55 protein-coding genes, 1 other RNA gene and 6 pseudogenes (2 of these 62 cut by a window edge) are annotated in these 57,671 nt (G+C 41.2%); 44 read left to right on the top strand and 18 right to left on the bottom strand.

Annotation, left to right across the window (positions count from 1 at the left end; genetic code table 11):
- From J500_RS08750 to J500_RS08765, 4 genes and pseudogenes are all read right to left on the bottom strand, one after another.
- Positions 1 to 379, bottom strand: a pseudogene (locus J500_RS08750) (acyl-CoA dehydrogenase family protein); it reaches 760 nt to the left of the window's first position.
- A gap of 75 nt (positions 380 to 454) precedes the next feature.
- On the bottom strand, positions 455 to 2,341 hold the full coding sequence (locus J500_RS08755; RefSeq protein ID WP_171063809.1) for a feruloyl-CoA synthase: 1,887 nt from the start codon (positions 2,339 to 2,341) through the stop codon (positions 455 to 457).
- Positions 2,342 to 2,441: 100 nt separating this feature from the next.
- Positions 2,442 to 3,893 (bottom strand): aldehyde dehydrogenase, encoded by a 1,452-nt coding sequence (locus J500_RS08760; protein ID WP_004998854.1) that lies wholly within the window; start codon positions 3,891 to 3,893, stop codon positions 2,442 to 2,444.
- Between the two features lie 36 nt (positions 3,894 to 3,929).
- Positions 3,930 to 4,769: a p-hydroxycinnamoyl CoA hydratase/lyase gene (locus J500_RS08765; RefSeq protein WP_171063844.1), complete on the bottom strand. Its 840-nt coding sequence runs from the start codon at positions 4,767 to 4,769 to the stop codon at positions 3,930 to 3,932.
- A 251-nt stretch (positions 4,770 to 5,020) separates the two neighbouring features.
- Between J500_RS08765 and mhpT the strand changes: the two genes are divergently transcribed.
- Entirely contained in the window at positions 5,021 to 6,247 is a 1,227-nt protein-coding gene (gene mhpT / locus J500_RS08770) for a 3-(3-hydroxy-phenyl)propionate transporter MhpT (RefSeq protein ID WP_004998850.1), read from the top strand.
- 61 nt (positions 6,248 to 6,308) lie between these two features.
- The gene (locus tag J500_RS08775) at positions 6,309 to 6,782 is read left to right on the top strand and encodes a MarR family winged helix-turn-helix transcriptional regulator (protein WP_034699228.1); all 474 of its coding nucleotides are present in this window, start codon (positions 6,309 to 6,311) and stop codon (positions 6,780 to 6,782) included.
- A gap of 9 nt (positions 6,783 to 6,791) precedes the next feature.
- On the opposite strand, the gene J500_RS08780 is transcribed toward J500_RS08775, so the two are convergent.
- Complete coding sequence (locus J500_RS08780; RefSeq protein WP_010588861.1) at positions 6,792 to 7,409, bottom strand: TetR/AcrR family transcriptional regulator; 618 nt, start codon at positions 7,407 to 7,409, stop codon at positions 6,792 to 6,794.
- Positions 7,410 to 7,824: 415 nt separating this feature from the next.
- Here J500_RS08780 and J500_RS08785 point away from each other — a divergent pair, with 415 nt between their 5' ends.
- The 6 genes from J500_RS08785 (at position 7,825) to epmA (ending at position 14,459) form a co-directional block, all read left to right on the top strand.
- Positions 7,825 to 8,787 (top strand): metal-dependent hydrolase, encoded by a 963-nt coding sequence (locus tag J500_RS08785; protein ID WP_004998838.1) that lies wholly within the window; start codon positions 7,825 to 7,827, stop codon positions 8,785 to 8,787.
- A gap of 61 nt (positions 8,788 to 8,848) precedes the next feature.
- Complete coding sequence (locus J500_RS08790) at positions 8,849 to 9,676, top strand: SDR family NAD(P)-dependent oxidoreductase (protein ID WP_004998835.1); 828 nt, start codon at positions 8,849 to 8,851, stop codon at positions 9,674 to 9,676.
- A gap of 78 nt (positions 9,677 to 9,754) precedes the next feature.
- Positions 9,755 to 11,290: a flavin-containing monooxygenase gene (locus J500_RS08795; RefSeq protein WP_004998833.1), complete on the top strand. Its 1,536-nt coding sequence runs from the start codon at positions 9,755 to 9,757 to the stop codon at positions 11,288 to 11,290.
- 84 nt (positions 11,291 to 11,374) lie between these two features.
- Positions 11,375 to 12,259 carry a class I SAM-dependent methyltransferase gene (locus tag J500_RS08800; protein WP_004998832.1) on the top strand — a complete coding sequence of 295 codons (885 nt, stop codon included), beginning with the start codon at positions 11,375 to 11,377 and terminating at the stop codon, positions 12,257 to 12,259.
- Between the two features lie 140 nt (positions 12,260 to 12,399).
- Positions 12,400 to 13,467 (top strand): 4-phosphoerythronate dehydrogenase, encoded by a 1,068-nt coding sequence (locus J500_RS08805; RefSeq protein ID WP_004998829.1) that lies wholly within the window; start codon positions 12,400 to 12,402, stop codon positions 13,465 to 13,467.
- Positions 13,464 to 14,459 carry an EF-P lysine aminoacylase EpmA gene (epmA, locus tag J500_RS08810; protein ID WP_004998825.1) on the top strand — a complete coding sequence of 332 codons (996 nt, stop codon included), beginning with the start codon at positions 13,464 to 13,466 and terminating at the stop codon, positions 14,457 to 14,459. Before J500_RS08805 ends, epmA begins: the two co-directional genes overlap by 4 nt.
- 97 nt (positions 14,460 to 14,556) lie before the next feature.
- On the opposite strand, the gene J500_RS08815 is transcribed toward epmA, so the two are convergent.
- Both J500_RS08815 and radA read right to left on the bottom strand, forming a co-directional pair.
- Complete coding sequence (locus J500_RS08815; protein WP_004998824.1) at positions 14,557 to 15,561, bottom strand: Tim44 domain-containing protein; 1,005 nt, start codon at positions 15,559 to 15,561, stop codon at positions 14,557 to 14,559.
- A 106-nt stretch (positions 15,562 to 15,667) separates the two neighbouring features.
- Positions 15,668 to 17,056 carry a DNA repair protein RadA gene (radA, locus tag J500_RS08820; RefSeq protein WP_004998823.1) on the bottom strand — a complete coding sequence of 463 codons (1,389 nt, stop codon included), beginning with the start codon at positions 17,054 to 17,056 and terminating at the stop codon, positions 15,668 to 15,670.
- A gap of 312 nt (positions 17,057 to 17,368) precedes the next feature.
- On the opposite strand from radA, the pseudogene J500_RS08825 reads away from it, so the two are divergent.
- The 9 genes and pseudogenes from J500_RS08825 to gyrA all read left to right on the top strand — a co-directional run.
- Positions 17,369 to 18,748, top strand: a pseudogene (locus J500_RS08825) (amino acid permease); the annotation flags it as partial.
- Between the two features lie 113 nt (positions 18,749 to 18,861).
- On the top strand, positions 18,862 to 19,080 hold the full coding sequence (gene lptM / locus J500_RS08830; protein WP_004987140.1) for an LPS translocon maturation chaperone LptM: 219 nt from the start codon (positions 18,862 to 18,864) through the stop codon (positions 19,078 to 19,080).
- A 24-nt stretch (positions 19,081 to 19,104) separates the two neighbouring features.
- Positions 19,105 to 20,355 carry a diaminopimelate decarboxylase gene (gene lysA, locus J500_RS08835; RefSeq protein ID WP_004998819.1) on the top strand — a complete coding sequence of 417 codons (1,251 nt, stop codon included), beginning with the start codon at positions 19,105 to 19,107 and terminating at the stop codon, positions 20,353 to 20,355.
- Positions 20,356 to 20,361: 6 nt separating this feature from the next.
- On the top strand, positions 20,362 to 21,207 hold the full coding sequence (dapF, locus tag J500_RS08840) for a diaminopimelate epimerase (RefSeq protein ID WP_004998816.1): 846 nt from the start codon (positions 20,362 to 20,364) through the stop codon (positions 21,205 to 21,207).
- A 97-nt stretch (positions 21,208 to 21,304) separates the two neighbouring features.
- Entirely contained in the window at positions 21,305 to 21,925 is a 621-nt protein-coding gene (locus J500_RS08845; protein ID WP_004998814.1) for an alpha/beta fold hydrolase, read from the top strand.
- Positions 21,926 to 21,970: 45 nt separating this feature from the next.
- Positions 21,971 to 22,849, top strand: coding sequence for a site-specific tyrosine recombinase/integron integrase (gene xerA / locus J500_RS08850; protein WP_171063843.1), 879 nt, complete (start codon positions 21,971 to 21,973; stop codon positions 22,847 to 22,849).
- Positions 22,850 to 23,275: 426 nt separating this feature from the next.
- A complete protein-coding gene (locus J500_RS08855; protein ID WP_004987127.1) occupies positions 23,276 to 24,025 on the top strand; it encodes an electron transfer flavoprotein subunit beta/FixA family protein in 750 nt (249 codons plus the stop codon).
- A 17-nt stretch (positions 24,026 to 24,042) separates the two neighbouring features.
- Positions 24,043 to 24,981 carry an electron transfer flavoprotein subunit alpha/FixB family protein gene (locus J500_RS08860; RefSeq protein ID WP_004998809.1) on the top strand — a complete coding sequence of 313 codons (939 nt, stop codon included), beginning with the start codon at positions 24,043 to 24,045 and terminating at the stop codon, positions 24,979 to 24,981.
- 380 nt (positions 24,982 to 25,361) lie between these two features.
- A complete protein-coding gene (gene gyrA / locus J500_RS08865) occupies positions 25,362 to 28,073 on the top strand; it encodes a DNA gyrase subunit A (protein WP_004998807.1) in 2,712 nt (903 codons plus the stop codon).
- 94 nt (positions 28,074 to 28,167) lie between these two features.
- On the opposite strand, the gene J500_RS08870 is transcribed toward gyrA, so the two are convergent.
- On the bottom strand, positions 28,168 to 28,557 hold the full coding sequence (locus J500_RS08870) for a MerR family transcriptional regulator (protein ID WP_004998803.1): 390 nt from the start codon (positions 28,555 to 28,557) through the stop codon (positions 28,168 to 28,170).
- 98 nt (positions 28,558 to 28,655) lie between these two features.
- On the opposite strand from J500_RS08870, the gene J500_RS08875 reads away from it, so the two are divergent.
- A complete protein-coding gene (locus J500_RS08875; RefSeq protein ID WP_004998801.1) occupies positions 28,656 to 31,469 on the top strand; it encodes a heavy metal translocating P-type ATPase in 2,814 nt (937 codons plus the stop codon).
- Between the two features lie 65 nt (positions 31,470 to 31,534).
- Here the strand turns inward: J500_RS08875 and J500_RS08880 are convergent, their stop codons facing one another.
- Positions 31,535 to 32,506, bottom strand: coding sequence for an alpha/beta fold hydrolase (locus J500_RS08880; RefSeq protein ID WP_004998799.1), 972 nt, complete (start codon positions 32,504 to 32,506; stop codon positions 31,535 to 31,537).
- Between the two features lie 513 nt (positions 32,507 to 33,019).
- Here J500_RS08880 and J500_RS08885 point away from each other — a divergent pair.
- Positions 33,020 to 33,397, top strand: a pseudogene (locus J500_RS08885) (hypothetical protein); the annotation flags it as partial.
- A 7-nt stretch (positions 33,398 to 33,404) separates the two neighbouring features.
- On the opposite strand, the gene J500_RS16910 reads toward J500_RS08885, so the two are convergent.
- Positions 33,405 to 34,085 (bottom strand): hypothetical protein, encoded by a 681-nt coding sequence (locus J500_RS16910; RefSeq protein WP_004998793.1) that lies wholly within the window; start codon positions 34,083 to 34,085, stop codon positions 33,405 to 33,407.
- A 181-nt stretch (positions 34,086 to 34,266) separates the two neighbouring features.
- Between J500_RS16910 and J500_RS08895 the strand changes: the two genes are divergently transcribed.
- Together J500_RS08895 and J500_RS08900 are read left to right on the top strand one after the other, a co-directional pair.
- Positions 34,267 to 35,034, top strand: coding sequence for a DNA adenine methylase (locus J500_RS08895; RefSeq protein ID WP_004998791.1), 768 nt, complete (start codon positions 34,267 to 34,269; stop codon positions 35,032 to 35,034).
- An 86-nt stretch (positions 35,035 to 35,120) separates the two neighbouring features.
- Positions 35,121 to 35,300, top strand: coding sequence for a hypothetical protein (locus J500_RS08900; protein ID WP_004998789.1), 180 nt, complete (start codon positions 35,121 to 35,123; stop codon positions 35,298 to 35,300).
- Here J500_RS08900 and J500_RS08905 read toward each other — a convergent pair.
- Complete coding sequence (locus J500_RS08905; RefSeq protein WP_004998788.1) at positions 35,287 to 35,571, bottom strand: hypothetical protein; 285 nt, start codon at positions 35,569 to 35,571, stop codon at positions 35,287 to 35,289. The two genes, J500_RS08900 and J500_RS08905, sit on opposite strands and share 14 nt — an antisense overlap.
- Positions 35,572 to 35,829: 258 nt before the next feature.
- Between J500_RS08905 and J500_RS08910 the strand changes: the two genes are divergently transcribed.
- The 11 genes and pseudogenes from J500_RS08910 (at position 35,830) to J500_RS08960 (ending at position 44,423) form a co-directional block, all read left to right on the top strand.
- Positions 35,830 to 37,455, top strand: coding sequence for a DUF935 domain-containing protein (locus J500_RS08910; protein WP_004998787.1), 1,626 nt, complete (start codon positions 35,830 to 35,832; stop codon positions 37,453 to 37,455).
- A complete protein-coding gene (locus J500_RS08915; RefSeq protein WP_004998785.1) occupies positions 37,448 to 38,767 on the top strand; it encodes a phage minor head protein in 1,320 nt (439 codons plus the stop codon). Before J500_RS08910 ends, J500_RS08915 begins: the two co-directional genes overlap by 8 nt.
- A gap of 116 nt (positions 38,768 to 38,883) precedes the next feature.
- Positions 38,884 to 39,363 carry a phage virion morphogenesis protein gene (locus tag J500_RS08920; RefSeq protein WP_004998783.1) on the top strand — a complete coding sequence of 160 codons (480 nt, stop codon included), beginning with the start codon at positions 38,884 to 38,886 and terminating at the stop codon, positions 39,361 to 39,363.
- A gap of 90 nt (positions 39,364 to 39,453) precedes the next feature.
- Positions 39,454 to 40,535 (top strand): annotated as a pseudogene (locus J500_RS08925) (phage protease).
- The gene (locus J500_RS08930) at positions 40,532 to 40,948 is read left to right on the top strand and encodes a hypothetical protein (RefSeq protein WP_004998777.1); all 417 of its coding nucleotides are present in this window, start codon (positions 40,532 to 40,534) and stop codon (positions 40,946 to 40,948) included. Before J500_RS08925 ends, J500_RS08930 begins: the two are co-directional and overlap by 4 nt.
- The gene (locus J500_RS08935) at positions 40,945 to 41,853 is read left to right on the top strand and encodes a Mu-like prophage major head subunit gpT family protein (RefSeq protein WP_004998774.1); all 909 of its coding nucleotides are present in this window, start codon (positions 40,945 to 40,947) and stop codon (positions 41,851 to 41,853) included. Before J500_RS08930 ends, J500_RS08935 begins: the two co-directional genes overlap by 4 nt.
- Before the next feature lie 3 nt (positions 41,854 to 41,856).
- A complete protein-coding gene (locus tag J500_RS08940) occupies positions 41,857 to 42,285 on the top strand; it encodes a gp436 family protein (RefSeq protein WP_004998770.1) in 429 nt (142 codons plus the stop codon).
- Positions 42,279 to 42,887, top strand: a complete 609-nt coding sequence (locus tag J500_RS08945) for a phage protein Gp37 (protein ID WP_004998768.1) — start codon at positions 42,279 to 42,281, stop codon at positions 42,885 to 42,887. The genes J500_RS08940 and J500_RS08945 overlap by 7 nt, the downstream gene beginning before the upstream one ends.
- A 3-nt stretch (positions 42,888 to 42,890) precedes the next feature.
- Entirely contained in the window at positions 42,891 to 43,166 is a 276-nt protein-coding gene (locus tag J500_RS08950) for a hypothetical protein (protein WP_004998765.1), read from the top strand.
- Positions 43,136 to 43,618 (top strand): hypothetical protein, encoded by a 483-nt coding sequence (locus J500_RS08955; RefSeq protein ID WP_004998763.1) that lies wholly within the window; start codon positions 43,136 to 43,138, stop codon positions 43,616 to 43,618. Before J500_RS08950 ends, J500_RS08955 begins: the two co-directional genes overlap by 31 nt.
- A 4-nt stretch (positions 43,619 to 43,622) precedes the next feature.
- Complete coding sequence (locus tag J500_RS08960) at positions 43,623 to 44,423, top strand: hypothetical protein (RefSeq protein WP_004998760.1); 801 nt, start codon at positions 43,623 to 43,625, stop codon at positions 44,421 to 44,423.
- Between the two features lie 29 nt (positions 44,424 to 44,452).
- On the opposite strand, the gene J500_RS08965 is transcribed toward J500_RS08960, so the two are convergent.
- Positions 44,453 to 44,710 carry a hypothetical protein gene (locus J500_RS08965; protein ID WP_004998758.1) on the bottom strand — a complete coding sequence of 86 codons (258 nt, stop codon included), beginning with the start codon at positions 44,708 to 44,710 and terminating at the stop codon, positions 44,453 to 44,455.
- A gap of 91 nt (positions 44,711 to 44,801) precedes the next feature.
- Between J500_RS08965 and J500_RS08970 the strand changes: the two genes are divergently transcribed.
- The 12 genes from J500_RS08970 to J500_RS16920 all read left to right on the top strand — a co-directional run bounded on the left by J500_RS08970 (position 44,802) and on the right by J500_RS16920 (position 55,640).
- Complete coding sequence (locus tag J500_RS08970; protein WP_004998755.1) at positions 44,802 to 45,179, top strand: hypothetical protein; 378 nt, start codon at positions 44,802 to 44,804, stop codon at positions 45,177 to 45,179.
- Positions 45,180 to 45,195: 16 nt separating this feature from the next.
- Positions 45,196 to 45,519, top strand: a complete 324-nt coding sequence (locus tag J500_RS08975) for a hypothetical protein (protein ID WP_004998754.1) — start codon at positions 45,196 to 45,198, stop codon at positions 45,517 to 45,519.
- Positions 45,520 to 45,737: 218 nt separating this feature from the next.
- Positions 45,738 to 47,849: a phage tail tape measure protein gene (locus J500_RS08985; RefSeq protein WP_004998752.1), complete on the top strand. Its 2,112-nt coding sequence runs from the start codon at positions 45,738 to 45,740 to the stop codon at positions 47,847 to 47,849.
- A 76-nt stretch (positions 47,850 to 47,925) separates the two neighbouring features.
- Positions 47,926 to 49,113, top strand: coding sequence for a DNA circularization N-terminal domain-containing protein (locus tag J500_RS08990; protein WP_004998751.1), 1,188 nt, complete (start codon positions 47,926 to 47,928; stop codon positions 49,111 to 49,113).
- Positions 49,103 to 50,158 (top strand): phage baseplate assembly protein, encoded by a 1,056-nt coding sequence (locus J500_RS08995; RefSeq protein ID WP_004998749.1) that lies wholly within the window; start codon positions 49,103 to 49,105, stop codon positions 50,156 to 50,158. Before J500_RS08990 ends, J500_RS08995 begins: the two co-directional genes overlap by 11 nt.
- Complete coding sequence (locus J500_RS09000) at positions 50,155 to 50,631, top strand: phage baseplate assembly protein domain-containing protein (protein ID WP_004998745.1); 477 nt, start codon at positions 50,155 to 50,157, stop codon at positions 50,629 to 50,631. The genes J500_RS08995 and J500_RS09000 overlap by 4 nt, the downstream gene beginning before the upstream one ends.
- An 8-nt stretch (positions 50,632 to 50,639) precedes the next feature.
- A complete protein-coding gene (locus J500_RS09005) occupies positions 50,640 to 51,002 on the top strand; it encodes a phage GP46 family protein (protein WP_004998743.1) in 363 nt (120 codons plus the stop codon).
- A 1-nt stretch (position 51,003) separates the two neighbouring features.
- A complete protein-coding gene (locus J500_RS09010) occupies positions 51,004 to 52,053 on the top strand; it encodes a baseplate J/gp47 family protein (protein ID WP_004998741.1) in 1,050 nt (349 codons plus the stop codon).
- Positions 52,053 to 52,586, top strand: a complete 534-nt coding sequence (locus J500_RS09015; RefSeq protein WP_034699237.1) for a hypothetical protein — start codon at positions 52,053 to 52,055, stop codon at positions 52,584 to 52,586. Before J500_RS09010 ends, J500_RS09015 begins: the two co-directional genes overlap by 1 nt.
- On the top strand, positions 52,587 to 53,975 hold the full coding sequence (locus J500_RS16915) for a hypothetical protein (protein WP_052024129.1): 1,389 nt from the start codon (positions 52,587 to 52,589) through the stop codon (positions 53,973 to 53,975).
- 10 nt (positions 53,976 to 53,985) lie between these two features.
- Positions 53,986 to 54,315, top strand: a complete 330-nt coding sequence (locus tag J500_RS09025; RefSeq protein ID WP_004998732.1) for a hypothetical protein — start codon at positions 53,986 to 53,988, stop codon at positions 54,313 to 54,315.
- Positions 54,312 to 55,640, top strand: coding sequence for a hypothetical protein (locus J500_RS16920; protein WP_004998727.1), 1,329 nt, complete (start codon positions 54,312 to 54,314; stop codon positions 55,638 to 55,640). Before J500_RS09025 ends, J500_RS16920 begins: the two co-directional genes overlap by 4 nt.
- A gap of 250 nt (positions 55,641 to 55,890) precedes the next feature.
- Here J500_RS16920 and J500_RS17880 read toward each other — a convergent pair whose 3' ends face one another.
- The 6 genes and pseudogenes from J500_RS17880 to J500_RS09050 all read right to left on the bottom strand — a co-directional run.
- Positions 55,891 to 56,070 carry a hypothetical protein gene (locus J500_RS17880; protein WP_080633180.1) on the bottom strand — a complete coding sequence of 60 codons (180 nt, stop codon included), beginning with the start codon at positions 56,068 to 56,070 and terminating at the stop codon, positions 55,891 to 55,893.
- Positions 56,071 to 56,231: 161 nt separating this feature from the next.
- Positions 56,232 to 56,462: pseudogene (locus J500_RS17385) on the bottom strand (integrase core domain-containing protein); the annotation flags it as partial.
- Positions 56,463 to 56,542: 80 nt separating this feature from the next.
- Positions 56,543 to 56,929: pseudogene (locus J500_RS09040) on the bottom strand (Arm DNA-binding domain-containing protein); the annotation flags it as partial.
- 138 nt (positions 56,930 to 57,067) lie between these two features.
- Positions 57,068 to 57,253, bottom strand: a non-coding RNA gene (gene ssrS, locus J500_RS16980) — 6S RNA.
- A 102-nt stretch (positions 57,254 to 57,355) separates the two neighbouring features.
- Positions 57,356 to 57,640 (bottom strand): cell division protein ZapA, encoded by a 285-nt coding sequence (locus J500_RS09045; protein WP_004987106.1) that lies wholly within the window; start codon positions 57,638 to 57,640, stop codon positions 57,356 to 57,358.
- Positions 57,637 to 57,671, bottom strand: the final stretch of a protein-coding gene (locus J500_RS09050) for a hypothetical protein (RefSeq protein ID WP_004998724.1). 538 nt of this gene lie beyond the right edge of the window; 35 of the gene's 573 nt are visible here — the last part of the coding sequence; its start codon lies beyond the right edge, outside the window — the gene reads right to left on this strand; its stop codon occupies positions 57,637 to 57,639. Before J500_RS09050 ends, J500_RS09045 begins: the two co-directional genes overlap by 4 nt.

Here is a 57,671-nt window from a genome sequence, read left to right on the forward strand (position 1 = left end):
CTTCAGTCATGGCAATCGCTGTGACCACTTCACCTGTCACCATTTTAGGAAGCCAATATTTTTTCTGTGCTTCAGTACCGATATTTTGAATATAGGGCGAAACCAATTCATTTTGCCCACCGATGGCAACTGCCAAAGAGGTAAATCCTGCCTGTGCAGTTTCTTGAACTAGCATCAGTGAGTAATGGATAGGTGCGCCATAGCCGCCATATTCTTCTGGAACATCGACGCATAAAAAACCATTTTCACCCAGTTGATTCCAAAGCTTTCGTGGAATTAAGCCATCCTGTTCCCATTGTTCATAATAAGGAGCGACTTGTTCTTTTAGAAAACGTCGATAATTATCTCGAAATAGTTCAAATTCCGTATTGTATTGCATATTTCACCTTTTTTAGGGCAAAACTAAGGAGGAAGCTCAAAAGTAAATTTGAACTTCTTATGTAATTTCAAAGGATTAGTGGTTTAGGACAGGAATCCGAATAATCAGGGGATTGTCCGTTTGCTTTTGATAAAGTTCTTCAATCAAATCCGCTCGACGCTTAGCGATGTTGCTTTGATTCAGATTTCCTTTATCGGTGACTTCTCCTGCATCAAGTTGTGGCGGTTCGGTCATTAAATACAGCATCGACACCCGATTAGAGCTTCCTGTTGCGTCTTTATTAAAATTTAATAAAAATTGGCGGAACCATTGCTGTACTTTGGGATGTTTTAAAATTTCTTCGGCAGGATGATCTTTAAAAGTTAAATCTGCATATTGTGCACAAACATCCAATTTTGGAAAAATCAGAAAACCAATGGCATTTAGGTTAGACCCTGTAATACAGACATCCTGAATCAGTAAATTGCCTTGAATCAGGACTTTATTGCGTAGGGTTCCTACATTAACAAAAGTACCAGTATTGAGCTTAAAGTCCTCTGCAATTCGTCCGTCATACATCAGTCCTTGTGTTGGATCATTGGGGCATACCAAGCACACGGCATCACCCGTATGAAAAAAGCCTTCATCGTCAAATACGATACTTTGTTGATCGGATTTTAAACGCCAATAACCCTGCATGACGTGTTTACCACGCACACAAAATTCCATTTTATCACCGTGTGGCACCAGTTTAATTTCACAACCAGGCGCAGGGTAACCAATAAAGCCTGCCATGACTTTTGGCCCTGTTGTAAAGGCACAAGAAGGCGCAGTTTCAGTCATACCGAGACCACTCATAATCCGAATTTTTTCACCGCAATGTGCTTGTGCAATTTTATCCAGACGATTCCAGCCTGCTTCGGACAATGCTGCACCTGCGAAAAATAGAATTTTGACATCTTTAAAAAAGCGATCACGTAACTCAGCATCTTTTTCCAAAGCATCCGTGAGTTCTTCCCAACCTTTCGGCACATTTAAATAGACCGTCGGGGAGATTTCTTTTAAGTTGCGAATGGTCTCATCAAACTTGCCTGCAACGGGTTTGCCATCATCAATATAAATTGTACCTCCGTTATACAGAGCGATGCCGACATTATGGCTACCCCCAAAAGTATGATGCCAAGACAACCAATCCAGTAATACGGGCGGGGTCTGCTCAAATTCTGGAAAGGTTTGTAATAACATTTGCTGATTCACACACAGCATCAAATGCGTGGTTGGTACAGCTTTAGGCAGTTTAGTCGAACCAGAGGTAAACAAAAATTTGGCAATCTGGTGTTCATCCAGTGTTTGATAAAACTCCTGAACATTGGTCACAGGGGTATCCAGCAAGGATTGAAAAGAGGTACATTGCTGCTGCCCAACAATTCCCGTATTGGTAATGACTTCGATATCGGATGTTGTACAAGTTTGGATCGCTTTGCTAAACGCCTGTCCATCACTGGCATAAATCATGCCCGGAGTGAGTACTTCAAAGATATGTTTAAGCTTACCGAAATCCTGAGAAATCAGAGAATAAGCAGGGGAAATGGCAGAGAATGGAACACCTGCCAACATTGCACCCATCGATAAGGTTAAATGTTCCAGATCATTACCCGACAGAATGAGTAATGGTCGTTCCTGACTTAAATTACGTTGATGCAATGCTTGAGCAATGTGCCAAGCGCGTTGCAAGGTATCGGCATAACTCAATTTGACCCATTGACCCTGAGCATTACGTTTTGCAGCAAAAATATGATCAGGCTTATTTTCTGCAAAATGAATCAGGCGATCTGTGAGCTTTTGCGGATAGGGCTTTAACTGCTCTGTAGGTTGAATATAAAGTACCTGACCTTGATATTGATACTCAACATCATGTGATCCAAGTTGAACAAACCGTTCACGATCTTGTGATTGAGTGGCATTCATTTGCATTTCTTTCACTCCGTGGAAAGCGCATCACTGCGCTTGTTTTGCATCATGCAATTTTTTTATTCATTCAATGTTTATTGTGGTTATTTAACCGCTTCAGTTAAATTGACCTTTAAATCGGATAGTGCCGTGATTGAGTTTGAACCGTAATCCATCTCAATTCGGTAAATTCAGCGATGGAAGCCTTACTACCAAAACGTCCATAACCGCTCGATTTGGTTCCACCAAATGGCATTTGTGCTTCATCATGTACAGTGGCACCATTAATATGACAAATACCTGAATCAATCTGCTTGGCGACTTCAAAGGCTTGAGCAAAGTTTTGGCTAAATACAGCAGATGACAAACCAAACTCACTGTCATTGGCCAGTGCAATACCTTCTTCAAGCGTCTCAAAGCGTTGTACTGTGCATACAGGCCCAAAAGATTCTTCACGGTACAACAACATCTCAGGCTGAATATTCAGTACCAGTGTGGGTTGCATGGTGGTATTTTGAACTTGAATGCCCAAAGGTAAATCTGCACCTTTGGCTTTTGCATCTTCAAGTAAATGTTGAATACGCTCGGCAGCTCGACGGCTTTCTAACACAGCTAACATATTCTGCTGATCAGTTGGATTGCCAGCTTTTAGTGATTTGGTTTTTGCAATTAGTTTTTCAATAAACTGATCGGCTATACTCTGTTGCACTAATACTCGTTCAGTCGACATACAGATCTGACCCTGATTAAAAAAGGCACCAAATGCAACGGCATTGACTGCTTCATCCAGATCAGCTTCATTTAAGATGACAACAGGCGCTTTACCACCAAGTTCTAGCAACACTGGTTTTAAATATTTCGCCGCAGTTTCTGCAATGATTTTCCCAACTTTGGTGGAACCCGTAAAATTAATTCGGTTTACCGCAGGATGTTCGACTAAACGCTGAACAATCTGTGGTGCATCTTCTGGGGCATGGGTAATGACATTGACCACGCCATCACCTAATCCAGCCTCATTTAAAATCTGTCCAATTAAACGATGCGTGGCAGGGCAGGCTTCAGATGCTTTTAATACGACGGTATTACCACAGGCAAGCGGCATTGCTAAAGCACGAGTGGGTAAAATCACAGGTGCATTCCACGGTGCGATTCCAACCACCACACCGCATGGAACACGAATCCCCATCGCCAGATTACCCGGGACATCCGAGGGAATCAGACTGCCATCAATCTGTGTGGTCATGGCAGCAGCTTCACGCAGCATATTGGCGGCAAGATGCACATTAAACCCATACCAAGTCGCAGTCGACCCTGTTTCCTGCATCCCAATATGAATAAATTGATCAGTATGTTGATCCATTAAATCTGCTGCTTTTAATAAGCGTAAACGACGTTCAGTTGGAGACAGTTTTGACCAAATCTGAAAAGCTTGTTGCGCCGATTCAATGGCACGGTCAACATCTTCAAGCGTTGCGGCAGATGCAATACTAGCAACCTGACCGTTAATCGGGCTGATGCGTTCAAAGCTTGCGCCATTAGATGCGTCAAGCGATTGACCGTGGATGAGTAACTGTACATTTTGCATGGGTTGTGTCCTTACATAGCCAATAAAAATCAAAAGTTAACCAGTACGCTTATAGCTCTGTAAACCCGGTTTAATCGATTTTTCGTCCAAGAATTGTTTCAGTCCTTCTTCACGACCACCTTCTGTATCACGGTGATTACATTGATCCAGTTTGGCATATAAATAGTCTTCGTTTTGATCCCAAGTCAGTTCGCGGCAGCGTTTAAAACCATTTTTCGCGGTACGCAATACTACAGGGTTTTTTTCAAGCAGGCAGTTTGCCAATTCAGTGACTTCCGCTTTAAGTTGAGCCAAAGGAACGCTTTTATTAATTAAGCCCATTTGTTCAGCTTCTTTACCGCTAAAGGTTTTACCTGTCATGATGTAATACAATGATGCACGATGCCCCACGGTATCGGCCATTGCTTTACTCACCAAGTTACCCGGTGGAATACCCCAGTTAATTTCAGATAGACCAAAAGTTGCTTCATCTGCTGCAAGCGCAAGATCACACGCCACTAATGGAGAGAAACCGCCACCAAAACACCAGCCATTCACCATCGCAATCGTGGGTTTTGAGTACATTCTGAGTAATTGCCATTGCCAGCGACATGAATCACGGCGAATACGTTCTTGAAAAATTTCAGGTTGTGTATCTACTTCACGGAAGTATTCTTTTAAATCCATTCCCGCAGTCCAAGAATCACCAGCACCTGTTAAAACTAAAACTTTGGCATTTTGATCAAGTTCGAGTGTTTCAAGTACATCAATCATTTCACGGTTAAGGGTTGGACTCATGGCATTTTTCTTTTCGGGACGATTTAAAATGACCCATGCGATACCATTTTCAAGTTGTACATCAACGGTTTCCCAGCGTTTTTCATATGTCATGTGTATTCTCCTTGAATGACAATGGTGTTGTTCTGGATTTAATTTAATATCAGTTAAACTTACATTCAAGTCTTTTTTGAGAAATATTTAATATTTTTCATAATTATATGAAAAATATAAATAAAAAATTTAAATTAAAAAATATTTATAAAATACTATTGATTTTTTTATAAGCTTAACTGATATTTTAACGGTGTTTTTTAAACACTACACAATAAAAAATGTCATGGAAATATGGTCTAAATAAGGAAAGGACTATGGATAAAGTATTGAATCCGTCAGGAAGGGCGAAACTGACTTTACTACTCTGTTTTGCCATCGCAAGCTTTGAAGGTTTTGATCTTCAATCAATGGGTGTAGCAGCGCCACGTATGCGTGCGGAGTTTATGTTGGATAATGCCCAAATGGCTTGGGCATTTAGTGCTGCTATTATTGGAACCTTGCCTGGTGCAATTATTGGTGGACGACTGGCCGATATTATTGGACGTAAGAAAATTTTAATTCTGAGTATTCTCATTTTTGGTGTGATGTCTTTACTCACCGCCTATGCCGAAAATTATACTTTGCTTTTACTTATCCGTTTTTTTACAGGGTTGGGTATGGGCGGCGCTTTACCGATGATGATCACTTTGGCTTCTGAAGCTGTTGCTGAAAATCGAAAAGCGACCGCAGTCAGTATTATGTATAGCGGGATCCCTTTTGGTGGATTGCTGACTTCGGTGGTTGCAATGTTGTTAGCAGGCGATAGCGAATGGCGACATATTTTCTATGTGGGCGGTATTGCGCCTATCTTGTTAATTCCGTTATTGATGAAGTATCTACCCGAGTCAAAAAGTTATTTGCAACAAAAAACACAAGCACCAACGCCTTTTTTTGAAGTGCTATTTGCCAAAGAAAGACGTATGTCGACCTTGCAAATTTGGGTCAGTTTCTTTTGTACACTCGTGGTTTTATATTTTTTGCTGAACTGGCTGCCGCTACTCATGGGCGCACAAGGACTGTCCAAACTAGAAGCTAACTATGTACAAATGGGCTATAACATAGGGGGAATTTTCGGATCAATCCTGATGGGGATGTTATTGGATCAAATGCGCATGGCAACGGTCATCAAATTTATTTATGCAGGAATCTTGATCGCGCTTTGCTGTTTATCGATTTCTCCAACAGTCGCTTTATTGGCACTTTCTGCGGTGGGTTGTGGTTTGTTTATTGTAGGTGGTCAATCTGCACTTTATGGACTAGCTGCGATGTATTATCCAACCGAAATGCGAGGTACAGGTGTTGGTGCTGCGGTTGCCATTGGGCGAATTGGTTCATTTGCAGGGCCATTGTTTGCAGGATTTTTATTATCATTAGGGCAAAGTGCCACAATCGTCATTGGTTCAAGTATCCCTGTGATTTTGATTGCTGCAATTTCTGCGTTGCTGCTTGTCAGAAAGCCTAAACAGGCAGTACAGTTAGCACATAGCCAAAGTACAACTTAAGTAAAATGAAAAGTATGGGGCAGGGCTTCATACTTTCTTTAAATTTTGATGATCAAACATGATGCCAAACTCAAGTTCAGTTGAAAAAAAACGAGAAGATGAACCAAGACTCAGCTATATGATTGCCCGTGTGGATCGAATCATTAGTAAACATCTCACCGAACATCTCAAAGATTTAAATATTAGTTTGCCGCAATTTACCACTTTATCAGTTTTGGCGGGCAAGCCGAATCTTTCAAATGCACAATTAGCAGAGCGTTCTTTTATTAAGCCGCAATCTGCCAATAAAATTTTACAAGATTTGCTGGTCAATGACTGGATCGAAAAAACACCAGATCCAACGCATGGTCGTCGTATTTTATTGACCGTCACTGGAAAAGGTCTGGAAAAATTGGCAGCGTGTAATCAAATTGTTGAAAAACTGGAACATCAGATGTTACAGGGTGTCGATATTCATTTGGCGTATTTAATTCGCAATAATCTGGAAATTATGGTGAAAAACCTAAGTACCACAATTGATGATCGCCAAACGTGACACTTTCATTTAGCGTTCACTTTTTGCCAGTTCTACATTGATGTAGCTCATAATCATGGTTTTTAAACCCTGCACCAATTCATCAAAAGTGATATAGGGGTTTGGCAAAATTAAATGGCGGGCAATATTAAAGATTCCGCTATTGATGCTGACATAGGCAGTCACTGCCAGATTGTTTACTTTTAGATATTTTGGATTATTCATCATATATTTCATGACAATATTCATGAGTTCACGTTCAATCTGATTGATATATTTGTCATATTTAAGCTCACTCGCATAACGTAAACAAATCAAATAGCGCTCATTATTTTGAGTCAATAAATCGCGAAAGGTATAGAAAATAAGTTCAATGACCGATTCTAGCTCCATATCCATAATGATCGGAGTGAGATTTTGAATCATCTCCAGAATTTCCTGCACAAAAGAATGTGCCATCGCATCGTAAATTTCTTCTTTGTTTTTAAAATATTCATACAGTGAACCCACACTCACGCCTGCGATATCTGCAATATGTCGAGTCGTTGTACCACTGGTGCCATGCAAAGCAACAGAGATAAAACCCGCTTCGATAATGGTATCCACCGTGACTTTTGCGCGAGTCTGGCGCGGTTTGCGTGTACTCAACATCACATCCTTAAAATCCGAATATTTATTCAAGTTATCATGTCGGGCCATATTTACCAAATTAAAAAACATAAATCCGAACAGCAAAAAATTCTGAATTTTATCTAATTTTATCAAGATCAATAAATGCATGATGTCATTTGCTTAAAAGCTCATTATTAGGATTATTTTTTGCTAATTTATAATTTTGCTCTTCATAAAAACAATATGTTATGTAAGTTTAACTGGAGTATTCATTTTAACCGCTTTGATTTTTGCAGATAAGCTCAGCCATTTAGACCCGAATTGAATCCGAACATAAGATCAGATTAGGATGAAATGGTTAGTAAAGTGCGAACAATATTTCAGTTTGCATGATTGAACTTGGTAAATATTGAATGTTGTAACAAATTGAATGCTTTAAGTAGGTGTCGCCATGATCACGACCGCAGTAAAAAAATCAGTCCAAGCTTTCAAATCATCGCCAAAATTTGAACAACCTGATTATGCCTTGAAACAGACCATTCCAATTCGTCATGTCGCGATTGGATTTGAAGGTCAGGATATTGATATTTCATTTTATATGAATAATCAGTTTGCCACGATTTTTTTCGCCACACTGTCTGTATTCTTGACTTATGGTGAAGACTTAGTGATTGAAACAGCTCGTTTTCACCGAGATATGGTCAAAGATCCTGTTCTCAAACAGCGTGTCACTTCTTTGATTGGACAAGAAGCGATTCATTCCAAATTACACAATGAGTTTAATGATGCGATTGCACACGAAGCCATTAATTATCCCGTTGCTTTATATCGTTTCCTGGGCGAAAAATTCTTTGACAATATTTTCTTAAAGTTTCCACAGCCGCTTAAGCTTTCCATGATGGCGGGGATTGAGCATTTTACCGCGGTGCTTGCCGAATACATGATGAAGCATGAAAAGAATTTTTATTATTCTGATGATGCTAAAACCCGTGCTATGTGGATGTGGCATATGCTGGAAGAATCTGAGCATAAAGATATTGCCTACGATGTTTATCAGCTACTCAATGGCAATTATTCACTTCGTGCCGCAGGGTTTTTTATTGCATTGGGGACAATTTTAGGTTTGATTCCGTTTTCCACTCTTTTTGTTCCTATGCTACGCAAGCCAAAAGACATGTTGACCCGAAAATTCTGGAAAGATGCAGGTCGGGGTGTCAGCCTCATTTTTAGTCCTAAAGATGGTGTATTTGGTAGCACTATAGGGCAGATATTTGATTATTTACGTCCTGATTTTCATCCGAATGACCATGACACATCGGCTTATCTCGAATATTACAAAGACAAACTACTCTCCGAAGGCGGGGCGATTGCGCCTTATCTGATCAAAACATTTACACCACCAGTACGTCATTAAGTCCTGCGTTATTCAACAAAGAGATGTTCAGTCAAGATGCTGACAGGAAAAAGGTTATGCCATGAAATTATTTGGCTCAAAAAATAAAAAGCCAAGCCAACAGTCTTATGCTGTTGTAACAGGCGCAGGCAGTGGTATTGGTCGTAGTTTTGCACTGGAACTGGCGCGCCGCGGCGGTACGGTGGTGTGTTCAGATATCAATCTAGAGGCAGCTCAAGCAACAGTGAGTCTGATTGAACAACTCGGCGCGACTGCATTTTCTGTGCAATGTGATGTAGCGAAAGCTGAACAAGTCGCACAGTTGGCTGAACAGGCCGAACAATTACTGAAAAATCCAGTCACTCTGGTCATTAATAACGCAGGCATTGGTTTGGGTGGCAAATTTGATGAAATGTCGATGGAGGATTGGCAATGGTGTATGGATGTCAATTTATGGGGCGTGATTCATGGCTGCCGGGCATTTGTGCCTAAGTTTAAGCAACTTGGATATGGCGCGATTATCAATGTGGCCTCAGCAGCATCCTATACTGCTGCACCTGAAATGACCGTCTACAACGTCAGCAAAGCAGGGGTACGCGCATTATCAGAAACATTGTCTGCTGAGCTTAAAAAGTTTGATATTAAGGTGAATGTACTGTGCCCAACCTTAGTACCCACCAACATTATAAAAAATGGCAAAGTGCCGCATAAAGGCATTCTGGATTATGCACTGACCCATCTGGCATTTACCACCAGTGACAAAGTCGCAAAACTGACGCTGAATCGTTTGGATCGCAACAAGCTTTATACCATCCCACAGCTTGATGCCAAGCTTTTCTGGTTGATGAAACGTACAGCACCCAATCTTTATGCAAAATTTCTAGGGACTTCCTACAGATTAATGAAATAACCAACGATGAAATTTAGATGGGAATTCGGTCAAATGCCGTTTTAAAAGATCTATTTTTCAAGTACAAGGATATTGTAAATGACAGCTCAAGCAAAAAAATTAAACTCGGCTGAAAGCAAAGCATTACCCCAGCATATTTATGACACGTTTATTGTCGGTGCTGGTATTTCAGGAATTGCAGCAGCGATTCGACTCGACCAAGTCGGTTATACCGATTACAAAATTATTGAAAAAGCAGGTCGTGTAGGCGGGACATGGCGTGAAAATACCTATCCGGGTTGCGGTTGCGATGTACCATCGGCTTTATATTCTTATTCATTTGCACCAAGTAGCAAATGGAGTCATCTATTTGCGCGTCAACCTGAAATTCTCAGTTATTTAGAAGAAGTGAGCCACATATTCAATGTTCATGAAAAAATTGAATTTGAAACTGAACTTGAAAAAGCGGCTTGGGACAATGAGCGTAATATTTGGGTGCTTGATACCAATAAAGGACAGTATCTTTCTCGTACTGTCGTGTTTGCGACAGGACCAATTACCGAAGCGCAAATTCCAAAATTAGAGGGCATCGAAACCTTTACAGGCGAGATGTTTCATTCAGCAAAATGGAAGCATGACTATGACTTAACCGATAAACGTATTGCCGTGATTGGTACAGGCGCTTCAGCGATTCAATTTGTGCCACAAATTCAACCTTTAGCAAAAGAACTCTTTGTTTTTCAGCGTACTGCACCTTGGGTCGTGCCAAAACCAGATATGCAACTGGGTGAGTTTGGTAAATCTGTCATTGAAAAATTTCCACTGATTCAATCGACTTGGCGTAAAACTGTCGCACAATCTCTGAATGCGATTAACTTTGGTTTGCGAAATCCTTCTGTTTTAAAGCCTGTCGGTGAAGTATTTAAACAAGTACTAAAAGTTCAGGTAAAAGATCCTGAGTTATTAAAAAATGTGACGCCAGATTTTACCATTGGCTGTAAGCGTCTATTATTTGCCAACAATTACTATCCAGCTTTACAAGCCGATAATACGCATTTGATTCCACAGGGTTTGGTCAAAGTAGAAGGCAATACGGTAATTGCTGCCAATGGTGAACGTCATGAAGTTGATGTGATTATTTGGGGAACAGGCTTTGAAGTCTCTCATCCTCCTATTGGTCGCCGTGTTTATAATGACAAAGGGGAATGTCTGCATGACTTATGGAAAAGTAGTTCTCCTGAAGCGTATTTAGGAACCAATATTGAAAATGTACCCAATGCGTTCTTGGTACTCGGACCAAATGTGTTGGTGTATGATTCATTTATTGGCTTAGCCGAAGCGCAATTAGATTATATTGTTGATGGTTTGCAAAAAATCAAAAAACACAATATTGCCAAATTAAGTGTTAAACCCCAAGTCATCCATGCGCATAATGAATTGGTGCAAAAGCATTTAAAAACCACCGTATTTAATGCAGGTGGCTGTAAAAGTTATTATTTGGATGCCAATGGGCGTAACTTCGCCGCATGGCCGTGGTCGTTAAAAAAATTAAAACAGCGTTTAAAAACTTTGAACCTACGCGATTATGAAGTGACTTACCAAACCAATCTAAGCAAAAGTAAAGTAGACGCTTAATTTTCTGGTTTATTTTCAAATGAAGCAGTCTATTGTTTTCAATCGACTGCTTTTATTTTGATTTTGCTTTCAAAGGAAGATGACATGAAACAAGGAAGGTCAAGTCGTACCGCAGAAGCCGCTGCAGCATTACGCGCCCATCATTATTTATTCGCGCATGATCCGATTTTTGCCGATGCTTATGCATTTGAAATGACCAATAAAGCGTGGAAAAGCTTATTAAGCTTGCCTTTGGTGAATAGATTCTTTAACTCACCAGCATTGAATCGAACGTTAGGTTTGTTAACAGCTCAGGTCGTGGGGCGTTCGCGTTATGCTGAAGATCAATTGCAACAGGCGATTGAAAAGGGAATTGATCAATATGTACTTGTTGGGGCAGGCTTAGATTCATTTGCCTTACGTTTGGCACAGCATTATCCAGATTTAAAAATTTTTGAGGTTGATCATCCCGATACACAGCGTTTAAAAATCCAAAAACTTAAACAACTGGGTGATATTCCTGCCAATGTCGAATTTGTCGCCATCGATTTTGAAAAGGAAGCTTTGGGAGAGGTTCTAGCTCGTAGTAACTATACGCAAGATCGTCCTGCTTTTTATTCATGGCTAGGTACAACGCACTATTTACAGCCTGAAACCACCTTACAGACCTTAAGTAGTATTGCCAGTTTCGCAGCGAAGCAAAGTGAAATTGTTCTGGATTATTCGATTAATTTTGATTCACTTCGGGGGATTGAAAAAATAGGAACTCAAGCTGTTGCTCAATTCACAAAAATCTTACGCGAACCATTGATGGGGCAATTTAATTCATTAGAATTGCATGATCTCGTGAATCAAATGGGTTTTCAAATACTTGAAGATTTATCTGGCGATGCTCTATCAGAACGTTATTTTTATGCCCGAATAGATCACATCAGACATACCACTGCGACCCATATGTTGCATTTGATATTAGAACCAAACAAGAAATAAGCAAATATAGATTTCACAATTCATTGAGCATAAAAATTTAAAAATGGATGCTGGTAAAAAATTCGATTTATAAATGACGAGCGTAGTCACGTACCGAGTGACGCGTTATGATAAATGCCAGTGAGTGATTGGAACAGTATATGAAGATGATTGCAGATGAAAATCTGGCATTTACCGACTATTTTTTTTCTGAATTTGGCACAGTTGAACATCGTGCTGGTCGACATTTGCAGCATGAAGATGTCAAAGATGCCGATGCTTTAATTATTCGATCTGTGACCAAAGTCGATCATGCTTTAATCGATCATAGCGCATTAAAATTTGTAGGCAGTGCGACCATTGGTACAGACCACATGGATATTAATGCACTGCAACAACAAGGCATTGCGTGGAGTAATGCACCGGGATGTAATGCTCAGGCAGTTGCAGAATATGTCATTACCGCGTTATTACATTTAAGACCAGAGCTTTTACAACAAAAACAGCAGTTTACCTTAGGTATTATCGGTTTGGGCAATGTCGGTCGTCGTTTGGCTTACATGGCAAAATTATTGGATTGGCACGTTATTGGCTATGATCCTTATGTAAAGCTTGATCAAATTGAAAATGCTTCATTAGATGAATTACTACAACGTAGTAATGCCATTTCAATCCATGTTCCACTCACCAAAACAGGCGATTATCCGACTTATCATCTCATTAATGCCGATCGACTCGCATGTATTCCAGCTCAAACGATTTTGATCAATAGTGCGCGCGGGCCTGTGATTGAAGAAGCTGCTTTAATTGAAAATATTCAAAAAACGCAGCGTCAAGTGGTGTTGGATGTGTTTGAACATGAACCTGTCATTTCTGAGCAGTTGCTAGATTTAGTTAGTTTGGTGACCCCGCATATTGCAGGTTACAGTTTGGAAGGTAAAGCGCGCGGTACACAAATGGTGTATCAGGCGTTTTGTCAGCATTTCGGTTTTAAAGCTGAGAAGCAGTTTGAGTCACAACTCCCGATTGGTGAACCTTACTTTAAAGATTTATCCTTAAAACAAGCGTTACAACGATATTTAACAGAGATTTATGATATTCAGCGTGACGATCAACATTTACGTGCTTGTGTCAAAGAAGGACAAGTCGATCAGCAAGCTTTTGATCGATTACGAAAAGAATATCCATTGCGCCGTGAATGGGCTGCGTATGGAGGGCCTGTGGCATGAGTCAAAAGTCGGATTTAAATTTAAAAAATTATCAACCCACCTGTTCGATTGAAGCACTTAAAGCGCGTGCCAAACTGTATCAAAAGATTCGTACTTTTTTTGCAGAGCGTGATGTATTGGAGGTCGAAACACCAATTATTTCTCAGGCAGGGGTAACCGATGTGCATTTGGCTTCAGTACGTGCATTACGCCATATTCAAGGCAAACAGCGTATTCAATATTTACAAACCTCGCCTGAGTTTGCCATGAAACGTTTGCTTGCTAGTGGCAGTGGTCCGATTTATCAGATTTGTAAAGTATTTCGTGATGATGAACATGGACGTAAACATAATAGCGAGTTTACCATGTTGGAATGGTATCGCCCTGAATTTGATCTTAAAGACTTAATGCATGAAACGGCTGATTTATTACACAGTTGTTTGTATCATCGTTTTGATGAGATTCGCCCGATGATACTCAGTTATAAACATGCTTTTCAGGATCGTCTGGATATTAATCCATTGCAAGCCAATCTAAATCAATTAAAAGATACTGCGCGACGCGTCGGGCTGACGCTAGATTTGGGCGATGATCGACTCGCCTATATGGATTTATTATTTTCGCATTTTGTTGAGCCGAGTCTGGGCTTTGATACGCCCGTATTTTTAACTGATTTTCCTCCAGAAATGGCATCACTGGCTAAAGTGCGTATTGATGATGACGGTGAACAGGTTGCCGCACGTTTTGAGGTTTATATTGAAGGTTTAGAACTGGCCAATGCTTATGATGAATTATTGGATGCACAAACATTAAGACAGCGTTTTGAAGCGGATAATCTCGAGCGTAAACAACAAGGCTTAGCCGAAATGCCACTTGATGAACATCTTTTGGCAGCTTTACCACATATGCCTGCTTGTTCGGGTATTGCTTTAGGGATCGATCGGTTACTGATGATCGCAACTGAAAACATGCGTATTGATCAGGTGATTGCTTTTCCAGCAACAATAGCGTAGTAAAAGTGTGATTTTAATATCGTATCTGATGATTAATATTAAGATCACAGATAAAAAATAAGCCGCTGATGCGGCTTACTTTATTTTTAGCGAAACGTTAGTCTTGCTGAATTCCAGCCACTTTCCAATCTTCACTTGAACCTGCTGGCTTAACAAAGTGCCAGATTTCAGAGAAGGGTTGCGGTAAGCTATTCAGATCTTCACTTACTGTACCTGTGAAACGAACACTGACCACATACTGACCATTTTCCGTTGTGCTATCCACCACCATTGCATTTAAGTTACTAAACTCAGCAACGTCCTGATCTTGATTCGCCATAATGTCGTTATACATCGAGCTATAAAGATCTGGTGTCAAATAACGACGAATTTCTTCAATATTACTAGCAGAATTCACCGATTGAATATGGTTAAAACGCTGGCGTGCAACACGTAAGAAAGTTGCAGGTTCCGTTCCATCAGGAAGCTGACTACCACTATTGGTATATGCACTACTAAACGGGGCAGACGTTGGTGCTGCATTTGTATTGCCACCAACATTCTGACCAAAAATATTGGTGCTATCACTTGCTACAGAACGATTTGTCGCTGTGTTTTGCCCAAATGGTGCTGAACCACCAGTATTGTTTGGTGCAAACGGATTGTTTGCTGCAACTTTTTGCTTATTGCTAAATCTACGGAAAATAAAGAAAGCAATCGCAGCAATCAAGATAATCCAGATCCAGCCCGGGATGCCACTTTTCTTTTCTTGCTCAGCTTTTGCCTGAGCTGCTGCATCCTGTTGAGTGGCTTGTTGCTCAGGAGAAGTTGAATGACGGTCATCCGCCAGCGCATTGGCAGCAACGGCACCCACAGCAGCCCCTGCCACACCCGCAGCAACCATTGAACCAACACCCGGACCAGAACGCTGTGGTGTACCAGCAGGTGCTGTTTGAGGTGCAGGAGTCACTTGGCGAGGTTGTTGGTAAGACTGGCTTGGAGCGGCTGAACGTGACATACCATGACTTTTGCCGCCACCTGCACGTTTTGCTTCAGCAAGCGGTGCAACGACCAAAGCGGCCATCAAAACACCTGCCAATAAACTACGCTGTCGTACTTCCATCGAAAATTCCTATATAAATTCAATTTACAAGTGTATTTATGCAGGCTTTTTTGACGAATTTCAATAACAAAAATATGTTTTTTTATGTCAAATCATATCCGACGATTTAATTTAACTCGTCACTTAGTTGCATGGCTTCTGTTAATGCTTCGTGCAACCTTGCAACCGCAATAATTTGTACCCCATCAACGGTCTTTTGCGGAGCATTGCCACGCGGCAAAATGACATATTTAAATCCATGTTTGGCGGCCTCTTTTAAACGTTCTTGACCGTTTGGAACGGGGCGTATTTCACCCGATAATCCAACCTCTCCAAATACAGCCAATTGTTGTGGTAAGGCTTTACCACGTAAGCTAGACGCACAGGCTAAAAGGACTGCCAAATCTGAACCTGTTTCGGTAATTTTTAAGCCACCCACCACATTAACATAAACATCTTGTCCAGAAGTTTGAACGCCACCATGACGATGCATCACTGCAAGTAACATGTTTAAACGGTTTTGTTCAAGACCCAGTGCCACACGTCGTGGTTGACCATGTGCATCATCGACCAGCGCCTGTACTTCGACTAAAAGTGGGCGAGTACCTTCGCGACTAATCATGACAATAGAACCCGGAATAGCTTCATCATAACGACTTAAGAAAATAGCCGAAGGATTGGCGACTTCACGTAAACCTTTATCGGTCATGGCAAAAACGCCCAGTTCATTGACTGCACCAAAACGGTTTTTTACCGCACGAATCATACGGTAGCGTGAATCTGATTGCCCTTCAAAATACAAAACACAATCCACCATATGTTCAAGTACACGTGGACCAGCCAAAGCACCTTCTTTAGTGACATGACCTACGATAAATAGGGCAGTTCCACTATGTTTGGCAAAACGTGTGAGTAAAGCAGCAGATTCACGGATTTGAGAAACACCACCGGGGGCAGATTGTAAAGTTTCTGTATATAAAGTTTGAATGGAATCTAATATGGCAACGGCAGGGCGTTCCTGAGCCAAAATTTCACAAATCCGTTCTACACAAGTTTCAGCCATAACTTTGAGTTTATCGGTCGGTAAGTCGAGCCTTTGGGCGCGTAATGCAACCTGAGATAAGGATTCTTCACCTGTTACATAGAGTGCAGAGCTATTACTACTGGCCATATAAGTTGCGGTTTGCAGCAAAATGGTCGATTTACCAATGCCGGGATCGCCCCCAATCAGCACCACTGAGCCTGTCACCAGCCCGCCACCGAGTACCCGATCAAATTCACCAATCCCTGTTGCAACTCGTGTTTCATGCGAAACAGAGATCTGATTTAAGATGGTGACTGCGGAAGTTTGACCTGCATAACCGCCTAATTTAGGTTTAGCACGATGTGAGGAAGCAGGTTCAACACGCACTTCAAGCAAACTATTCCATTCACCGCATTCTGAGCATTGACCTGACCACTTGGGATGATCTGTACCACATTGTTCACAGCGATAAACCGTTTTAACTTTGCTCATATTCAGTGCATCTTGGAATTAATAAATCAGTGAAATGTAACAATTGGGAACTTTAAACACAAATTTTGCAGGAAAATATCGCCAAAAAATACTTTGGCACGTAAACTGCAATCTCAGGGATAAGTTCAATTACAGCTTAAAAATGGAGTAAGTATGTCTAAAAAAACATCTTATAGGCGTTATTTATCAAAAAAATAAAACAATAAGTTAAAAAAACTTTTTTGTTTTAATGGTTTTAGGCTAATTTTAAAGTACAAAATTTGAGAGTTAAAAAAAACAAAGTCAAATGAAAATTTTGGTTCACATTCTGGAGAAGGTGAACTCTCACGCAGCTTATCCAACCGTCATCTCCAATTAATTGCAATTGGTGGGGCGATTGGTACAGGGTTATTCATGGGGTCAGGTAAAACCATTAGTTTAGCTGGTCCTTCTATTCTCTTTATTTATGGCCTGATTGGTATCATGGTGTTTTTCGTCATGCGAGCGCTGGGCGAATTACTGTTATCCAATCTTAAATATAAATCTTTTATTGATTTATCGACTGATTTGATCGGCCCTTGGGCGGGTTATTTTGTCGGTTGGACGTATTGGCTGTGTTGGGTCACCATTGGGATCGCAGATTTATCCGCCATTATTTATTATCTGGAATTCTTCAATGGCGGTGAGTCTTTCACGGCATTGGGTGGGTTGCTGATTAGTACCGTTGCCATTTTATTTGTACTTGGATTAAATCTGGTTACGGTAAAATTGTTCGGTGAAATGGAATTTTGGTTTGCCATGGTAAAAATCACAGCAATTATTGTGTTAATTGCTGTGGGCTTGTGGATGATTTTTACAGGTTTTACCAACTCTTCGGGTACGACCGCAAGTGTGAGTAATCTTTGGACTCATGGTGGCTTTTTTCCAAAAGGACTAGATGGCTTTTTAGCAGGTTTCCAGATTGCCATTTTTGCCTTTGTTGGGGTAGAGCTGGTTGGAACGACGGCTGCCGAGACACAGGATCCAAAACGTAATTTACCTAAAGCGATTAATTCGATTCCAATTCGGATTATTATTTTCTACGTATTGGCATTGTTTGTGGTGATGTGTGTAACCCCATGGGATCAAATCAATCCTAAAGTCAGTCCATTTGTGAATATCTTCTCACAAGCGGGTATTGCCTCTGCTGCGATTATTATGAATCTGGTAGTACTGTCTTCTGTAATGTCATCCATGAATAGTGGCGTGTTCTCGACTAGCCGTATGTTGTTTGGTCTCTCAACAGATCAAAAAGCACCAAAACTCTTTGCCATGTTGTCTAAGTCAGCAGTTCCAGCAAAAGCGTTAATATTCTCTTCTATTTGTATCTTCATTGGTGCGTTTGTCCAGTATATTTATAAAGTACAAACAGGCACAAATGATGAAGTCACTGCGTTTACATTAGCGACGACATTGTCGACCATTTTGTTTATCTGTGTGTGGATTATTATTATGTGGAGTTATATTAACTACCGTAAAAATAGACCAGAACTACATGAGCAATCGATCTTTAAATTACCTGGTGGTGTGTTTACTTGTTGGGTGGTGATCTTATTCTTCCTTGCAACGATCTATTTCCTTGCTTTGGATGAAACCACACTTGAATCATTAAAAGTTAGTCCAATCTGGTTTATTATTTTGGCTATTGGTTATTTCTTTGCTAAAAAGAAATAGGTCTGAATAAATCCACAGAACGCCAGTATAAACTGGCGTTTTTTTATGTTTAGACTTTAGCTGCTGAGATGATCACGCTATACTGCTCCGAATTGTAAAAGTTCGGTGTTCAGATGCTTAAAGTCATTTGCTCTATCAGTATATTACTGAGCGGTGCTGCGCTCACAGCATGCGGTCAATCAGGTGCATTACATTTACCTTCTGATCCAAATTATGACAAACGTGCCAAATATTTACTGTATTCATCTAAAGATGCTGAGCAACAAGCTCAGAAAAATGCAACTGAGGAAAAAGAAAAATCCTCAGCTTCAGAACCTACACCATCCCCTTAAAGCCTCAAAGATAAGGATACATTCATGAGTTTCTCCCGCATTCAAGGGATATTGCATGCTGAGCAATGTTCACTGCTTCAGCTTGCCGAACAGTTTGGTACACCGTTATATGTTTATTCAAAAGCAGCTTTTGAAAAACATTATCTGGATATGGATCGTGCTTTTGATTTTATCGATCATCAAATCTGCTTTGCGGTGAAGTCAAACTCAAACCTTGCGGTGTTGAATGTATTAGCCAAGCTTGGGGCTGGTTTTGATATTGTGACAGGGGGCGAGCTTGCGCGCGTGTTGGCAGCAGGTGGTGATCCTGCCAAAATCGTATTTTCGGGTTTAGGCAAATCAGAAGCAGATATTGAAAAAGCGCTGCAAGTCGGGATTGCCTGTTTCAATGTTGAATCGTATGCCGAATTGGATCGTATTCAAAAAGTTGCAGCAAAACTTGGGAAAAAAGCCCCGATTTCCTTGCGTGTTAATCCAGATGTCGATGCCAAAACCCATCCTTATATTTCAACGGGATTAAAAGAAAATAAATTTGGTATTCCAAGTGATACAGTTTATGAAACTTATCAATACGCGGCATCTTTATCCAATTTAGATGTTGTGGGAATTGATTGCCATATCGGTTCACAACTGACTGAAACCAAGCCTTTTGTCGATGCTTTGGATCGTGTTATGGTGATGATTGCTGAGTTGAAAAAGCGTGGTATCGACCTCAAACATATTGATATTGGTGGTGGTTTAGGTGTTTGTTATAAAGATGAAACACCGCCAAGCGTTGAAGAATATGCCAATGCGTTGAAACCTGCGCTGCAAGAATTGGACTTGAAAGTCTACATGGAGCCAGGACGTAGTATTAGTGCCAATGCAGGCGTATTACTGACCAAAGTGGATCTGCTTAAACCGACCAATCATCGTAATTTTGCGATTATTGATGCTGCGATGAATGATTTGATTCGTCCATCTTTATATGAAGCGTGGATGGATATTCAGTCGGTGGATGCCAATACAGATGTTGAAGAAAAAGCTTGGGATGTGGTCGGTGCGATCTGTGAAACTGGAGACTTTCTAGGCAAAGATCGTAAGTTGGCATTAAAAGAAAATGATGTCTTGGCTGTACTGGGTGCGGGCGCTTATGGTTTTGTCATGAGTTCAAACTATAATAGTCGTGGTCGTGCTGCTGAAGTGATGGTGAATGCAGATCAAGCTCATTTGATTCGTGAGCGTGAAACGATTGAATCATTATGGGATAAAGAACGTTTATTACCTGAGGAGTAAAAAATCATGTTGCTTGAATTTACAAAAATGCATGGCTTGGGTAATGATTTTGTCGTGGTTGATTTAATCAGTCAACGCGCGTATCTGGATACTACTACCATTCAGCGTATGGCTGATCGTCACTTTGGGATTGGTTTTGATCAACTTCTGATAGTTGAACCGCCCGATTTTCCAAGTGCAGATTTTAAATATCGTATTTTCAACGCAGATGGCTCTGAAGTTGAGCAATGTGGCAATGGCGTTCGTTGTTTTGCGCGTTTTGTACATGATCGCCAACTGACCAATAAAACCAAAATCAAGGTGCAAACCAAAGCGGGCATCGTTGAACCTGAATTGGGACCAAATGGTTTAGTTCGAGTCAATATGGCCTTTCCAAAATTTTCTCCAAATGAAATTCCTTTTGTCACGGAAGAGTTTGAAGCACTTTATCATCTTGAGCTTGCAAATGATCAAAGCTTAAAAATTGATGTGGTCAATATGGGCAATCCCCATGCTGTGACCATTGTGCCAGATGTATTAACTGCGGATGTTGCAAGCATTGGACCACAAGTTGAATCGCATGTACGTTTCCCACAACGGGTCAATGCTGGGTTTATGCAAATTCTGGATGAAAAACATGTACGTCTACGTGTTTTTGAGCGTGGCGTCGGCGAAACTTTAGCGTGTGGAACAGGGGCATGTGCCGCAGCAGTCAGTGGAATGCGCCGTGGTTTACTCGCCAATGAAGTTGAAGTTGAACTGGCAGGCGGTAAGTTACAAATTGCTTGGCGTGAAGGTGAAGTGGTTTGGATGACGGGACCAACGTCTACCGTCTATGAAGGTCGTTTGGATTTACGTTATTTTCAAAGTTAATGTATCGGTTTAAAAAATAAAAGCATCCTTATTTCAAGCGGTGCTTTTTATTTTTAATTTTCTATTAAAATGAATAACTTATTATATTAAACAACTTATGTCACATTTAATTTTCCTACCCGGCGCATCAGGCAGTACCGAATTTTGGTGTCCTCTCATTAAAAATTTACCCGAAGAGATGACGACACAAATCATTGCTTATCCTGCATTTGCCAATCAACCTGCACATCCAGACATTCATAATTTTGAACAGTTACAGCAATATGTGCTCAATAAAATTGATCGCCCATGTATCTTGGTTGCTCAATCTATGGGTGGCATTTTTGCAGTCGCAGCGGCTTTACAAAAACCTGAATTGATACAAGGTTTGGTCTTGATTGCGACTTCAGGAGGGATTGACCTGAGCCAGTTTAACGTTGCAGATTGGCGACAAAGTTATGCCAAAGAATTTTTAAATTATCCTGACTGGTTCATGACCACTAAAATAAATTATGAAGCTCAATTGGCACAGATTCAGCAGAAAATTTTACTGATCTGGGGTGACCAAGATGAAGTAAGTCCAGTTGCTGTCGGGCAATATCTGAAAGATCTTTTTCAGTATGCCGAGCTCAAGATCATTCAAGGTGGAGAACATGATCTCGCGAATCGCTATGCTGAACAAGTGGCGAAAGAAATTATGTTATATTTAAATCAAATGGATACCAACACTGAATATTAAACTAGGAGCAATGATGTGAATATTAATAATCATCAACTCCTCGACATGTGGCTCAAAGAGCGTATCATTCAAAACCAGTCTGAACACACGATTCATGCTTATCAACGCGATTTAACTGATTTTTTTATGTTTTGTGAAGTCAAAAAGCTAGATTTGATCGAGATAGAAGCGTCAGATTTACGTGAATATCTAGCTTATAAAGTTGAACAATCCAACTTGAGTAGTAGTAGTATCCAGCGAATGTTGTCGGCGATTCGCCAATTTATGAAATGGGCGCAGCAAAGTAATTATCTCAATATGAATCCTACTGAGGATTTTAAACTTAAACGTAAAGCGCGTCCCTTACCGGGAATGATTGATATCGAAACGGTCAATCAAATACTGGATCAACCTGCACCTAAAAAAATCAAGGATCAACAGCTCTGGATACGTGATAAAGCCATGCTTGAATTGTTGTATTCCAGTGGTTTACGTTTGGCTGAATTGCAAAGTTTGAAAATGAATGATCTTGATTTTAAACGACAGCTTTTACGTGTAACTGGTAAAGGTAATAAAACGCGGGTGATTCCATTTGGTAGCAAAGCTAAACAAAGCTTAATCGAGTGGTTAAAAATCTATACGATTTGGAAGGGTAAAGTATTACCAGTGAGTCCAGTTTTTGTTTCACAAAATGGTGGCGCACTGACCCCGCGACAGATCGAATCCCGTGTTAAAATTCAGGCACAACGCGCAGGGGTAAATGTCGATTTGCATCCGCATCTACTACGGCATTGTTTCGCTAGTCATATGCTCAGTGCCAGTGGTGATTTGCGATCAGTTCAGGAAATGTTAGGGCATACCAATTTGAGTACGACTCAAATTTATACGCATATTGATTTTGATCATTTAGCGCAAACTTACGATAAAGCGCATCCAAGAGCGTAATAATTTTGCGATAACTCGACCTATTATGTTTTATTGTTACATTTCGACATGTTTAGGTTTTTTAAAAATTGTGGACTGACATTTTTGATCTGACGAGTCAGTATTGAATAAATTTGTACTTTTGTATAAAAGCTATGCAAAAAAGTCGCCTATCAGTCAGACTGATGAAATAAATCAAAATAAAACATATTATAAATCAAATATTAATAAATCATAAAAACTGCTGCAATTTCATGGGGAAACAATCAATAAAAAAAACAATGAACTGACCATTTCAGCCTTTTTATTATTTTTTCGCATGGTTGGTGTAATTGTGACTTGACCGAAATGCCAAACACATTGCAAGATAAAGCACCTAAAAAATTCAATATGAAGCGTTAATATAACTCTTCTCAACATTTACTTGCTGAAACAGCCGAGGATTACATGAAGGCTCTTGTTGCTGTAAAACGTGTGGTTGATGCCAACGTTAAAGTTCGCGTTAAGCCGGACAATAGTGGGGTTGACCTTACTAACGTTAAAATGTCAATTAACCCATTCTGTGAAATCGCAGTGGAAGAAGCGGTTCGCCTAAAAGAAAAAGGAACAGTATCTGAAATCGTAGTGGTTTCTGTTGGACCTAAAGAAGCGCAAGAACAAATTCGTTCTGCAATGGCGCTCGGTGCGGATCGTGGTATTTTGGTTGAAACAACTGATGAAATTGGCGCTTTAGAAGTTGCTAAAATTCTTAAAGGTGTTGTAGATCAAGAGAAACCAGAACTTATTCTTCTAGGTAAACAAGCAATTGATGATGACTCAAACCAAGTCGGTCAAATGTTGGCTGCTTTGCTTGGCGCAGGTCAAGGTACTTTTGCTTCAGAAGTAAAAGTGGACGGCGGAAAAGTTCAAGTGACTCGTGAAATTGACGGTGGTTTACAAACTGTTGAGCTTACACTTCCTGCGATTATTACCACTGACTTACGTTTGAACGAGCCACGTTATGCGGCACTTCCAAACATTATGAAAGCGCGTAAAAAGCCGCTCGATACCAAATCACCTGCTGATTATGGTGTTGCTACAGGGACTAAACTTAAAACTGTTAAAGTTGAGCCACCTGCTGAGCGTAAAGCTGGCGTACAAGTGAAGTCTGTAGACGAACTTGTTGAAAAATTAAAAAATGAAGCGAAAGTGATCTAATACAGAAGGATAAAATCATGAGTATTTTAGTAATCGCTGAACACAATAACCAAGCACTTAACGGTGCGACGTTAAACGTTGTTGCAGCAGCTCAAAAAATCGGTGGTGATATTGCTGTATTGGTTGCTGGTTCAGGCGCTCAATCTGTAGCGGATGCTGCTGCTAAAGTGGCTGGTGTCAGCAAAGTATTACTTGCAGACAATGCACTTTATGCCAACCAATTGGCTGAAAATGTAGCAAAACTGATTGCTGATGTTGTGAAAGAAGGTGGCTATAAATACGTTTTAGCAGCTTCAACTACAACAGGTAAAAACATTTTACCACGCGTTGCGGCATTGCTTGATGTCAGCATGATCACAGATATTATTTCTGTTGAATCTGCAAACACATTTAAGCGTCCAATCTACGCAGGTAACGCGATTGCAACGGTTCAATCTGATGAAGCTGTGATCATTGGTACTGTACGTGGTACAGCATTTGATCCAGTTGCTGCTGAAGGTGGTTCTGCTGCGGTTGAAACTGTGGGTGAAGCGGCTGACGCTGGTGTTTCTTCTTTCGTAAATGAAGAAATTGTAAAACTTGATCGTCCAGAATTAACTGCTGCGCGTATCGTTGTTTCTGGTGGTCGTGGTGTTGGTTCTGGTGAGAACTACCATAAAGTCCTAGACCCATTAGCGGACAAGCTTGGTGCTGCGCAAGGTGCGTCACGTGCTGCGGTTGATGCTGGTTTCGTACCAAACGACTTCCAAGTAGGTCAAACAGGTAAAATCGTTGCGCCAGATCTTTACATGGCAATCGGTATCTCTGGTGCGATTCAGCACTTGGCAGGTATGAAAGACTCTAAAGTCATTGTTGCAATCAACAAAGACGAAGAAGCACCAATCAACAGCGTTGCTGACTACTGGTTAGTGGGTGATTTGAACACTGTTGTGCCAGAATTGGTATCTAAACTTTAATTCATTATTGAGTTAAGTTGATAAAACGCTCTTGCGCGATCTATTGCGCAAGAGCGTTTTTTATTGAGAATGATAAAAAATAATGTGGTTTTTTCTGGTCTCTGACTGCTAAATATTTCACAAATTTTCTAAAACAATGTACGCTAAGTATTTGATTTATTCTATTCCTAATGACAGTTTGGAACTGTCTGTTTTTTCAGCATAAATTTACTCAAATATTAAAGGCTAAGCTGTATTAATCCATCACAATCTCCACATGATTTATGCTATACTTTTTAGCTATGTTTTTTACTTTTAGTTCAGCTTTTTGAACTAAGTTTTGCGAGATTAATACATAAATTGTGGCTGGCTTTTGCTTTGCTGCATAGAAAGGAGTATGCATGAGCGTATCGGAAATCCGACCGATTGCCATTGAAGATGAGTTAAAAAACTCATATCTCGATTATGCAATGAGTGTAATTGTTTCACGTGCATTACCTGATGTGAGAGACGGCCTGAAACCAGTCCATCGTCGTGTACTTTATGCAATGCATGAGCTAGGCAACGATTATAATAAAGCTTATAAGAAGTCTGCTCGTGTGGTGGGTGATGTGATCGGTAAATATCACCCGCATGGTGATACGGCTGTTTACGACACCATCGTTCGTATGGCGCAGGATTTTAGTCTACGTTATCTGTTGGTCGACGGCCAAGGTAACTTTGGTTCTGTCGATGGCGATAGCGCTGCGGCGATGCGTTATACCGAAGTTCGTATGACCAAACTCACCCATGAGTTATTGGCCGATCTTGAAAAAGATACGGTAGACTGGGTGGATAACTATGATGGCTCAGAACGAATTCCTGATGTTCTACCAACACGTGTGCCTAATTTATTAGTCAACGGCGCAGCGGGCATTGCAGTGGGTATGGCGACCAACATGGCGCCACACAATTTGACTGAAGTGATTCACGCCTGTCTGGCCTATGCAGACAATCCGAATATTTCCATTGAAGGATTGATGGAACATATCTCAGGACCAGATTTTCCGACAGGCGGCATTATTTACGGTAAATCAGGCATTGTCGATGCTTACCGTACCGGTAAAGGCCGTTTGCATATTCGTGGTAAATATCACTTTGAAGAAGACGAGAAAACGAATCGTACCACCATCGTTTTCACTGAAATTCCATATCAGGTCAACAAAGCACGTGTGATTGAACGTATTGCTGAATTGGTCAAAGAGAAAAAACTTGAAGGAATTTCTGAGTTACGTGACGAATCTGATAAAGATGGTATGCGGATCGCGATTGACTTAAAGCGTGGAGAAAACGCTGAAGTCATTGTGAACAACCTGTTCCTCAATACTCAGCTTGAAAATTCTTTTAGTATCAATATGGTCTGTTTGGATAACGGACAGCCAAAATTGATGAATCTGAAAGATATCATTGCGGCATTTATCCGCCATCGTCAGGAAGTGGTGACGCGCCGTACCATGTTCGAATTGCGTAAAGCACGTGAACGTGGTCATATTTTGGAAGGTCTCACCGTTGCCCTTGCCAATATTGATGAAATTATCGAAACCATCAAGACTTCTGCAAATCCAGCAGAAGCGCGTGAACGCTTACAGGCGGGCGAATGGGCGGGGGGGGGGGTTACTGCTTTGCTTGAAAAAGCAGGGGCAATTTCAGTACGTCCTGATGAAATCGAAGGTGAAGATCCAAATCGTCCATTTGGTCTGTCTGGCGATATTTATCGTTTATCCCCAACTCAAGTCGCTGCGATTTTAGAGCTTCGTTTACATCGTTTAACCGGCCTTGAGCAAGACAAGTTACATGCTGAATATACCGAGATTCTAGGTCAGATTGCTGAACTGACTGCCATTTTGAATGATTTCAATCTTTTGATGGGTGTGATTCGTGAAGAATTGGCACAAATCCTTCAACAATATGGCGATGCACGTCGTACAGATATTATTGAATCTCGTGTTGATTTCTGCCGTGAAGATTTGATCCCAGAAGAGCAAGTGGTGTTGACTGTTTCTCAAACGGGTTATGCCAAAACACAACCATTGTCCGATTACCAAGCGCAACGTCGTGGTGGTCGTGGTAAATCCGCGACTTCAATGAAAGATGACGATATTATTCAGCATCTTGTCGTGGCTTCCAACCATGCAACGGTCTTGTGCTTTACCAATGTCGGTAAGGTATATCGTTTGAAAGTGTTTGAAGTTCCTCAGGCTTCGCGTGGTGCAAAAGGTCGTCCAATGGTCAATTTATTGCCACTGGATGCCAATGAAACCATCACTGCGATTTTACCTTTGACTGAATTCCTTGAAAATCACTACGTCTTTATGGCCACAGCTTCGGGTACAGTCAAACGTGTTGAACTTGAGCAATTTGCCAATATTCGTGCGAATGGTTTACGTGCGATTGAACTGAATGAAGAAGATACCTTGATTGGTGTCGCGATTACTGATGGTAAGCAACAAATTATGTTGTTCTCCAACGAAGGCAAGGCGATTCGTTTTGCTGAAACCGATGTCCGTGCCATGGGGCGTACCGCCAAAGGTGTGCGTGGTATGCGTGTGGCGTTAGCTGCAACACTGGATAGCGAAGACGCAGACGTTGAGAATGATGACTCTGATGAGAGTGATGATTCAGATTCAAATGTGGTAAGTCGCATTGTCTCGTTGGTGGTTGTTCCAGAAACGGGTGAAGTGTTGTGTGCTAGTGCCAATGGTTATGGTAAGCGTACGCCAGTGAATGACTTCCCGACCAAGAAACGTGGCGGTAAGGGGGTGATTGCGATCAAGACTTCCGAACGTAATGGTGAGTTAGTTGGTGCAGTCTCAATTGATGAAAGCAAAGAACTGATGCTGATTTCAGATGGCGGTACTTTGGTGCGTACTCGTGCGGCTGAAGTGGCAATGACAGGTCGTAATGCACAAGGTGTTCGCCTGATTCGTTTAAGCGATGATGAAACACTGGTGGGTGTGGTATCGATTGAAGCGGTGGAAGAAGATGATGAAACTCTTGAAGTGATTGAAGGGGAAGCATCTGAATCTCAAGCTGAAGATATTGCTTCTCAAAATGATGAGATGAGTGAAGAATAATTCACTGAGCATCGTAAGATAAAAAAACCTGAGTTTTCGGACTCAGGTTTTTTTATTTCTCAGCTTTTTTGAAAATAAATCATGGCAGGTCTGTTTACAGATTGCTCCTCTGTTTTAAATCTAGCAAAATAGGACAACAATCGGCTTGTGCCGATTTACACTCATCGACCCAACTGCTGAGACGCTGCTTTAAGCCTTGTAATTCCTGAATACGAAGATCAATTTTCTCAAGACGCTGTTCAATCACATGGCGAACTTGTTCGCGATCATTCAGTTGTAATTGGAGAAGTTCTTTAATCTCACTGAGCTGTAATCCCGCATCTTTGGCTTTTTGTATAAAACTTAAAGTTTCTATATCTTGATCATTATAGTAACGATAGTGGCTGATGGTATCTGGGGTACGCATGAGACCAATACGTTGATAATAACGAATGGTTTCAACATTTAAATTGGCCTGTTTAGCCAGTTTTCCAATAGTCAGCATGGCTAAGTCCTGTTATTTGCCTCAATAAAAAGCTTGACTCCGTACCTAGGTACAGCATTTATCTTAACACAATCATATAAAAATACGAGAACATCACCATGACTGAGCAAAAGCAAACTTCATGTTGTTCCAAGGCTACAGTTCCACCGAAAAAAATGGTGTCTATTGATCCTGTTTGTGGAATGACAGTAGCTGAGGACAGCCAATATCATATTGATCTGGATGGAACTCGTTATTTATTTTGTTCCGCCAGTTGTAAGCAAAAATTCGAACAACATCCTGAAAAATATCTAGTTAAAGAAGCTGAATCTACGCTATCCAGTCATTGCTCTAATCCAACCGTAAAAATGCAACAGTCAGAGAAAAAATCAGAGAAAAGTTGTTGTGGAAATGAAAAAACCACAAGTCATGAGACAGGATCAGGGTGTGGATGTTCCCATCCAGCACCGCCTAAAGCTGTTTCAATTGGTTGTGGTCACGATTCAAAACCGTTGGATCAAAAAAAAGACGTGACCCAAACGACTGCTATGTCGTCATGTTGTGGAGCAAAGTCTATTGAAGCGGCTGTATCTACTGAAAAGACTCAACCTCAAGCCAAAAGTTGCTGTGGTGGCGGGCAGCATCAGCATGCTGAGCATGAAAATTCTCAAACTGAAATAGACCCAGTGTGCGGCATGAAAGTCAGTAGCAGTAGCCCTTTGCATACACATTATCAGGGTAAAGAATATTATTTCTGTAATCCTTCCTGCTTAGATAAATTTAAAAATGATCCTGAAACGTATTTGATTCCATTGGATGAGCGCGCTGTACCGGAAGGCGCAATGGATATTGATTATACCTGTCCGATGGATCCTGAAATTGTACAAAAAGGCCCTGGAACCTGTCCGATTTGTGGGATGGCTCTGGAACCGATGCAACCGACATTGGATGAAGGACCAAATCCAGAATTGGTGGATTTTAGTAAACGTTTCTGGACGACTTTGCCTCTCACTTTATTGGTGGTGGTTTTGGCCATGGGTTCACATATCCATGCATTTATTTCACCGCAGATCCAACCGTGGATTGAGTTGGTTCTGAGTATTCCTGTGGTGTTATGGGCGGGTTATCCATTTTTGCAAAGATGTTGGGTGTCTTATAAAACTCGGCACTTGAATATGTGGAGCCTGATTGGAGTTGGTGTACTTGCGGCGTTTATTTATAGCGTGATTGCGACCATTTTCCCATCACTGATTCCAATGGAAGCAAAAACAGGGCATGGCGTTGCGGTATATTATGAAGCGGCTTGTATGATTGTGTCTTTGAGCTTGCTTGGACAAATCATGGAGCTAAAAGCCCGAGCGCAAACAGCCGATTCCTTAAGAGCCTTATTACGTTTACAGCCACATACGGCCAAACGGGTTCGAGATGATGTGGTTGAGGAAGTCGACATCAGCCAGATTAAAGAAAATGATATTTTACAGATTTCTTCTGGTGAGCAGATTCCACTGGATGGCATCGTGATTGACGGGAAAACCTATGTCGATGAATCGATGATGACGGGTGAACCTGTACCTGTAAAAAAACAGGTGGAAGATAAAGTCATCGGGGGAACAGTCAATCAGCAGGGCAGTATTCGTATTCAAACTACTGCGGTTGGAACCAATACCACATTATCAAAAATGATTCAGGCTGTCGCAGAAGCACAGCGTTCAAAAGCGCCACTTCAACGCATTGCCGATATTGCAGCCAAATACTTTGTAATGGCAGTCCTCTCGATTAGCATTATTACATTTATAGCGTGGATGCTATTTGGACATGCACAGTTTGATTTAGCCTTAATGTGTGCTGTCGCTGTTTTAATTATTGCTTGCCCATGTGCATTGGGGTTAGCAACGCCAATGTCGGTGATGGCAACCACAGGTCGTGCTGCCCAAAAAGGGGTACTCTTTAAAGATGCTGAAGCAATCGAAGCTTTAAGCAAAGTCAATGTTTTGATTATCGATAAAACAGGCACACTGACAGAAGGAAAACCGAGCCTAAAACAAATCCAGTTATTGGATGATTCTCTAGAGCAAAAAACCGTAGAGCGTTATATTGCTTCAATTGAACAATATTCAACGCATCCGATTGCGCAAACTTTAACAAAACTTGTGAAAACAGATGAATTGTTAAAAGTTGATGATTTTGAAGATGTCACTGGTTTTGGGGTAAAAGGTCAATTTGAAGGGCAAAGCTATTATGTGGGTAGCCAGAAATTGGTTGATCAACTTGGATTAAAACTGGATGCTGCGCTCAGTGCCAAATTGGATCAACTGCGTGAACAAGGCGATGTGATTAGTTTTCTGCTGAATGACAAAGCCGTCATTGCTTATATTGTGATTCATGATGCGATTAAAGAAAATGCGAAAGCTGTCATTGATCAACTCCATCAAGATGGGATTGAAGTGATTATGGCAACAGGTGATCACCATAAAAATGCCCAAATGGTTGCGCAGCAATTAGGGATTGAACATGCTTATGGCGATTTAGATCCTAAACAAAAATTGGAGATCGTGAAACGCTATCAATCACAAGGCAAGGTCGTGGCGATGGCAGGAGATGGCATCAATGATGCACCTGCTTTGGCACAAGCCGATGTGGGGATTGCCATGGGCACAGGCACCGATATTGCCAAACAAACTGCGCAGATTACTTTGGTCAAAGGCGACATACAAGGTGTTGCCCAAGCAGTACATCTGGCTAAACAAGGCGTGAAAAATATGAAACAGAATTTGGCGTTTTCGTTTCTCTATAATGGTTTGGGTGTACCTATTGCGGCAGGAATTTTTTATCCACTGACAGGTTGGCTACTCACTCCGATGTTTGCAGCGATTGCCATGTCCTTGAGTTCGCTTTCTGTGGTATTAAATGCTTTAAGATTACGCAAACTTTAACAATATAAATCTATAAAAAACAGGAGCCTAAATTTGGCTCCTGTTTGATTTACGGAGTTTAATTTCTACTTGTGTTTATTTAAAAAGATCAGATATTGTTGAGCGACAATCTGATCAGCCTCCATAATGGGCATGTGTCCTACATCTTTTAAAATCAAAGGGTGTTCAGCATTTTTCAATAACTCTTTCAGTTCTTGGGCGGCTTCAACATTGATAATTTTATCTTTGTCTCCCCAGACAATATAAGTTGGTACATCGATAGATTTCGCCGCGATTGCAAAAGTCTCAGGCGTATATACTTTGGACATGGCAACGAGCTGATCGACCATGCGTTGAGTACTTTTAGACTGAGAAATCATGAGTTTTTCTTGTTCAGTCTTTAACTCAGTGGGAATAAAGGGCGGTGTTGCCGTGGCAAGCTGAAACAGTTTGTCAAAATCGCCTGCTTTTTTTACGACTAATTCATTCAATAACGTTGGATTTTTTAAATAAGGCGTATTCGCCGTTTTAAAGACACCTGCGCTATCGACCAAGAGTAAAGATTTTGTTTCAGTTGGATATTGTGCTGTATAGAGGAGGGCAATTGCGCCACCCATGCTATGTCCTGCGATATTGATATCTTTTTCGAAATGTCCAGCTTCAGCAAACCGTCTTAACTTTTCAGTTAAGTTAGGAATAGACAGGTCAAAATCATCGGCAACTTTCGTATCGCCATGTGCAGGCAAATCAGGAATGATGACATGATAGTTAGGCGTTAAATAACGTGCTACACGATTCCAGTTATCCCGACTACCCGCTAACCCATGAATTAAAATAATAGTCGGTTTGGAGGACTGACCTCCTTCGCTATATACCCATTCAATATCACCTACTTTTAATTTTTTAGTTTGTAAACCTGCCCAAGCGCGTTCTTGTTGTAACACGTTCTGAATATTGATATTTGAGGCAGCTATCGCGGTGTTGGAATGAGTGATGATTGCGGTAGTTCCTAAGCTTAAACTTAGGGCTAAACATAGATTTGAGAATGTCCGTTTCATTTTAATTTGCTCTAATTTTATTCATCCTTTATTTGAGTCTATCTAAAAGCCCTGAACAAAACATTTGCAGTAAATACGGCAACCAATAAATAAAAGCCAATTCAGACCAAAATTGATAAATGATGTAGAAAAAATTTAAATTGATGAAACTGCCCATCGGAAATGTCAGATGAGTCAATTTTATTTTTGGAGCACTCACCTAATGTTTAAATGATGAATAGGGAGTTTGATGATGGATCATTTAAAACAAAAACAGTATTTGATAAGCGTTGAATTTAATCATGTAATTGATCATTTATGGATGAAATTATCTTTATTGATTATATGCTTATTTCTATTGATTCCACATGGTCATGCTGAAAAACTAGATGATACCTAATAATATAAATAATAAAGAATGTTGAGATAATTGTGGGATTTTTTAGGATATTGTTGGATATAGTGGGATGAAATTTGAAAGGCTTTTTCATTTTTAGCGATGAAAAAGCCTGTTTTTTTAGCCGCCGAAAAGGGGCTGAGGCCATGCAAGTTATTTATGGTGAGCGTGTCGAAGCGATTATGCTGACTGAAAGTTGGTATCGGGAACATACCCCACATTTTAAAGCATCATTGGAAGATGGTGATATTGAAAATATGCCAGCAGATCAGGACGTGATTGAAGATCATCGCGCATTTGTGATGGTCAATGGTGTAGCTCGTATTCCCGCGATGGGTAAAACTAATACCAACAATAAAGACCGACATGGTGATAGTGGTATTGCGCACTTACTGGCGGACTATGCTGCCAAGAATCCGACTGCACCAATTGAATTTATTTCACTTCCTTCACGTGAAGAAATGGATTTGCATCCTGATGATTATGACGGGTGGTTTAGTGGTGGGTGTATTTAATACAGAATTAATCAATTTCTATAAAAGCAATTTTATGAATGCTTTTTGATGAATTGATTATTTTGAATTTTGAAACTTGTTTTCTACCCAACCGATCACTAAATGAAATTATAAAATTTGGTTCGTCTTTACTTAATTCTATTGTCCTCATAATTAATGACTCTTCATGCTCACTATTGAATATCTGATATTCAAAATTAAATTCATGATTATCACTCCTGATATACTTTACAAGTACATTTTTTACTTTAGCTCCAGTATTGTGAATAGTTACATGGTAGCCAGAATGCTGATTGAAAGATCGAATCCAAATTTGAAAACTTGGAAGAGATTCTTGATTAATTCTTGCAATTTCTAATTCTTCTTTTTCTTTAAATATTGAAAATTGTTGCATGGAAATTTCAAACTGTTTTATTTGTTGCTCCACGCTATTTCTTAATTCATCTGCTTGTAAATTTAAAGCAAGTGTATTTTGTTTTAATTCTTCTCCTTGTTGATAGTAACCAAATACCAGCCATAAAAAAGCTAGCGGTGAAAAAAAACCTGCAAAAAAATCTCCCAACTCATTTGGTTTAAGTGTTTTCATGTGATCAATGTCAGGTATAGCAAAATAAAATACCACTACAAGATAAACTATAGTAAAAATCATCATTCCTGAAAACTTGTTATTTGCTTTCTTATTCTGCATGGAAACACTTCCCCCTAACCATTAAAAACAAAAAATAAAATAATCCAAAACGAGGTGACGATTTAAAGGTCAGTTTAAACCGCCCCTTTGGTAAAAGTGCTACCGCAGGCTGAGCCTCGTTACCCTGTACAGAGTCATTCGAGGCTATCAAAAATGAAAAGCTTTTGCAGTAGGTGAAAATATGAAAACCAAGCCGATTATCCCGTGGCAAGGTGGAAAACGACGACTGGTGTCGCAACTGATTGAAAAAATCCCAGAACATGAGTGTTATGTTGAATTATTTGCAGGTGGTGCAGCCCTGTTCTTTATGCGCGAAAAACAATCCAAAGTTGAAATTGTTAATGATATTAATGGTGAATTGGTCAACTTGTATCGCGTGGTACAGCATCATCTGGAAGAGTTTGTGCGTCAGTTCAAATGGGCAATTATCAGTAGACAAATGTTTGAGTGGTTGAAAGCAGCCAGTACCGATTTAATGACGGACATCCAACGTGCTGCTCGTTTCTACTATTTGCAACACACCGCTTTTGGTGCGAAAAGTTCAGGCCAAACCTTTGGTACAGCAACAACTTCAAAGGCTTCCAGCTTTTTGCGCATTGAAGATCAATTGACTGAAGCTTATTATCGGCTTTCTGGCGTAACAGTGGAAAATCTAAGCTGGGATGAATGTTTGTTGAAGTATGACCGACCGCATAGTTTTATGTATGCTGATCCTCCTTACTGGAAGTTAGCGGGTTATGGTATGGAGTTTGGTCTGGATCAATACCAGCGCATGGCGGAGCTAATGAAAACTTGTCAAAGTAAAATCATGCTCTCAATTAATGATCATCCTGAGATGAGAGAAGTATTTGCTGAACTGAATATTTCGACGACATTAATTAAATATACCGTGGGCAATTCTGAGCAAAGTCGGCGGTTAAAACAGGAGTTGATCATTACTAATTACTGATCTGAAGCAAAAGGAAAGCTTTCCGCCTTAAACTTAAATTGTTGGATATCTATGCTGAGAGTCTCATTTAATCAGAGATTTAAGCAATGGATATTCAACATACCCGTGTAACCGTAGAAATTAATCATGATGTGCAATTTTCACGCTTTCATGAGGGAGAACAAAAAGGAGGTGTTCAGCCTTTAGCCCCAGAAGTGATTGCAATTGTAAAAGCACAACTTGAAGATGCACTTTTACATTTAGAAGAGTTAGCTAGTCGCAAGTAAGTTCTTTGTTTAAGTTAGCCATTATTGTATTCCAACTTAAAGACCTAAAAAATGGATGCCATGGTTCGGGTGCAATAAAATGCACTCTATTGCCAAGGCACCAAACGACCACGACTATACCAGCAAGACCAGCACTCGAAGCACATAATTGTAGTTCATCGATAATATCGGATTGCTCACTTTCAGATTTGTAATGAAACTGAGCATCCAGTGGAATAATAATCATGTCTTGCCCCTGTTCACGAAGGTGAGCGATTTTAAATTTAGACATTTGTTTTCTCTCTATTGTTATGAATCTTTTTTATATCATGGCGGTAAACTAGAAAATATAGATTTATAAATCTTTATAAAACGGTTTTTAGCGATTTTAATGCGATTCTGCGTCAATGATGCCAGATTCAATTTTAAATCGCTAAAAACGCATTCTGTGGCGATTCAACTTTTTAAACATCCAGCGGAAGTATTTCCGCCTGCTTTCAATCCATTGCTTTTTTTATGCTGACGTAAAATCCACAATTGTATTTTCGTCATGGCATCAAAAAAATCTAAGTCATCCAAACAAGACCGCACCGCACTTGAAACTAATCAGACCGCAGAAATCGCATGGTTAGCAAATCAGTGGCAGGAACATCCGACTGTTGGTTTGACACCAGAACGTTTAAATCGATTACTGACCGATGCGGAGCAAGGTAATCTGACTGCTCAAGCTGATTTATTCTCGGATATGGAAGAAAAAGATACGCATATTTTCAGTGAAATGGATAAGCGTAAAAAGGGATTAAATGGCCTAGAGTGGAATGTCACACCACCCAAAAATGCTACAGATCAAGAAAAAAAGATTGCTGAAGAAGTGACGGAATGGATCGATGACATCAAAGACTTTGAAATGTTCCTTTTCGATGCCATGGACGGTGTTGGCCACGGTTATTCATGTCAAGAAATTGAATGGCATCAAATGGGCAGTCTGTGGTTGCCTAAAAGTTTTGAACATATCAATGCTCGCAACTTTATGACGCCATACAGTCAACCGAATGAATTACGTCTCAATGATGGATCACCAGATGGCGTTGAATTTTTAGATTTTGGCTGGTTCATTCACCGTCATAAAGCCAAATCAGGTTACATCGCCCGCTCTGGATTGCATCGTGTTTTGTCATGGCCATTCCTATTTAAGAATTATGGTATCCGAGACATCATGGAGTTTTTGGAAATCTATGGGCTGCCAATCCGCTTGGGTAAGTATCCGTCTGGAGCCACTGCGGAAGAAAAAATGACATTATTGCGGGCAGTGATGATGATCGGGCGAAATGCAGGTGGTGCAATCCCTCAAGGCATGAGTATTGATTTTGAATCAGCAGCCACGGGTGATACTGACAATCATATGGCTCTGATCAAATGGTGTGAACAAAGTCAATCCAAAGCCATTGTGGGTGGGACTTTACTCTCTCAAGCCGATGGCAAAACCAGTACAAATGCCCAGTCTAAAACGCATGAAATCCAGTTCGATAAAATCGTTAAGTCTGATGCCAAGCAGTTGAGTCGATCAATCACTGACAGTTTGATCAGTCACTTGATGCGTATCAATTATCCGAACATTACTGAAGATCGTTATCCAGCATTTGCGTTTGATACCTCAGATATTGAAGACATGGAAACTTTCAGTAATTCGCTGGATAAGCTCGTTAAAGTGGGTATGCGAATCCCGCGCAGTTGGGCGCATGAGAAATTGGGTATTCCAGAACCAGCGGATGATGATGAGCCAGTGTTGGGTGTGCAGGCTGAACAAGCTGCCCCAAACTTAGCAGCCAACAATCTGCTTTATGCAGGTCTTCAACATAATTTACAAGCTGCACTGAGTCAGACCACAACAACCAACCCAGCCGAAGCCGCTGCGATCCGCGGCCAGATGCTGCTGGATGATCAGATTCAGGAGCAGGTCGACAATCAACATCTGCAAAATCAGGCTGAACAGATTTTACCGCAACTGCTGGCTAAGCTGAGTCAAGGTGATGATATTGATGGCGCGTTGGCCATGCTTGCTGAAATTTTCCCTGAGCGTGGTTTGGATAGTTTGCAGACTGATCTTGAAAAACTAATCTTTGCCAGTGATGTGCTGGGACGTTTGTCTGTAGATGTAGGTCGTAACCGTGGATAAGCCTACGCTTCAGGCGTTATTTAATCAGCCGCCACGACGGGCAATTGAGTATTTACAACAAAAACAGATCATGCCGTCGGAGGACTGGTGGCGGGTACAAGGCGATGCACATAACAAATCATTTGTGATTGCACACATGACCCAACTGGATCTGCTTGAAGATATTCGCCAGTCGCTAGTCGATGCGCAAAAAAATGGCATGAACTTGAAGCAATGGTCAGACATTGCTGAACAAAAAATGAAAGCCCGTGGTTGGTGGGGAAAACAGGAAATCCAGACTGAAGCTGGCACACGTGAAGTGCAACTGGGTAATGCCTATCGCCTACGCACCATTTACCATACCAATATGGCGCAAGCCTATGAGGCTGGTCGTCAGTCGGTGATGTGGAGCGAAGACAAGCTCTTTCCGTATGTTCAGTACAGTGCGATTTTAGACAATAAAACTCGTCCACGGCATCGGGCTTTACATGGCATTGTCATGCGTAAATCTGATCCAGCATGGCAATTTATTTCCCCAAAAAATGGTTATAACTGCCGCTGTACGGTCATTGAGTTAATGCAAGGTGATGTTGACGGTCAAAACATCATGATCTATGACAGTGGTAAATATCTGCAAGTGTATGATGTGGACGTCGGCAATGGCGGGATTGCCAAAGTCGCAAGGCTAGATTTTCCAGATCGGCCTTCATTTCAAACCGATGCGGGTTGGGCTGGACGTCCTAATGCTAATTTGACCCAGCAGCTGCTGGATAAGGCTTTGGTCGTTGAGCCTAAAATTGCCTCTACCGTGGTTCAGCAAACATTTAAAAATCAGGCTGTCGTCAATGCTTATAATGAAGAAGTTAAGCAATGGATCAAATCGGTTGATCCAGCACGTCCCCGTGGTGATATGAAACCAGTCGGTGTTTTTCCGAAACAGTTTATTGAAAAAATTAGGGAACATTCAGGCGTTTCTTTAGAAACCGCAGTGATTACCATACATGACAAAGACACCATTGCGCATATTTCCAAAGAGCGCAAAAAGCATGATCAGGACTGGTTTGCAGACATTGTTGAGCACTTAATTCAGCCACATGACCTGTACTGGGATGTCAAACATAGCAATGCAGCCTTGGTGTTTGATGTAGCAGATGGTGTTCATAAGTACAAATTGATTGTGCAGTTGAACCGTCAAACTAAAGGTCGTATCGATGGTGAACGTGTATCACAGACGGGCAATTTAATTAGAACCATTGTGGTTGAGGAAACCAGTAATTTTGAGAATGGTCAAGATTATATTTATTTGGATCATTTCGATGGCGAAAAAAAATAGCAAACGGTGCTGGGACTCGAACCCAGATAGACGAAAGCATTTAGCTTCCGATGGCTTCCTATCGCCTACACCCGTCTTACATAAAATATTAGCTTAAAATATACACAGGTGCAACTATGACAGTGCTTCAGCTCCGTGATGAAAATGTGATTCAAACGCTCAATCGAGCTGCATCAGGTTTACTCAATCCTGAGCCGCTAGCCGCGGCGTTAGAGCGAGTTTTAGTCAGTCAATCCTTACAGAATTTCCATGCCAATGGTCGTCCTGCATGGGCGGGTCTTTCGCCAGTGACTTTGGCGATTTACCGTCGTCAAGGCATTATCCCGCAAGGCATTTTACAGCGTTCAGCTGGTGGTCTGCGAGATAGTGTTCAAAGTGATCACGATGCAACATCGGCAACTGTGGGTGCTGGCTCAGGCAAGAGCGCAGATTATGCTGCGATTCATCAATTCGGTGGCATGGCAGGTCCTGGTAAGAAAGTCCGCATTCCTGCACGTCCATATTTACCGATGGATGATGCAGGTTTTTTACAGCCTGAAGCTGAAACCGCAGTTGAATACACCGCACAATATTTTTTAAGTCATTTGTTTGATTAAATTGATTTCAATATTCAGCGGAAACCTTTCCGCCTGATCTTCTAAGCCCCCGCATTTTAATCTCATAACATCATTTAAAAAGCTGATGTTATGACTGACAAAGTTCTTGTAGCTCCATGCTCATTCGTTTTTAACGCAACTGACAACCAACTGGTTTTAGTACCTGAAGGTACTTTTAGCGGTGTGGATGGTCGTCCATTTGATGCTCCTCACTGGTTATTGACACCAGAGAAAGGCCGTCAAATTGTAGCTGCCTTAAATGAACGCAAGATTGACATGGTCATCGACTATGAGCATGCAACTTTAAAAAGTCAAACCAATGGAATGCCAGCACCCGCTGCTGGTTGGTTGAAATCTGGAAGTTTCATCTACATTGATGGAGTTGGAATATGTAGCACTCAATTTGAATGGCTTGATAAGGCAAAAGGTTTTATTGAGTCGGGAGAATATAAATATTTATCGCCAGTACTTTTCTATAACAAGCTTGGCGAAGTTTTAGCATTAATTAATGTCGCCCTAACCAATACCCCTGCATTAGATCAGTTGCCCGAAGCCAAGCTTGCTGCGGCAGCACAGGAATTTTTTGCCCTAAATAATGATGAGGATTCAACAATGAACGAGTTTTTAGAACTCATGCGTAAAAAATGGGGCTGCCTGAAACAGCCACAGATGAAGAGTTTCTGGTAGCTGCAAATAGTGCATTTACCAAACTTGATGATGCATTTGGAACAGCTTTCGTCAAATCAGAACAAACCCTTGTTGCTGCAATTGAACAGGCTATCGAAGTTAAAGCTGCTGCCAACAGTCAAGCTGTGCCTGATCCAGCCAAGTATGTACCAATGGCGGTGTATCAGGAAGCTGTTGCCAAAGCGGGTAATGCCGATGCAGCAGTAAAAGCCAAAGAAATTGATGACCTGATTGTTGCGGCTTGTAGCGATGGGCGTTTGACAGGTGAAGCAACCATTAACTGGGTGAAAGATCAGGCCAAAACCAATCCTGATTTTGTCAAAGCACATCTTGAAGGCTTGCCAAAGATTGCGGCTTTAACTCAAAAGCAAACTGATCAAACAAAATTCGCTGCAAATCATCAAGGTGGCGGTCAACAACATACTCCTGAAGCCTTAGCGGTTGCAGCACAAATGGGAGTTGACTTGGGAGTAACACAATCATGAGCAGTATTTTAGATCAAACAGGTCGCCAAACCCTACGTCGTGAAGTCGGTTTGATTGTAGTTCCTGTCAAGGCCGCAGCGATTATTCGTGCAGGTTTTATGGTCTGTGTGGATGCCACGGGTTTTGCAGTTGAAGGCAAAGCAGCCACTGGACTGACCTATTTAGGGCGTGCTGAAGAACATGTCGACGCGACTGGTTTTGCTGATGGTGATTTAGGCATCACGGTCACTACAGGGAATGCCAATGCATTTTTATATGCCAATAGCGCAGCAGATCCAGTGACTCAGGCAAGTTTCGGAAAGCCTTGCTATATCGAAGACGGTGAAACGGTAGCAGAAACGGATACAGGTGGAACATTGTCCCCAGCTGGGCGTGTGGTCGGAATCGATGAAAATGGAGTATGGGTAGAATGAACGTAAACGGTGCTGCATTAAATGCAATTTTTCTGAGCCTTAGTAAGATTTTTAACCAGACTTTTACTGAAGTTCCTGTTGAATACACTGCTATTGCAATGGTAGTTCCTAGCAATGGTGCTTATGTAGATTATCGCTGGTTAGCCAACTTTCCTCAAATGAAGGAATGGATTGGCAAAAAGCATATTACTAAGTTGGCTGAATATGATTACGTGATTCGTAACAAAGACTTCGCTGCAACCATTGAAGTACGACGTAATGATATTGAAGATGATCAACTCGGGATTTATACACCGCAAGCTCAATCTGCGGCGTGGTCAGCCAAACAGCATCCTGATGAACTGGTCTTTGATGCAGTTAATAATGCATTTACAGCGAAATGCTATGACGGTCAGCCGATGATCTCTACCAGCCATAAGGTAGGCAAAACCAATATCAGCAATAAAGGCACTAAAAAGCTTTCGATTGAAACACTGGCAAAAGCACAAGCTTCTTTCGGTGCTGCTCGTACAGCCATGCGTAAATTTAAAGATGAATCTGGTCGGCCTTTAAATGTTACCCCGAATGTTTTGCTGGTTCCTGCTGCGCTTGAAGACATTGCAAACGCTTTGATGACAGTAGATCGGCTGGAAGATGGCAAGCCAAACCCATACAAAGGCACAGCCAAAGTTCAGGTTTCTGCACGCTTAACCGATGATAATGCATGGTTCCTGCTCGATACCACTAAACCAATCAAACCCTTTGTTTATCAGGTGCGTAAGAAACCTGTATTCGTCCAGCAAACCAGTATGGATTCACCAAATGTATTTATGGAAGGTGTTTTCTACTTTGGTGCTGAAGCGCGTGGTGCATCAGGTTATGGTTTCTGGCAGACCGTTTATGGCTCTACGGGTACGGAGGCATAAGCCATGTATGCAACGGTAGACGCGATGCTACGGAAATTCGGTGAAAGCGAACTGATTCAGCTCACTGACACCGAAGCTCCTTATGAGCATGTCATCAATTACGACAAGCTGAATGCTGCCATGGTTGAGGCTAATTCGGAAATCGATGGTTATCTCGCTGGTCGCTACAAGCTACCGTTGCCTGCTGTACCGCCATTTTTAGAGAGCATCGGTTGCCATATGGCGCGTTACTATGCTTGCACGGGTGCAATCTCTGAAAATGATCCGATCAAAACCCGTTATGACAATGCAGTGAAATCTCTCAAGGAAATTGCCAAAGGCACAATTGCTGTTGGCGGCACACCCGCTGGCGATGCTGCTCCAGTTAAAACCTCTTCCAATAATGTGATGTTCCAAGTGGGACGTCACGACTGGGGGGGTAAAGGATGGTAGACCTTAACCTTTCGATTGTTGAGCAAGCGATAAAAGATGTAATGGCTCAACAAATCAACGATGGTCATTGGCCTTGGGTACGTGAAATTACCACTTATGGTGGTGAATTTGATGATGAAACTCTTGCATTTGTGAAGTCATTCCCTGCAATCTGGGTGACTTATCAGAGTTCAACATCAGAAAAAACCAGCCATAACAAAACTGAGTATAAGTCCACATTTGTTGTACTCGTCGGTGCGCGTTCTCTGCGTAACGAAGAATCCCAACGTCATAGTGTTGGTGCAGATATCGGCACCTATGAAATGCTTGATCGGGTGCAGCGGCTGCTCAGCGTTAATGATTTATCCAGCCAAGGCATTCAAGGTCTTGCTCCGCTTGAGTTGGGCAAAACCCGAACTATTTTTAACACCACCACACGTGGCCAGTCGATTAGCGTTCTGGCTCAAGAATTTACAACTCAGTATGAGATTAAAGCTTCAGATCGTGACCGCGAAGAGGCTGAAACTGATGCCATGCTGACTCACGTCAATATTAATTATTACTTTGATCCAGCGGACTTTGGCGTTGCTGATGCATCCGATCTGGTCAAACTGAGAGAATAAATTATGTCGATCCCTCCAATCAAAACACCAGGTGTTTACACTGAAGTCAACATCAATACTCAGCGTACAGGCTTGATTGCGAATACACAAAAAGTATTGTTTATCACGACAGATACGCCTGAACTTAGACCCATCACGCCTGTCGATATTTATGACAAAGCTGCTGCTGATGCAATTTTTGGTGCAAATTCAGAGGCTGGTCGTATGATCACGGCTGCGATTAAAACCAATCGTGTGGTGGATGTGCAATGCTTGGGAAAGCAGCAAATGAACCTGTAAGTTGTACACCGATGAGCATCCCAGTTTGGGCAAAAAATGTTTATCCAAACAATTATGGTTTATTAACTTTCGATATTGAAGCACCTAATCTCGGCATAAGTATACGCAATGCTGGCATCGGTTTAACAGGTATTGCGAATAAAGAAATGGGCGAAATTTTTCAGCTATTTCTGGCGCGATTTATTCAAACGTATCCTGAAATTCTCATTCATGGATTTTCTACGGGTGTAACGAGTTTTCATTTTGATAGCTATTTTTACACTCCACAGAATTACACATTTGAAGGTTTGGATGGTAGTTATCAATCTAATCCAATAACAATCACTTTCAAAAAAGCTGGTGTAAGTATGGAAAGTGATCTGTATCCATTTCTTGGTGGATCAAATTGGGGAGATTCTGTATCTGCTCATTCATGTGGTTTAAAAACCATTGATACTAATTTAGGGATTTAACTCTATGTCTATTCAAGAAACAATTGCCCCACTTGGGCATACCATCATTGCACTATCAGCTCCACCAGCTGCTGGAGCAGATACACTGGCATGGATCACTCACTTGAACTCAGTCAGTGATGCAATTAATCAGAAATCTGCAATTTTAGTCATTCCATTTTCTAATGTGGATGATGCTGAAGATTTTGCAGCGCAAGCCCCCGTTGAAACAAGTTATCGTGTACTTTGCGTTTGCTACCACGGTGCAGAAGGTCAAGAGCCTGAACTGGCAGGTGCAATGGCAGCGGCATTGGCGGATTCAGCAGACCCAGCATTACCGTTTAATGGCGTTAATTTGATGGGTATCACACCCGTTGAAGATCAATATAAACTGACGTTTGAGCGTGTGGAAGCCGCGCTGAACAACGGTGTTTGTATGATTCAAACAGGTGCAGATGGTTTACCAGAAATTGTACGAGCGATTTCAACTTTTCGTAAAAATCCAGATACGGGTGAAGACGATGACAAAATGGTAGATATTAATGGAGCATTAATTACAGACTATACTCGTAAAGTGATGCGCAATGCTGGATCAAAAGAACGTCGTCGTAAAAATACAGCTGCTGCACGTCGTAATTTACGTTCAGTATTTTTGGCAGAAGCTTTGAAACTTGAAAAGGCTGAAATTTTAGAAAACGTCACTGCAACAGCAGACCAACTCACTGTTATTCAAGACCAAAATGATCCAACCCGTGCTGTTGCTAAGATTCCTGCTTACTGGGTACGTGGTATGCACGTTGTTGCTGCGACGATTGATGTGTACTAATCTGAAAAGTCTTTTCAAAATTAAGCCCCTTAATTGGGGCTTAAACATACTTCAGCATTCTGCCAGAACTTTTTTTTGAAGTTTTTAGCAATTAAATAACTCGCTTCATTATAGTCACCAAATGTTTTTGCTTCATCTCTATTCGATGTCCAACTGTACGTTGTCGTAGGTACTATACGCTGATTCAGTTCAAAGTCTGAATAGCCATCTTCAGCATAATCATAATGATCAGTCTGGCTTTGTTGTTTTAAATATAAGCCATCTTTTTTGATGTAATAGACTTTCATTGCATCTCTCACAATAAATGGAAACGTTTCCGCCTGATTTAATCATGTCAATAATTCAACAATAAGTCATCTTAAAAAGAGGCTTTGTAAAATGGCTGAGAAAGCTGTTGGTTTGATTATTTTAAGCATCAATGGTGAGGAATATGATTGCTCATCCTACAATGCAACCAAAAATACGGGAAAACGTCCTATACCTACTATGAATCGTTCTGGTGAGGTCAAATATACTGCGAATGGTATTAAAACCTATCAAGTTACTGTCGCTGTGGTGATTCCTGATAGCAAAGACACAATGGATTGGTTGGGTGTTGATGATGCTCGACTCAACATTGAGTCTCAGACGGGTACTTTCCGTGAGTCTTATATTGATTTCAACGTCCAAGAAATCTCGGATTCATATGAGGTCAACGGTGAAACCCGACGTAACCTGCAAGGTTTTGCGTTGTCTTATCTGAATGAAACCCTTTAAACACAAGGACTAGAACATGATTCAAGTTAAAGGCACTTTACCTGTTGCGTTAAAAAAGTTAGACGGTCAAACAGAGATTAAAAGTAAGCAAATCGTGATGCGTCAGATGACTGCGATTGAGTATATACAAGCTCAGGCTAGTATAACTGAGATTCAATATGTAGCTATCTCTGACTTGGCGATCATGACGAAACTGATTGATGCAGATGGTAAAGAGCATGAAATTACCTATGACATGCTTGGGAATTCTTCACGTGCAAATCTGGATTATTTACGAGAAAAACGCGCAGAACTGGATGCAAAGGAAGCAGCCGAGAGTTCAGAGGCGGAGCCAGAATAATTCGGGCATTGCTTCAGATCGGTGTGCCATATCATGATGCAGTTCAAATGCCGCTTGATATGGCCATCGCGCTTTTAAGTGATGAGCGGCTTGATAATACTCATCAGCGAAAACCAAAAGAATCTAACGGAGCCCCTGCACAATCTAACGTGCCTCATTCTGAAGGCATCACATATGTTGCCACCAAGCGTAAATTTTCAAAGCCAAAGGTTTAGTCTATGAGCAATCGAAATACCACTGTTTCCTTAACGCTTCAGATTAAGGGTCAGCAAGCATCGCAAGAGATGAAGCGTATCTCTGATCAGCAAGTGACTGCAACGACAAAAATTAATCAGCAGTGGACACAGATCGGTAATGCTCAGACTAAGTTTGTAAATACGGCCAAGGCTGGTACACGTGAAACGATCAACACTGCCCGTGCTGGGGATCAACTGCTACGCACCAACAAAATGCTTGAGAATGTGCTACGGCAGCAATCGATTCAGACCAAGTTACAGAGCCAGCTTTATAAGCAAAATGTTGCTTCTGCTCAACAACTTGCAAACTGGACAAAGCAGATTGAGCAATCAAGTAAGCGCACACAGCAACATGTGCAGCAGACAGCTGGATCGATGGGATTGTTACAGAAAGGAACTGCGGTTGTTGGTGGCGTTGCTGCGGCAGGTATGTATGCGTCAAATGTTCTTCAGAAACCACGTGATTACGATCAACAGCTTACATATATTGCTGCAACAGCAACAGGTGGACAAGGTATGCCAACTGCTGCGCGTTTAGCGGCACGTGGCCAATTAAATGAATACATTAAAGGAGCTGTACGCGGTGGCGGTGGTACACGTGAAGATGCTGCTGAAGCTGCGAATACATTAATCGCTTCAGGAAAATATGATTTAAATAATGTTCAAACGGCTTTGAATGTTGCTGTTAAAACAGCATTTTCTACAAATGCTAGTGCAAATGATGCTGCTACACTCACAACACGTATGCAGGATTTTGGTATAACAAATCTTCAGGAAGGTCATGACATTGCTGTTCGTGGTGGTCAATTAGGATCGTTTGAATATAAAGATCAGGCTAAATGGCTTGCACAACAAATGGCAGCAGCACGTTCTATTGGTTATTCAGGACGTGAAGGCTTTATTCAACTGGTTGGAATGAATCAGGTCGCAATGACTACAGCAGCAACTACTGACGAGGCTGGTAATAACTTGGTTAATTTACTGACTAAACTTTCAAGTCGTGAATTTAGTAAATCGATTGGCGATGAAGTTAAAGTTCAAAGCGGAGATCCAACTCGCATCGAAGGTAAGAAAAAGCCGCATGCAGTATTTGATTGGAGTACTTATGCAATTCAGCAACGTGGACAAGGTGTATATGGTGTAGAGGCTTTTATGAAGCTCTTAGAACGCCAATTTGCAGGCAATAAACAATATCAAGCGTTACAAGAAAAAGCTAAAAACTCATCAAATAGCGCTGATCGTAAACAGGCTATTGAAGACATGATTAATATTGCTGGTGGTAGTGAAATTGGTAAAATTATTGCAGATCGTCAGGCACTTATGGCTGCCTATGCTGTTTCATATCAAAAGGAAAATTTAACGAAGATCACAGGTGAACTTCATCAGTCTGCTGGAGCAGTTAACTCAGATTATCAAATGGTGAGTCAAACTGAATGGGCAAAAGATATTGCTTTTAATCAGGAAAAACTTTTTGCGCAGTCAAAAATGTATGATCAGCTTTCTGATTCACTTGGTAATGCAAAACAAAGAGTCAGTGAATGGGCATCAAATAATGAAAAGCTTGCTGCAAGTGCTTATGGGGCTGCTGTTGCACTTGGAACAATTGCAGTTGGTACAGGTGCTGTCACAGTACTCTCTGGTAAAGGTGCTGCTGCCGTAACTGGTGCTGGAAAACTCACAACCCGCGTTGGTGCTGGTGTATCTTCAGCAGCTCCAGCAGCAGGCTTAGTAGGCGCAGCTTATGCAGGTTCTCAATTCATTAAGCCTTATGATGATGCGGGTTATAATTTCATTTCTAATATGCTTTCTAAAATCGGTATAGGCTCTGGTGGTGAAAGTCCTGATTTTGTTCAGCAAGCAATTGATAAAAGTAAAGAACAGCAAGCCCTGTTGCAACAGCAAATTGCTGAGCAACAGCAGCAAAACCAACTAAGTCGAGATATGATCGGAAAATTAAGCACATTAATTAATGTGACAGGTCAAAACAAACCTACCTTTAATTTTGGTGGCTCTTTACTTGATGGCATTTCTCAAAATGTCCAACAACAAGAAAAACGCCACGGTGCGCCACCACCTTATATGATCGTCAAATAAATTTGATGGAAACATTTCCGCCTGATCTAAAACCGTCAATTTGTAAGAATTAACCTCATAAATATGAGGTTTTTTTATGGGCTGGGATACTGATTTACAAGATGCAAGCTTTCGTGGAGTACATTTTGAGTGTACGACCACCGATACGACTTCATCAAAATCTTTATCCATTAAACAGTCGCCCTATTCAGACCGCGCTTCAGTCGAAGACATGGGCAATGACCCACGTAAAATTTCAATCAATGCTGTATTTTCAGGTTCAGATTATAAAAATTATTTAGATGCGCTTGTCGCAGCAATGGATGCGACGGGTTCGGGTGAGTTGATTCACCCGATTGACGGTGTGATGCAAGTTTATGCTGTGAATCATACCGTGCATCATGATGCTGAAAATCCTGATTTCTGCACTGTGTCACTTGAGTTTATTCGGGCAGATGGCAAAAAAGATCAATTATTTATTCCAGTCGTCACACCGACTTCGATTGATCCAGCCAACATTATTGAAGCACCAGCCAACGGTTTAAAAACATATTTAGAAAAGCTTCAGCTTAGTGACGATAACCAGTTTTTTACTGTCGTCAATAATATCCGCAATGGCATCAATACGGCTCGAAGCTATCTAGGTCTAAGCAAAACCACAATTGAAAATATTTTAGAGCCTAAAACTTATCTTGTTGGGTTAATTGATGATGTCAGTAAACTGGTGACTTTTGATACTTCAATATCCGCGATTTCAAAATGGCGTGATTTGGTCAATCGGGTTGGTCGTTTTGAAAAGCTTTTTCAGGATGACGGTTCTCCAGCTCAACTTCAGCAAGTTTGGCGTGCAACACAGGTTGCTGCAACCGTAGCAGTGACTCAGCAAGTAATTGCCAATGTTCGCAGTGAAATGGCACTGAACAATGACGTCAGTCTAACGCCAATTGATTTGGCTGTAGTGCGGCAACAAAATCGGCAACTAATTCAAACCGCGATCAATGCAGAACGCTCACAAAGCGAAATCGATGTCGCATTTACTGCGGTCACGCAAATCCAAGTCTATAAAGAGTTGGCTGACACGGTTCATCTTCAGATTCAGGAATTGATTCAAACACGTCCACCGATTACCACAACGAAGGTAATTGTGCCGTGTACGTTGCATTGGTTGGCACACCAACTGTATCAAGATTTTAGCCGTGCAGATGAGATTCGTCGTTTAAATCCTGATTTACAAAATCCTGCAATTTTGCTCACTGGCATGGAGTTGACTGTCTATGCAAGATAATAACGGCAATGAAATTAAGCTGGTGATAGGCGGTGTAGCAATTACCCAATGGGATGAAGTTTCGGTTGATAGTCAGATCGATACGCCTGCCGAAAACTGGAATCTGACTGTGTTTCAACAAGATGGTTTATTACTGCCAGATTCAATTCAGGGTGGAGTTAAAGTCCAGCTTTATTATGCAGGTCAACTGATTCTGACTTCGATTGCTGATCGTGTATCTGAAGCGGTGAGCCGCGATGGTTATGGTCTACAAATTTCTGGCCGTGATTTGGCGGGTCAGTTGATTGATTGCTCAGTGCCTATATTCAATGGACGCCAACTTACTTTAGAAGAGTTGCTAGGTAAATATGTGTTGTCTGGTGACTTGGGTTCACTCTTTTCCAACGTCAAAATTCAAAATAATAGCTGGCTGAAGAATAAAGTTTCAGTTGAGCCGAGTGAGTCGCTTTGGGATGCGATTGCCAAAGCCGCAGCAGTTACTGGCCAACATGTTTGGCTCGATCCAGATGCCACCTTAAATATTGGCGATCCGTTTGCTCATCCTTATCAGGTGCAAACAGCATTGCGTTTGATCAAGCCTGTAGACAATTCAAACAATGTCTTATCACTGAGCTATGACAATGACGTTTCTAACGTATTCACACAGTTCAAAGTTTTAAGTCAGGATGGCAAAGGTCAGCATGTTTTGTCTGAAACTACAGCAACGACTCAATACAGTTATAACCGACTCAAAATCGTGACTTTGGGTGATGTTGAAACTCAAGCAGAAGCTGATGCAGCTCTTACAAAAATTAAAAAAGACAATGACTTTGAGGCGTACACCCTAACAGTCACCGTTTCTGATTGGCTCGTTGATGGCAAGCTCTGGTCAACAGGCTGTTACGTCAATTTAGAAACCAACGCCATTACCCACGGGACAGCTAAATGGGCAGTGATTGGCCGTACTTTTATGCTCTCTCGCTCAGGCGGTAAAACCACCAAACTTTTATTAAAACGCCAAGGCGATTGGGCGCAGCCACTTGTGCATAAGGAGAAAAAGTCATGATGGGAGCAGTCTCGCAACAGGTTAAAAAAGCAATGGGACAAATTCGTCAGACATTTCAAGGCATCGTGGCGCGTGGTGGTTCAGACGTTCTTCAGCTTACGGGTTATGCGGATGAAACGCTGCAAGAAGTTGAGCTATTTCAGCAAATTGGCTTTAGCTCTCATATTCCTGAAGGCGCACGTGTGGTGGTCATTCCACTTCAGGGGAAAACAGCAAAATCGATTGTGGTAGCTACCACCGCAGGCAATGTTGTCATCAATGTTGAGTCAGGCGAAACCTGTATTTATGACCAGTACGGGCATTCAGTCTGGCTAAAGGAAGACGGTACACACGTGGCTGGTGATTTGTTCGTTGACGGCAATATCTCATCAACTGGTGATGTATCGGATCAGAAAGGTTCAATGCAGGACATGCGTGACATTTATAACCAGCACCACAATGGCAATACGCCTCAACCAACTCCGCAGATGTAGGTGAAACTATGGCGAATATTAATTTAGAAACAAAAGATTATGTGTTGATGAGTCTTGATGCTGCGTTTATCAATGACGACGTGCAGTGTGTTTGCCAACGGCTCAATATCCATCGTGGTAAATACTGGGCTGATCCGAATCTGGGCAATCGTTTTTATTTGCTGAAACGCTCAAAAGATTTGGCGCGTAATGTCTTGCTTGCAAAACAATATGCTGAAGAAGCACTTTTTGATTTAGTCCCGTCGCGCTTTCAATCCATTGTGGTCAATGCGACTCAAAGTGCGAAAAGCCGTGTGGATCTTGCGATTGATGTCATCCGTTTAACGGGTGATAAGCAAACCATCCAGTACTTTGTACCAGTGGGTGGTTGATATGGCATATTCGATTAAAACCTACACCCAGCTTTATAATTTGATCGTTCAAGAGATTCGGAATGGTACGGGTCTGACGATTACATCTGATTCGGATGCTGGTATTCGTGCCACAGGTACGGCTTCTGTCATTGAAGGTTTATATCATCATCAGGCTTATATTCAGCGTCAGTTATTCGTTGCAACAGCCGATGAACCTTTCCTTTATATACATGCTGAAGAACTCGGCTTACCTCGGAACGGTGGTACAAATGCTTCAGGTACCGTTACGGCCACATCGAATATTAATTTGACCATTGTTGCTGGAACCAAATTGACCGATGGTAAAGGTCATTACTGGAGTGTTGTCACTACAATCAATTTATCAGCCAATGTTCCTGCACAAATCAATGTTGTTGCCGATCAAGTGGGTTCGGCATGGAATTATACTGGCACATCATTAATGTGGGTCAGTCCAGCAGCTGGGCTAAAAGGTACTGCGGACGTAGTTTCCATTGGCGGTGGTTCTGATACTGAAGAACTGGAAGCATGGCGCGCACGTTTGCTTGAACGTAAACAGTTAGGTTTATCGCGTGACCGATCTGCTGATCTAAAAGCTTTCATGAAGGACATCTCTGGTGTACAGGATGTTTATGTTTATCCAAAACGTAGTGGACTTGGATCGATGGATGTCGCAATTACCGCGGTTGGTAATCCACCGACTTTACCAAGTTCAGTTTTGTTGGCCACAGCTCAAACCGCTTTAGATGAATATGCAGGATTTTGGGCAGATTGCAGAGTGTATGCACCGACGGAACAGTTTGTACCAGTGTCAGCCATCGTGTCAGGTGTCGGTGTTGATCTAAACACGGTACGCCAAGTTATTCGAGATTACTTTGCAGAACTTGCGCCAGCTGAAGCTTATCAAGCGAATGTTTTGAGTTCTCGAATTATTGCTGTGATTAATGTGACCGACGTTCAACTATCACCATCGTCGAATATCGTGCCTATTGTGAATTGGATGTACACCTATTGGTTGCGGCTTGGGACTTTGACAGTGAGCGCGGCATGATGACTTTAGAAGAAACGACTCAGCTTTATGTGCAAGTACTGCGTCAGCTTTTACCTGTTGGCGGATATGACACATCCAAAAATACCAATATTCAACTGGATATTTATGGTCATGCTAAGGCATTGGCTCAAGCCGATCTGGATGCCAAGCGTCTATTGAACCTGCTGGAAACTATTCCGCCTGAATTGATTGATGAGTATGAACGAGACTACGGACTACCGCTGAAGTGTCAGACTAACGTCAATCGTTTATTTGAAGAGCGTTTGGCAATTATCAACTGGATCAGACATACCACCAATGTTTTGAATCGAACTTATGTCGAGCAGCTTCTACAGATTTTTGGAATTGAACTGGTTGAATTAGTCAAATTTAAGCCTTTTAAGTGTACAGATCCAAGTGATTCAGCCGTAAATACTGAAGTTCTACGTTACAAAGTCAAATTAGTCGTTAGAACGCCACTCAATGCAGATATGGCCTGCATTATTAAAAACTATTTACCTGCATTTCTTAGAATTGATGTTGTGGAGATATAGATGAAGCGAATTGATACGATTAATGCCCGTCAGGATGTCAATGGACAAGGCAAAGCAGGATTTCATGCCAATGATGATCTGGCTGGTGTTGATGCAACCTATGTCAGTCCATCTTGGCTCAATACAATGCAAGAAGAAAATGCGAATGTGATAGAGCAATCGGATATTCAGCTTGATCCGCAAGACAATTCTCAACTTTATCAAGCCATTCGCTTTCAGTTAAAAACATTGGCCAGTGCCATATATCATGTCGGTTCATGGCACGGTTCAAATAACACAGATTACAATCCAGCATTGGCGTTAAAGTCATTTTTTGGCTATGAAACCACGTGGGTGTTATGGCCGTATGTGCCTCAAGGTGTGGGTTCACAAGGTGATGCTCTAGGTGCGATTTCAGGTATTAGTTCTGGATCATCGTTTCAAACCGCGACGACAAGAATCTGGCAACGACTAGCAGATGGCGCAACTGGGCCAACTTACCAACTGACATCGAATAAAACGGTAGTCGATGAAGGTGGTCAAGTCACGTTCACATTGCAAACGACGGGATTGGCGGCTGGAACGCCTGTTGATTGGGTTATTACTGGGATTCAGTCAGATGATATTTCACCTTCAGCACTTTCTGGTCAATTCATTATTGATGCTACTGGCAAGGTCACAAAAACACTGGACATTATTGCGGACAATAAGACGGAAGGTAATCAAACACTCACATTCCAATTGACTTATATACCGAATAAACAAGTGGCGGTTTTGATCATGGATACAAGTAAATATCCAGAGGGTCAAAAAACATACTACGAAGGTTCGCATACGCTCACAGTTGAAGCCAATCAAACAATTACGATTGATATGTTTGCCGCAGGCGGTGGCGGTTCGATTTATACAGGTGGAGATCCAAATTGTTCGGGTACAGATGGCGGCAATATCGTTTTAACGAATGCATCCAATGTAATCACAGTGGGTGGCGGTACAGGCGGTACAGGTGGACGTTGGGGTAATGGCTCGTATTTTTTCAATGGTGAAGCAGGTACAGGCGGTACAAACAATATTGTTGCCGATGCTAATTTTAGTATCCTTGCCAATCAGTCTGGTAATGCTGCGGTCATTGGTTCTCGCTGGAATCGCCAAGAAGGTGCAACTGGTATTGCGTCCAGTATCGGTACTTTGAATGGCGGCGGCGCGGGTGCTTGGGGCATCGGCGATGAAAAATGGTCGTATGGCGGTGGCGGCGGTTCAGGTGGACGTGTACAAGTACAGTTTACCAATAACTCTGAAGCTTCAATAACAATGTCACTTGTGGTTGGTGGACGTGGTATTGGCTGGAAAAATTCAGGCAATTATGGGGATGATGGCGGTATTGGCTTTGCCCTAGTGACGACTTCTTAATAGGTGAGCTATGAATCCAATCTTTAAAATCGGCGATAGTTTTGCAGTACCGATCCAGTTCTATGACACTGAACTCGATCAAGGCATGATGATCACTTCAGATATGATCCTTACAGCTCGAATTATCAATGCTCAAAATCAAACAATTGCAGAGCCACAAGTCACGATTTATCCAGATCAACTGCAAGATAAAGGCATGATTTTACTTGAAGTGCCTGTTTCTCAGACAGAAAGCTGGAAAGAAGGTACAGCGCAAATGGATATCAAACTTGTGATGAATGGCAACGTTCGTCACTCGCAGAATATTTCGTTCAGAATTGTTCGGAGCATTACAGCATGAGCAATATTGCATTACGAGTCTTCTGGAATAACAGCCCAATTCCTGTCGTAGAAAAAGTTAAAAATCCTGAAATAGTGATGAATGTGCCTTTTGGTGCAATGATTACACATCCTGCCTCTGCTGGATCTGGTAGCATTTATTCAGTCAACGGTAAAACTGGAACTGTAGTTTTAAATGCTTCTGATATTAATGCCGAGCCTTCTGGTTCTGTCGCTTCAGCTAAAATAGCATTGGAAAGTGAAATCGAGTCAGTGCGCACTTTGGCTCAGACAAACGAGTTAAAAATTTCAACAAAAACTGATCAAATTGATTTTGAACAAGCACAGCAACAGATTGAACAGAATCGTTTAGCATTGCTGACTAAAGCCGATATTCAAGCTCTTGCACTGTTATCACAATTAGTCGATACCAAAGCAGATCAGGCTTATGTAAATCAACAGATTGCGAATCTAGTCGGTTCTGCACCTGAAGCACTTAATACAATTTATGAGTTGGCAACAGCAATTCAGAATGAACAAGGCTTGATTGAAAGCTTAAATCAGTCAGTTGCAAATCGAGTACGTTTCGATATTGCGACTCAAGCCTTGACTGAGATTCAGAAAGAGAATGCGCGTACTAATATTGGTGCTGAAAAGCTTGGTACAGCACAGCAGCTTGTGAGTCAGATCACAGCTCAATCATTAGGTGCAGCAACAGCGGCGCAGGGCAATAAAGCTGATACAGCATTACAAAGTGCAGATGTTGCCCCAGTTGCATTATCTGGCTTATTTTCTAGCTTAACAGGTCAATCTAAGATTTTTGATGTTGTATATAGTGCTTATCAGCTTGGTACGAATACGGCTTTAGCTGCTACTGATACGTTGGGGCAGATGTTGGGTAAGCTGCAAGCCCAGATTAATGCAAAAGCGACTGAGCCAGTGTGGGTTGATGTTAAATCATTATCTGGTACTGTTTTTCACGCTAATGTAAATACAACTTTAACAAAAATAGAGCTGAGTAAAATAAATGGTAATCTATGGATAAGGGGTTTGGTTGTGACAAAAGATCAAGGTGTTCAAGAGGGTCTTGACTTAGTTTCTATTAATAATGCGGTGTTCACACTTGAGGGGCTTACATACTCACCAACTATTACTTACAATCACGGCCCGTACGTCAATTTATTTGCATATTCAAATGCAGCAGGCGGCATGTATCCACCAGCATACTCATCAATTTTAAAGACAAGAGCTAACACAATATCGCCAGCATTCACACTTATCATGTCGGGGGTTTTAGCTGCAAATCAATACAGGATGCCTGCGGTTTGTCTTGGTAAACTCATATAAAGATAAAAAAGCTTTTCACATGATGAAAAGCTTTTTAGTGTTAATTATCTCGAAATTTTGACTAAATTATCTCGGCGCGCATCAGAGACAACTAAAACATTCATTATGATCTTGAATAAATGTATGGGCTTCTTTCATTTAAGAGCCTCGCATAAAACGATTGCTAAGGTATATGTATATTAAATATAAATGATAATAATTACCATTTATTTTTTATTGATGATGATCAAAGAATATTAGTCTGTGATATCTAATAATATAAGTAATAGATAATTGTGGGATTTTTTAGGATATTGTTGGATGAAATTTGAAAGGCTTTTCCAATTGCTGTCATGCGTTTTACGATTCTGTAGATGTAGACCACGCTTAAATCGTATTTTTGTGCTAAATCATCTGATGATGTCCAATGAACTCTTTTATATATCTGAATATCGCGCTCATCAGCGAAAAACCGTCACCTTTCGTTATATAAAGCAACTTTCACTCCAATGTTGAAAGATAATATACATCAATTCAGGCGAAACTTGGCTGGCTTTTTCAGCATCCGCGGTGTGAACCGTACTGGGTTTGTCGGAGATATTTTTATTTGAGTTAGGCTACCTGACCTAACGGGTTAATCTTATCATAGTACATTGCTTCAAACTCAAATGGTGATACATAACCTAGAGCACTATGTACACGCTTTTTATTAAACCAATCCACCCAGTTTTATGTCGCAAGTTCTACATCTACTAAACCTTGCCAATCTGCTTTTAGATATTCAATCACCTCTGTTTTGTATAAACCGTTTACCGTTTCAGCTAAAGCATTATCGTATGAGTCCCTGTCCACTCATAATGTTCTCTCCTATGCAAAAAGAATAGACGATATTTGTCTAGGAGAGTGTTGACAGTCCAATAATAGATTGAGTCCTTTGATAAAGGTCTTCTATCCTTGTAAAGTATATAAGCTTCAGCAACTGTTGGAATTAACCTAGATAGTTCCTGATTAGAAAGAGAATTAACGCGAACCTGCTTTTTTTGTTGAACTGGGTCTACTCCTTCATCCATTAAAATAAGTAGACGTTTAGCTTCAGCTCTGGCTTGCTCAAGTGTATAAACGCCGTGCTTTCCTATCACTTTGCGCTTTGATTTGCCATTTGGCATCTTCTTTTCTGCAAAATAGCTTTTTGTCTTACCGACGCACAAACCAAATCCTATTGTCGCAGTATCTCGATAGAAAACTTGTTTATCCTGACAAAGTGGGATTGAATCTATTGCTGATTTTTTAAATTTAATATGATTGGCCATTTCAGTTATAGCAATGATAAGCAATTTCTAACGATACAACACAATAATTATGAAGTCTATTAAGGGTCTATTTTTGAAGAGAATATGGGTGGTTTTGAGATGAGGTCTTTATCTAAATTATTGTTATATAAAATTAAAAATGCCTCCGAAGATGCCGCTGCAATGTCTTTACCCTTGAACCCTTAAGTTCAAGGTGGAAGCGACGCGTACTTGCTGGGTTTCCTGCACAGGACAGGCATACGCTCTAAATACGCAGAACGCTATCCTAAAAAGATAGTATCGGCTCAGGGGAATCAGACGCGCTGGCGAACATCCCAGAGACAGTTTAAGTATAACCGATCTTTGGTCGATGACAATCCATTGCAGCAATCGTTATGTAAAGTTAGTTTTCAAATGGTGAAGCTTTGCTCGATACCACTGTCTTGTTTATACAATTTGTTCGACATCGTTTAATATTGTTTCAAGTAAACGCTCACAGTGTGCATATTCCTGAAGTGATTTGTTCATACTCAGCACATCTTGCATCAGTTGTAACGCCACCATAATCACTAATTTATTGTGTTCGACACGCGGTGCATTGCGACGCATTTCATTAAATTTCTCATTGAGCATTTGCCCTGCGCGTTCAAGTTCTTCTTTTTCAGAGGCCGTTGTAGCTAAGCGAAAAGTTTGTTCAATTAGACGCAATTCAACCATCACCTGTTCACTCATGATTGAATCTCCTCTTGATTATCTACACTAT

The sequence above is a fragment of the Acinetobacter sp. 479375 genome, assembly GCF_000581715.1.
Taxonomy (GTDB): Bacteria; Pseudomonadota; Gammaproteobacteria; order Pseudomonadales; family Moraxellaceae; genus Acinetobacter; species Acinetobacter ursingii.

Bases quoted from the DNA above. Each gene is read 5' to 3' on its own strand.
- J500_RS08760 (WP_004998854.1), bottom strand. From the start codon at position 3,893: ATGCAAAATGTACAGTTACTCATCCACGGTCAATCGCTTGACGCATCT.
- mhpT (WP_004998850.1), top strand. From the start codon at position 5,021: ATGGATAAAGTATTGAATCCGTCAGGAAGGGCGAAACTGACTTTACTA.
- J500_RS08775 (WP_034699228.1), top strand. From the start codon at position 6,309: ATGCCAAACTCAAGTTCAGTTGAAAAAAAACGAGAAGATGAACCAAGA.
- J500_RS08785 (WP_004998838.1), top strand. From the start codon at position 7,825: ATGATCACGACCGCAGTAAAAAAATCAGTCCAAGCTTTCAAATCATCG.
- J500_RS08790 (WP_004998835.1), top strand. From the start codon at position 8,849: ATGAAATTATTTGGCTCAAAAAATAAAAAGCCAAGCCAACAGTCTTAT.
- J500_RS08795 (WP_004998833.1), top strand. From the start codon at position 9,755: ATGACAGCTCAAGCAAAAAAATTAAACTCGGCTGAAAGCAAAGCATTA.
- J500_RS08800 (WP_004998832.1), top strand. From the start codon at position 11,375: ATGAAACAAGGAAGGTCAAGTCGTACCGCAGAAGCCGCTGCAGCATTA.
- J500_RS08805 (WP_004998829.1), top strand. From the start codon at position 12,400: ATGAAGATGATTGCAGATGAAAATCTGGCATTTACCGACTATTTTTTT.
- epmA (WP_004998825.1), top strand. From the start codon at position 13,464: ATGAGTCAAAAGTCGGATTTAAATTTAAAAAATTATCAACCCACCTGT.
- J500_RS08815 (WP_004998824.1), bottom strand. From the start codon at position 15,561: ATGGAAGTACGACAGCGTAGTTTATTGGCAGGTGTTTTGATGGCCGCT.
- radA (WP_004998823.1), bottom strand. From the start codon at position 17,056: ATGAGCAAAGTTAAAACGGTTTATCGCTGTGAACAATGTGGTACAGAT.
- lptM (WP_004987140.1), top strand. From the start codon at position 18,862: ATGCTTAAAGTCATTTGCTCTATCAGTATATTACTGAGCGGTGCTGCG.
- lysA (WP_004998819.1), top strand. From the start codon at position 19,105: ATGAGTTTCTCCCGCATTCAAGGGATATTGCATGCTGAGCAATGTTCA.
- dapF (WP_004998816.1), top strand. From the start codon at position 20,362: ATGTTGCTTGAATTTACAAAAATGCATGGCTTGGGTAATGATTTTGTC.
- J500_RS08845 (WP_004998814.1), top strand. From the start codon at position 21,305: ATGTCACATTTAATTTTCCTACCCGGCGCATCAGGCAGTACCGAATTT.
- xerA (WP_171063843.1), top strand. From the start codon at position 21,971: ATGTGGCTCAAAGAGCGTATCATTCAAAACCAGTCTGAACACACGATT.
- J500_RS08855 (WP_004987127.1), top strand. From the start codon at position 23,276: ATGAAGGCTCTTGTTGCTGTAAAACGTGTGGTTGATGCCAACGTTAAA.
- J500_RS08860 (WP_004998809.1), top strand. From the start codon at position 24,043: ATGAGTATTTTAGTAATCGCTGAACACAATAACCAAGCACTTAACGGT.
- gyrA (WP_004998807.1), top strand. From the start codon at position 25,362: ATGAGCGTATCGGAAATCCGACCGATTGCCATTGAAGATGAGTTAAAA.
- J500_RS08870 (WP_004998803.1), bottom strand. From the start codon at position 28,557: ATGCTGACTATTGGAAAACTGGCTAAACAGGCCAATTTAAATGTTGAA.
- J500_RS08875 (WP_004998801.1), top strand. From the start codon at position 28,656: ATGACTGAGCAAAAGCAAACTTCATGTTGTTCCAAGGCTACAGTTCCA.
- J500_RS08880 (WP_004998799.1), bottom strand. From the start codon at position 32,506: ATGAAACGGACATTCTCAAATCTATGTTTAGCCCTAAGTTTAAGCTTA.
- J500_RS16910 (WP_004998793.1), bottom strand. From the start codon at position 34,085: ATGCAGAATAAGAAAGCAAATAACAAGTTTTCAGGAATGATGATTTTT.
- J500_RS08895 (WP_004998791.1), top strand. From the start codon at position 34,267: ATGAAAACCAAGCCGATTATCCCGTGGCAAGGTGGAAAACGACGACTG.
- J500_RS08900 (WP_004998789.1), top strand. From the start codon at position 35,121: ATGGATATTCAACATACCCGTGTAACCGTAGAAATTAATCATGATGTG.
- J500_RS08905 (WP_004998788.1), bottom strand. From the start codon at position 35,571: ATGTCTAAATTTAAAATCGCTCACCTTCGTGAACAGGGGCAAGACATG.
- J500_RS08910 (WP_004998787.1), top strand. From the start codon at position 35,830: ATGGCATCAAAAAAATCTAAGTCATCCAAACAAGACCGCACCGCACTT.
- J500_RS08920 (WP_004998783.1), top strand. From the start codon at position 38,884: ATGACAGTGCTTCAGCTCCGTGATGAAAATGTGATTCAAACGCTCAAT.
- J500_RS08930 (WP_004998777.1), top strand. From the start codon at position 40,532: ATGAGCAGTATTTTAGATCAAACAGGTCGCCAAACCCTACGTCGTGAA.
- J500_RS08935 (WP_004998774.1), top strand. From the start codon at position 40,945: ATGAACGTAAACGGTGCTGCATTAAATGCAATTTTTCTGAGCCTTAGT.
- J500_RS08940 (WP_004998770.1), top strand. From the start codon at position 41,857: ATGTATGCAACGGTAGACGCGATGCTACGGAAATTCGGTGAAAGCGAA.
- J500_RS08945 (WP_004998768.1), top strand. From the start codon at position 42,279: ATGGTAGACCTTAACCTTTCGATTGTTGAGCAAGCGATAAAAGATGTA.
- J500_RS08950 (WP_004998765.1), top strand. From the start codon at position 42,891: ATGTCGATCCCTCCAATCAAAACACCAGGTGTTTACACTGAAGTCAAC.
- J500_RS08955 (WP_004998763.1), top strand. From the start codon at position 43,136: ATGCTTGGGAAAGCAGCAAATGAACCTGTAAGTTGTACACCGATGAGC.
- J500_RS08960 (WP_004998760.1), top strand. From the start codon at position 43,623: ATGTCTATTCAAGAAACAATTGCCCCACTTGGGCATACCATCATTGCA.
- J500_RS08965 (WP_004998758.1), bottom strand. From the start codon at position 44,710: ATGAAAGTCTATTACATCAAAAAAGATGGCTTATATTTAAAACAACAA.
- J500_RS08970 (WP_004998755.1), top strand. From the start codon at position 44,802: ATGGCTGAGAAAGCTGTTGGTTTGATTATTTTAAGCATCAATGGTGAG.
- J500_RS08975 (WP_004998754.1), top strand. From the start codon at position 45,196: ATGATTCAAGTTAAAGGCACTTTACCTGTTGCGTTAAAAAAGTTAGAC.
- J500_RS08985 (WP_004998752.1), top strand. From the start codon at position 45,738: ATGAGCAATCGAAATACCACTGTTTCCTTAACGCTTCAGATTAAGGGT.
- J500_RS08990 (WP_004998751.1), top strand. From the start codon at position 47,926: ATGGGCTGGGATACTGATTTACAAGATGCAAGCTTTCGTGGAGTACAT.
- J500_RS08995 (WP_004998749.1), top strand. From the start codon at position 49,103: ATGCAAGATAATAACGGCAATGAAATTAAGCTGGTGATAGGCGGTGTA.
- J500_RS09000 (WP_004998745.1), top strand. From the start codon at position 50,155: ATGATGGGAGCAGTCTCGCAACAGGTTAAAAAAGCAATGGGACAAATT.
- J500_RS09005 (WP_004998743.1), top strand. From the start codon at position 50,640: ATGGCGAATATTAATTTAGAAACAAAAGATTATGTGTTGATGAGTCTT.
- J500_RS09010 (WP_004998741.1), top strand. From the start codon at position 51,004: ATGGCATATTCGATTAAAACCTACACCCAGCTTTATAATTTGATCGTT.
- J500_RS09015 (WP_034699237.1), top strand. From the start codon at position 52,053: ATGACTTTAGAAGAAACGACTCAGCTTTATGTGCAAGTACTGCGTCAG.
- J500_RS16915 (WP_052024129.1), top strand. From the start codon at position 52,587: ATGAAGCGAATTGATACGATTAATGCCCGTCAGGATGTCAATGGACAA.
- J500_RS09025 (WP_004998732.1), top strand. From the start codon at position 53,986: ATGAATCCAATCTTTAAAATCGGCGATAGTTTTGCAGTACCGATCCAG.
- J500_RS16920 (WP_004998727.1), top strand. From the start codon at position 54,312: ATGAGCAATATTGCATTACGAGTCTTCTGGAATAACAGCCCAATTCCT.
- J500_RS09045 (WP_004987106.1), bottom strand. From the start codon at position 57,640: ATGAGTGAACAGGTGATGGTTGAATTGCGTCTAATTGAACAAACTTTT.